Raw genomic sequence first — 57,671 nt, 5'->3', positions numbered from 1 at the left:
AATATCCACTTCAGCAGCAACTTTTCGAAGTATCAATTCTTTTTCCTCTCTAGCGCATTTTAAAGTGTCGCCTAATGTTTTCATTGGTCAAAATTGTTTTAGACAAATATTGTCCAAATTTAGAAAAACAATTTAGTTATACAACTTTTAATTCAGATTATTTTCGCATTGGGGTAAAGGTAATCTCTTTTTATTTTGTGTGGTATGAGGAGAATGAAATGTGTTAGAGAGGGTAGGATGTTTTTAATAGAAGGTGAAAATGGGCGTATAAACTGTTTTCTATAAATATAGACTGTCTTTAAAAGCAGTCTTTTCAATTATATATGAAGTTGTTATTACACCTTTTCTTATCTAGGTTCACAAGCCAATAAAAAGGCGTGGTTTTCCGATTAGGAGAATTTACCTTTATAAGCTTTATATAATGTTGGTAAGAGTTTTTTGCCAATTATCATTTGCGAAAAATGCACGATTACAGATGTAGAAAGTATAAGTAAAATAGTTTCTTTAAAACTTCTTGGTATAGAGTAGTACTCGTTAGGTAGTTGATAATAATAAACTAATTGTCTAGAAAAAACTACTATTAAACTAATTATAAAAATAACAAGACCATGGTATTTGTAATTCTTAATTATATAAATTAAAAAAGGAAACAAAAAAGCTGAAAACATATATATTCTTCTTAAGAACAAAAAGTCTGCACCTCCATTTTTTTGAGTAACAAACATACCAGAAACTAAATATTCTTCGGTAATTAAACCAGATACAATGACTGCAAAGAATATTAGCAGAAAGTTTATAATTGAACTTAATATGTAAAATTTTATTTTATTACTCATTTATAAATATAAGTTTAAGTTAACTCCATAGTTTTTATTTAAATTAAAGCAACTTGTTTACATAAGCACTTTCAGTGTTTTATTTACATTTTTTAAACTTTCCCTTTATTTTTATAATACCTTTAAAGCCAAATAGTCCGTAAGTTTTTATAGCGTTTTCAGGCTTTATTACCTCCAAGGTTTTTATTTTAAACTTCTTTTCATTTAATATTGGATTTAATACAGAAGAATCTTTAGTAGACATTAGTATTTTACCATTTATGCTATATACTGTTTGGTTACTTAAGGTGCTATCTACTAACTTTTTATTAAAATAAGGTCTATTACTTTCAGTATGAATTAAAGTGTTTTTTGACTTTATAAAAAAACGAGTGTTTGTAAAAAAAGATATAAGTTTTTCATTATTAATTTTAATTCCATCGTTTTTCTTACTATTCTTAATTTTATTGAGAATGTAAATTGTATCTCCTTTTATTTCACTTTTAAATTTTATTTCATTTCCACGATAGAACATATCTTTTGAAAATATGGTTATGATGATATTGTTTTTTTGAATATCAACTGAATGTTTAGGAATTGATTTAAATGAAGGTGTAATATAAGTAGTGCCTTCAGGAAAAGGTTGCGGTATAAAACAAAAATAAGAAAGAAAAAATATGCTGATAAAAGTTTTAGTACTTAACATAAATAAATGGATTAGTTTCAATAAATACTTTTATAAAATCTATATATGGTTTTCTTTTATCTTGTTTATCTATACCTAACCCTTGAATAAAGTTACTTCGATGTTTGTTACCCTTTTTAATCTCTCCAAGCGTTGAGTGAATATCTAAACTCTTTTTTGATATTGTATTGTATAAAGAACCACTACCAAGAGTATCTTCAATTTTAACAATTACACTCGCTGTAATTTTTTTCATTTGTTTTATTTCTAGCCCACCTAAACCTAATCCTTTTTTTATTTTACCTGTTTTAATTTGGTTTAACATTTCTGTCTCAGTCATAACAATTCGAAGTTTTAATATACCATCATATGCATATTGTCTTTTGTAAGTCTCTAATTCATCGCCTAAATCGTATAAAACACCAGGAAGATTTTCAGGAACTCCATTTACTTTAATAAAGTCTATTTTACCTGTTTCAAATTGAAAAGCGTGTTTTAATTCATTTAACAAACTACCTAATGTTCCATTATAAAACACAGTTCCTTTATTTGAAGTGTTTTCATAAGTAAACTTTGGTTTATTACTAATCTTAAAATTGTATTCGGTTTCCGAATTTTGAATAACTTTAATTTCTTTTAAAGCCTCTTTCAACTCTTTAATTCTAGCTATTAAATCTTTTTTTGCAGCTCCTCTTGCTTTTTCAAGTTGGGTATTTAAAGTATCTATTTTTTCTTTAACACGCTTTTTAAGCTCTCTTAACTTTTCCTTGCTTATTGGGTTAGTTTTGTCATCAAAATAAGAACTCACATAACTGTCTAGTCTGTTCTGTAATAATAATAATTGACTTTTCAATTCACTTCCTGAAGAACTAAAAAATAAACTTGATTTTATATCTTGCTTAAAGTTTTGAATTACATTCATTTTTTCTTGTTTTCATATTAAAGGTAACTTTTTATAAACACTTTTAGTGTCTTTATATATCCTAAAAAGGAAGTGTAAACGTAATTATTGCAATTTTTTAATTAGTGCTAGCTAATATAATAAAAAGGTAATTAATAGCAGAGTAAGAGAAATGTATAAACTGTTTTCTATAAAAAAAGACTGCCTAAGGGCAGTCTTTTATATTATTATACTAAGCTGTGTGTATTAACACTCTTCTTGTCTACGCTCACAAGCTAATAAAGTATTTTTTAAGAGCATAGCAATTGTCATAGGACCTACACCACCAGGTACAGGTGTAATATGAGATGCTTTTTCTTTTACTTCGTTAAAAGCAACATCACCTACTAATCTAAATCCTCTTTTCTTAGAAGGATCAGCAACACGAGTAATTCCTACATCAATAATTACTACATCGTCTTTTACCATGTCACCTTTTAAAAATTCAGGAATACCAATAGCAGCTATAATAATATCTGCTCTTTTAGTAACCTCTTTTAAGTTTTTTGTTCTACTATGCGTAAGGGTAACCGTTGCATTTCCTACTTTTCTTTTTTGAGATAGTAAAATACTCATAGGGCTTCCTACAATATGACTACGACCAATAACTACAACATCTTTACCAGAGGTTTCAATATTATAACGGTCTAACAATTCTAAAATTCCGAAAGGAGTTGCAGAAATATACGTAGGTAAATTTAAGGCTAACTTACCAACATTCATAGGGTGAAAACCGTCTACGTCTTTATCAGGGTTTATAGCCATTAATACCTTTTGTTCGTCAATATGATCGGGTAGGGGTAATTGTACTATAAAACCATCAATATCATTATCTATATTTAAAATAGCAATTTCGTTTAATAGTTCTTCTTCAGTAGTATCTTCAGGAAGACGAAGTAAAGTAGATTCAAAACCTACACGTTCGCAAGCTTTTACTTTTGCATTTACATAGGTTAAACTAGCTCCGTCATTACCTACGATAATCGCTGCTAAATGCGGTGTTTTTTTATCGTTTGCTTTTAATGCTGCTACTTCTAAAGCAATTTCTTCTTTAATGTCTGCTGATGTCTTTTTACCGTCTAGTAAAATCATAGTCTTGTTAAGTTTTCAGTATACTGTCTTCAGTATACAGTTGTTGTGTTGTAATTGTTGTGTTGTTATATTCCAAATTTATCAGGATTTTTAATCATATAATTGATTAGTTTCCCAACTTCTTTGCTTTTGTTTTTAATAGTAATATTTTAAAAGTTACTTCAGTAGAAGTATTATTTTTTAATCATAAATTAAGTTTAAATACTATATGTCAGTTCGAGTATCGACCGGAGGGAGATGTATCGAGAACTAGTTCCAAGTGTCTCGATACAATTTATCTTCCTTTTAGTCAGAAAAATCACTCGACATAACATAGAAAGAACTTAATAGTTTTAAAACTCATAAATACAGCTTACTGAATACTGTTTACTTTGGTACTGTAAACTAAATAAAAAAAGACAGGCAGAAGCCTATCTTTTTTTACATTATCTCATGCCTTTCATCATTTGCATCATTTTTCTTCCGCCACCACCTTGCATCATCTTCATCATTTTGCTCATTTGGTCGAATTGCTTCATCAACTGGTTAACTTCTTGTACCGAAGTTCCGGAACCTTTGGCAATTCGTTTTTTACGACTCGCATTTATAACAGAAGGAGTACTTCTTTCTTCAGGAGTCATAGAGTGTATAATAGCTTCAATTCCTTTAAAAGCATCGTCGTCAATATCAACATCTTTTAAAGCCTTACCAGCACCAGGAATCATACCTACTAAGTCTTTCATGCTACCCATCTTTTTGATCTGATTGATTTGATTTAAGAAATCATCAAAACCAAACTGATTTTTAGCAATCTTCTTTTGTAATTTTCTAGCTTCTTCTTCATCGTATTGTTCTTGGGCACGCTCTACTAACGAAACAACGTCTCCCATTCCTAAAATACGATCAGCCATACGACTAGGGTGGAATACATCAATTGCATCCATTTTTTCACCCGTACCTATAAATTTAATAGGCTTGTCTACTACCGATTTAATAGATAAAGCAGCTCCACCACGAGTATCACCATCTAACTTAGTTAAAACAACTCCGTCAAAATTTAATACATCGTTAAAGGCTTTGGCAGTATTTACAGCATCTTGCCCTGTCATAGAGTCTACCACAAATAAGGTTTCTTGTGGGCTTACAGCTTTGTGGATGTTAGAAATTTCAGTCATCATTTCCTCATCAACAGCTAAACGACCCGCGGTATCAATAATTACCACGTTTTTACCGTTTGCTTTTGCATGCTTAATAGCATTTTGAGAAATTTCTACAGGATTTTGATTTCCTTCCTCAGCATATACTTCAACACCGATTTGCTCTCCAACAACACGTAACTGGTTAATTGCGGCAGGACGATATACGTCACATCCTACTAATAAAACTTGTTTAGTTTTCTTAGTTTTAAGATAGTTAGCTAGCTTACCAGAAAAGGTTGTTTTACCCGAACCTTGTAAACCAGACATTAAAATTACAGTAGGTGAACCACCTAAGTTAATACCAACGGTATCACCACCCATTAATTCGGTTAATTCATCTTTAACCAATTTTACCATTAATTGCCCAGGGTTTAACGTTGTTAATACGTCTTGACCTAAGGCTTTTTCTTTTACTGTTTTGGTAAAATTCTTAGCTATTTTAAAGTTAACATCGGCATCTAATAAAGCTCTACGAACTTCTTTTAAAGTTTCTGCAACGTTAACTTCGGTAATTTTTCCGTGTCCTTTCAGCGTATGTAACGCCTTATCTAACTTTTCGCTTAAATTATTAAACATGTATCGGCTTCATTTTTTAGAGGCACAAATTTAGTTATTAGTTGTTAGTTTTTAGCAATTTGTTGGTAGATTTTTTCTGCATTATTGTATAAAAGTGTCCGATTTTTAATAATTAGTAAGAGTAGTAGTCACTTTTTTTAGTTCTTGTATTGGTAACAAGAGGAGTAAATACTATAAATCATCCGTAAAATGTTTGCGACTTTTCTCTTGACTAAATTTTTGTTGATTGAAGTTTTTAGAAGCATTTTTAGGAATGGATAGCGATACCCATTTTTCGTTTTGTAGCATTTTGCCTAAAAATACAATTTGCCCAATGTGATACGGATAATGGCAAATTTGACGGTTAATTGCTTCGGTTACTGTATGCCCTTGGTTTCTTATGTAGATGATTTTTTCTAAATCAGTTTCTTCTAAAGAGTTAATAGTGTTTAAAAAACAATCCCAACCTTTTTCCCAATAGGCAATCATTTCTTCTTTGGTTGTAAAAGTATTTATAAACTCATCATCTCTATTTCTCCACGATTTTTCTCCATCTTCAGTAAAAAAGTTAGTCCAACGAGATAACATATTACCCGCAATATGCTTTGCAATTACCGCAATAGAGTTGCTTTCTTGATTGTATTGGTAAAATAGCGCTTCTTGGGTAAGTTGATTAAAAGTTTTATCGCCTAAACTTTTATAGTAGGTTATTTGTTTTTTTACACTTTCTAAATAAGAGTTTTGCATGGTATAATTTTTTAGTAAACTACCTCGGGGCAAGCTCACGAGGCATTTACGGGAAAAAAGTTCTTGATTTTTGAGGCAAGCCTCTGGTATTAAATTCTTTGATGGTGCTAATAAAAAAGACTGGTTAAAACCAGCCTTAATTTACAATTTTATTTATTAGGAATGAACTCTAAAGCAACTCCATTAATGCAGTGACGTTTACCAGTAGTTTTTTTAGGTCCATCATTAAAAGAGTGTCCTAAATGTCCGCCACAAGTATTACATTTTAATTCTGTTCGAGCATACCCTACTTTATAATCTGTATCAAGCTCTACATTTCCTTTAATGGCTCTATCAAAAGAAGGCCAACCACTACCTGAATCGTATTTGTTTTCAGATTTATATAGTGGGGTTTTACAGGCTGCACATACATAGGTTCCTTCTTTCTTGTTAAAGTTTAAAGGACTTGAGTTTGGACGTTCTGTACCCGCTTCTCTAAGTACATAGTACTGTTTTGGAGTTAATAACTTTTTCCACTCACTGTTGGTTTTGTTTACCGCGTACTTTTTCTTGTTTTGAGCATTTACAGTAGTACTAACTGTTATTGCTAAAAGGAATAAAACAACTAATTTTCTCATGGTTCTTTACTTATAAAATCAACAATTTTGGAAGCAACTTTTGAGTTACGAAGAATTCTGGTGTGTCCTAAGCCTTCCGTAATTAAAAGTTTTCCATTCTGTAAGTTTTGACGTATTGCTATTGCACAACTTACATCAACATCGCCATCAAATGAATCATGAACAACTAAAGTAGGTATTTTTACATCTTTAGCTTTTACGCTAGAGGAGTGAACATCAATATCTCGTTGCCACTTTTTATCAAATAAGCGTTTCATTTTATGAGCTATAACTGGTTTTACTTGTAAGTTTTTAGTAAAGTTTAAAATAACATCTGATATTTTATCAGCTGCCCCAACAGTAACCAATTTGTTTACAGCAAAATTTTCTGAAAGAGCGTTATACAAGCATACACCGCCAAACGAGTGCCCTATAGCAGCATCAAAAGGTCCAAATTGTTTGTTGAGTTCAGTAATGGTTTCTAAGAACTCTGGCATTTCGGTAGTTTTTCCTGTAGACTTTCCATGCGCAGGTCCGTCAAAAGAAATAACCATGTAGCCTTTTTCTAATAGTTTGTCAGCAATCATATATAATTGAGTGCTTCTTCCTGCCCAACCATGTACCCATAATACTTTTTTAGTTGAATAACCATATGATAATACTTGAATATCTCTTGAAATAGATGGTACATTTATTGTTTTCTTTTGAGCACTCTCTAACATTACTTTTTCTCTCTTAGGAATAGGAAAGTTAACAGGAGTTGTAAAAAGCCGTGTACCAAGTTTAGCTGCTTTATTAGTAGATATAAACTGCAAAACCTTAGCTGAAAGGATGACAGGTTTAGGAATTTTAATACTAGGTAAAGCAGTTTTAGAATGCGTAAAATTCATAAATTAGTTTTTAAGATAAAGATAGAATTTGTAGCTTTAAAGACATAATATATTATCAAGTTTGTGACAAATAAGTTAATTTCGTGTCATAAAAGATACAACCAAGAACATAGAATTTTAAACTATTGAACAATGAAAAAAATTATAGCCCTAACATTTTTAGCTGCTTTTTTAGTAGCGTGTAGCACTGTGCCAATTACGGGAAGAAAAAGATTAAATTTTGTAAACGATGCTCAAATCTTACCTGCAAGTTTTGCGCAATACAAAGGGTTTTTAGAAGAAAATAAATTATCTACAAATACAAAACAAACAAATCAAATAAAACGAGTAGGGAAAAATATTTCAGCAGCAGTAGATCGTTTTATGAGAGCTAATGGAATGACTACAGAAGCAAATGCTTATGAATGGGAGTTTAATTTAGTGGAAGATAAAACAGTTAACGCTTGGTGTTTACCTGGTGGAAAAGTGGTGTTTTATACAGGAATTATGCCTATTTGTGCTAATGAAGATGGGGTTGCTGCTGTGATGGGGCACGAGGTTGCTCATGCATTTGCAAAACACGGACAAGAACGTATGTCTACAGGTCAATTACAACAATTAGGAGGAGTTGCTCTAGCCTTAGGTACTCAAAATAGCAAAAATGCTGAAATGTGGAATATGGCGTATGGTTTAGGAACTCAAGTAGGAGTAATGTTACCATTTAGTAGGGAACATGAAACCGAAGCAGATAAGTTAGGGTTAGTTTTTATGATTATGGCAGGATATAAAGGAGAAGAAGCTGCTGAAGTATGGGTACGAATGAGTGAACGCTCAGGAGGAGGAGCTCCACCAGAGTTTATGAGTACACACCCATCTAATCAAACTCGTATTCAGACTTTAAGAAACTTTTTACCAGAAGCTAAAAAGTTAGCAGCAAAATACAACGTGCCTACGAGCAAATAAGATTGATAAATTATAGTATATTGCAAACCGTTCATGTTACATGAGCGGTTTTTTTATTAGAATTTATATGTACAAAATAGGAGATAAGAAGTTAATTAACGGATGGGCATTTTACGATTGGGCCAATTCAGTATATTCATTGGTAATTAGCACAGCTGTTTTTCCGTTGTATTACAGCGGAGTAACAGAAGGTAAAATTGTAAGCTTTTTAGGAATGGACTGGGAGCATCCAGATAGTTTATATAGCTATGCATTGTCTTTTTCGTTTTTAGTAGTGGCTTTTATTTCTCCAATATTGTCGGGTATTGCAGATTATACTGGAAGTAAGAAAAAGTTTATGAAGTTTTTCTGTACTCTAGGAGCATTATCGGTAATGAGTTTGTACTTTTTTGATGGAATTGATACTGTATGGATAGGTATTTTATTTACTGTTTTAGCAAGTATAGGCTTTTGGGCAAGTTTGGTGTTTTATAACGCTTATTTACCTGAGGTAGCACATCCAGAACAACAAGATAGAGCTAGTGCCAAAGGTTTTGTATATGGGTATATTGGTTCTGTAATTTTATTACTCATCAATTTGGCGATGATTATGTTTCCTGAAATTTTAGGAATTAGTGCAGGAATGGCGTCTAGAATTTCTTTTGTTATGGTGGGTTTATGGTGGCTTGGATTTGCCCAAGTAACCTTTAAGCGATTGCCAGGAAACGTTTATAACAAAAAACCTGAAAAAGATTATATATGGAAAGGATATAAAGAGCTACAAATAGTGATAAAAGAAGTATTAAACTACCCAACTTTAAAACGTTTTTTAATTTCTTTCTTTTTGTTAAGTATTAGTGTACAAACTATTATTTTAATGGCTGCTATTTTTGGTTCTTCGGAATTAGGCTTGTCATCTACGAGTTTAATAATTACCATTTTATTAGTACAAATAGTAGCAATTTTAGGAGCGATTTTATTTTCAAGGTTTTCAGAAAAATGGGGAAATATTACTGCTTTGAAAGTAACTATTGTAGTGTGGATGTTAGTTTGTTTTTGTGCTTTTATGTTAGATAAATCTCAAGAACATGTAGCAGTTTACTTTTATGGACTAGGTGGTTTACTGGGGTTGGTACAAGGAGCTATTCAAACCTTAACACGCTCTACATACTCTAAGTTGTTACCAGAAACAGAAGATCATGCTACTTATTTTAGTTTTTATGATGTTACTGAAAAAATAGCCATTGTTTTAGGAACTGCTGTATATGGAGCATTAAACGCTATTACAGGCTCTATGCAATGGAGCGTATTGTGTTTAGCAATTTTCTTTTTAGCTTCATTTATTATTTTAAGTACACTTAAAAAGACAAAATATGTAGTGTAAAATTGTGCAATATTAGCTACACAAATAATACTTAAAACTATTTTAAAATAAGTTTAAGGAATTTTTAGGCTATCGTCCTGCGATTAAAAAGGTGCAGGAGTAGTAAAGCTTACTTGTTTTTTTGAAGTAGGATGTACAAATGTGATTTTTTCAGCATGTAAATACAACCTGTCTGCTTTCTTTCCGTATAAATCATCACCTACAATAGGAGTGTTTAGTCCCAAATTATGTGCAGCATGCACACGTAATTGATGTGTGCGTCCAGTTATAGGATAAAAGTATACTTTTGTTTTGTTGTTTAGAACTTCAACTTTTTCCCAAGTAGTCAATGCTTCTTTTCCGTGTTGGTAACACACAAGCTGTTTAGGGCGGTCGTTTAAGTCTACTCTAAGTGGTAAATCGATTTTTCCTTTAAAGTCTTTTAAAACACCATCTAATAAAGCTATATAGCGTTTTTGCACAGTTTTATTAATGAACTGTGCTTGTAAAGCTTTATAAGTTTCTTGATTTTTTGCTATTAATAATATTCCTGAGGTTGACATGTCTAAACGATGCACAACTAACGGACCTGTTGCTTTTGGATATAATTTTTGAATACGACTAAACACAGAGTCTTTTATTTCTTTTCCAGCTACCGATAATAACTCATGTGGTTTGTTGATGACTAACAAATCTGAATCTTCATAAATAATTGTAATTTCTTTTTCTTTCTTTAATTGAGCAACTAACGGATTTTCTTCTACTGTAATCCCTTGTAACATATGCGTTAGAATAGGTTTGCATTTCCCTGTGCACGCAGGATAAAAATATTGATGTTTTCTTATGGAAGTTTTTAAAGGTTTTCCCCACCAAAATTCAGCCATACAAATAGGTTTTAATTGATGTTTATATGCGTATTGTAATAGTTTTGGTGCACAACAATCACCGGCACCAGCAGGAATGTTTTGAGTGGAGTCTGTAAAAACATCTAATAAGTTTTTAGTTTCTCTTCGATAGTTAAGAAAAGCATATTTTTTAAATATTTCTTGTTGTGCCCAAGCTGAAAGGTTTGCACGTTGTTGTTTTAACTCCTCAATTTGATGTTGCTTTACTTGGTACGCTTTTTTTGATGCTGCTATTTTATCGTTTAAATACACTTCGTATTCACGTAAGTAAAACTCTTCATTTATGTTTAGTTGATTGTTTTGTTGCCCTAGCTTTTTTCTAAGTTTTCTTCGTTGTTTAATTTTTGATTGTTCTTCAGCTAAAAGCTTTTCGTGCAGTTGTTGCGTTTTTTGATATGCTTTTTTTGTTTCAATAAAACCAGCGGAACTTTCTAGACTTTCTATTTTATGGGTTAACTCATTAAGTCGTTCTTCTGTCGTAAGGTAGAATTCATTTTTATCTAAAACATCAAAAACAGGCGGAACAAAATGTTTGTGTTGTGTGCTTTCAGCAAGTTTACCAGAGAATGCAGCTAAATAGCCTAAGGTTCCATTTTGATCTTGCACAACTAAGACTCCAAACATTTTCCCTAGTGAGTTAGTATCCTCAGGGTTTTTAATTCCAAAGTTGTGCGAAAAATCAGTTTGATTTGTTAAATATTCTTGTAATTCTTTAGCAGCTATTTGTGCTAGAGTATGAGGTGAATAATTATAAGGATAATCAAACTTTTTAGGTAATTCAATAGTAGAAACATCCGAAGAAAAAGAAATAATTTTGGTCATAATAAAAAGAAAAAGTGTTGCTCTCACAACACTTTTTTAAACGATTAGTCTCTATAAATTTTATCGTATAAGTCTTTATACATTTCTTTGATAATGTTTCGTTTCATTTTCATGGTAGGAGTAAGCTGTCCTCCGTCAATAGACCATTCTTCTTCGGTTAACTCAAACTTTTTAATAGTTTCCCATTTACCAAACTTAGTATTGGCGTAATCTACTTCTTCTTGAATACGCTCTATTACTTTAGGGTTATTTACCAAGTCTTTATTATCTCCAACAGTTATATTGTGCCTAATTGCCCATTCACGAACAAATTCAAAATTTGGTTGAATAAATGCAGCAGCCATTTTTTCACCTTCACCAATAACCATTACTTGCTCAATAAAGCGAGATTGTTTTAATTGACCTTCTAGTAATGGTGGAATAATGTATTTACCACCTGAGGTTTTAAACATTTCTTTGGTACGTCCAGTTATTTTTAAGAAACCATCTTCACATAATTCACCTTTATCACCTGTATGGAAGTATCCGTTTTGTAAAGCTTCAGCAGTTTTTTCAGGATCTTTATAATATCCTTGCATTACATTTGGTCCTTTTACTAAAATTTCTCCATTATCGGCTATTTTAACCTCAACACCATCAATTAATCGACCTACAGTTCCTAATTTAAAACCTCCATTACGCATATCGTTTACAGCAATTACAGGTGAAGTTTCGGTAAGACCATAACCTTCCATTACCGGCATTCCAGCAGCTGTAAATACTCTAGTTAAACGTGGTTGTAACGCGGCAGAACCCGAAACCATTATTTTTAATTCTCCACCTAAAGCAGCTTGCCATTTAGAGAAAATAAGTTTTCTAGCAATATTTAGTTTCTTTTCATACCACCATCCGTTAGCTCCATAAGGTTCGTATTGTAAACCTAACTCAATAGCCCAAAAGAACAATTTCTTTTTAATTCCTGTTAAGTCGGCTCCTTTGGCATAAATTTTATCATAAATTTTTTCATACAATCTAGGAACCGCGGTCATTACATGCGGTTTAACCTCTTGAGCATTTTCACTCAATTTATCAATAGCTTCAGCAAAATAAATAGAGATACCACAGTATTGATATAGGTATAGAAGCATACGTTCAAAAATATGGCACACAGGTAAGAAACTCAATGCACGACCTTGTCCATATACTAATGGTACTCTTTTCTCACTACTTAAAACATTTGATACAATGTTCTTATGACTAAGCATAACGCCTTTTGGGCGTCCAGTAGTACCAGAAGTATAAATTAGGGTTGCTAAATCGTTAGTTGTAATAACATTTTTACGTTCTTCAACTTCATTTTGATTACTTTCGTCTTCTCCTAATTTTAAAACCTCTTTCCAGCTTTTTTCGTCAGTTATATCGTCAAAAGTAAATATTTCTTTAAGTTGAGTATTTGCTTTTATTTGGTTTAGTTTTTCTAGAATAGTTTCATCAGAAACGAAGCAATAAGTAGCTTCTGAGTGATTTAAAATATATTCGTAGTCTTCTTTAGAGATAGTTGGATAGATAGGAACGTTTTGAGCTCCTGTTTGTAATATTCCAATATCACAAACATTCCATTCAGTTCTATTATTTGTTGAAATTACAGCAATTTTATCATTAGGTTGTACTCCTAATCGTAACAAACCTCTACTTATAGCATTGGCTTGTTTAATATATTCATTGGTTGAAATAGATTGCCATTTACCGTTGTATTTTGTGGTAAATGTGTTATCTAAATTATAGTTTTCTTGTTGATAATAAGGAAAATCAAAAAGGCGTGTAATTTCAATCGACATATGTTCAAATTTTTGGGCTCTGCAAAGTATGAAAAATACCCCGATTGCACAAGTTGTAGTTTACTGGTTGATTTATTGAGGATTATATATTTTTTGATACAAACTATTGTATTTTTCTAAGATTATTTTTCGTCTCATTTTTAATGTCGGAGTTAAATGACCCGAATTGATAGACCATTCATCAGGAGTAATTTCAAAGCGTTTTATTTGTTCCCACTTCCCAAATTTTTCATTGCAAATATCAATCTCTTTTTGAATTCGTTTGAGTAGTTTCTCATCTGTAGTAATATCTGCAATTGTATGGTGGTGTCTTTTTGACCATTCTTGAACAAATTCAGTAGCAATTTGAATTAATGCAGCCGGCATTTTTTCACCTTCACCAATTACCATAACTTGCTCTATAAAACGTGATTTCTTCAATTCACTTTCTAGGATAGCAGGAGCTATATATTTACCTCCAGAAGTTTTGAAGATTTCTTTTTTTCGATCTGTAATTTTTAAAAATCCTTCATTATCTAGTTCTCCGATGTCTCCTGTATGGAAATAACCATTTATAATTGATTCGTTAGTTTTTTCTATATCTTTATAGTAGCCGATCATTACATTCGGTCCTTTCACTAAGATTTCCCCATCCTCAGCTATTTTTACAGTTACATTTTCAATTACCTTCCCAACAGTTCCTATTTTAAACCCGTTGTTTCGCATATCGGTAACAGAAATTGCAGGAGAGGTTTCGGTAAGTCCGTAGCCTTCAAAAACAGGAATGCCTGCCGCAGTAAAGATTCTTACAAGCCTAGCTTGGGTTGGAGCGCTACCTGCTAGCATAAATTCTAACTGTCCTCCTAAAGCTTCTTTCCATTTAGAAAAAATAAGTTTTCGTGCTATAGAAAGCTTGAATTCGTACCACCAACCGTTTGCTTTATAGGGTTGATATTGTTCACCTAATTGTAATGCCCAAAAGAACAATCGCTTTTTTAGACCAGATAAGTTACTGCCTTTATCTACAATTTTATCGAAAACTTTTTCTAATAAACGAGGTACTACAGCCATAAAATGAGGTTGAATTTCCCGTAAATTATCTCCAACTTTATCAATACTCTCAGCAAAATGAATTTCAAAGCCCATATATTGACAGTAATAAGAGGCTGCACGCTCAAAAATGTGACAAATGGGAAGGTAACTTATCACTTTTTTTTGATTGTCTTGTAGATTAAGTCTTTTTCCAACAGCAAAAACGTTGCTAACAATGTTATTATGTGAGAGCATAACCCCTTTTGGAGTTCCAGTAGTGCCTGAAGTATAGATAATAGTAGCTAAATCAGATGGATTTATAGACTCTTTTAATTCGTTTACTTTTGTTTGAAGAGCTGTTTCGTTACCAAGACTTAAGAAAGAACTCCACCCATAATCTACATCTAATTCTTCAAAAGTGAATACTTTTTTGAGCTGTGTTTGTTCTTGAATTTTGATTACTTTTTGATAGAGTTCATCATCAGAAACAAAACAGTAAACACTATCAGAATGGTTTAAGATATAAGCGTAATCTTTTTCTGAAAAAGTAGGATATAAGGGAATATTTACTGCACCAATTTGCAAAACTCCAATATCTAACAAATGCCATTTTGGTTGATTTACAGAAGTAATTACAGCAATTTTATCTCCTGGTTTCACTCCAAGATTTAATAAAGCTTTACTTATGATGTTAGCATCTTCAATATATTTTTTAGTAGAAATACTTTTCCATTCATTATTCTCTTTAGAAACTAAGAAATGTTGTTGTGGGTAGTTTTCTAGTTGGTGATATGGAAAATCAAAAAGACGTGTAACTTTTGAAGATATACGCATACAAATGGTTTTGTTGATGCATAAATCTATGAAAATAAAAGAGATAAAAGAAAAATAAAATTAATGTTAGTTGTAAAGTTTACTAACTAGGCTTTTATAGGTTTGACCAATAGGAACCTTATGCTCATGAATTATAATACGATTGCCCTCTATAAACTTTATTTTATCAATGGCAACGATAAATGATTTATGTACTCTTAGGAAATTGTTTTCATCTAAGATAGTTTCATAATGAGAAATTTTTTCATGGCTTACTATCATTTCATCTGTTAAAAATAGTTTAGTATAGTTTCCGTAAGCTTCTATAAATAACAAATCATTTAAATCAACTTGATGGTGTTTTTTATCTCCTTTGATAAAAATACGAGTATTGATTTGACTTGTCTGTATACTTTCTTTGTTGATTGTTTTGATAGGTAAAGTGTCTGATACTTTATTAACAGCTTTTACCAAACGATCAAAACTAAAAGGTTTTAAAAGATAGTCTACAACATTGAGTTCAAATCCTTCAATAGCGTATTCTTTGTAGGCAGTAGTGATAATGGTTTTAGGTGGATTTGAAAGTGTTTTTAAAAAATCTAAACCTTTTAACTTGGGCATGTTGATATCTAAAAACATAAAATCAACAGTATGCTCATTTAAAAATTGCATAGCTTCCATAGCATTATAGCAGCTTTTTACTAATTGAACATGAGGTAGCATGCTACAAAATTCTGTTATAATTTCATGAGCTAAAGGCTCATCATCAATAATTATATAGTTAAGCATGCTTTGGTGTTTTTAACTGTGTTTTATAGATATTATTTGTGGAACTAATACTTAGTTCATGTTGTTGTTTGTATAGCAAAGATAATCTTCGTTTTAGGTTTTGTAATCCAATACCTTTAGAATTATTGAGTTCACTAGGATCAAAATTGTTTTCTATGTCAAAGTAAATAAAATGAGCATCTTCGTATAAATTTATATGAATAAAAGCTTTTTCTGCTAGTGTTTCTATACCGTGTTTAAAGGCATTTTCTAGTAAAATAATATATAATAAGGGAGGAATGTTTAAAGAGGGATCGATGTCGTGATTAAAAGTAATTTCTACAGACTTTTTATATCGGATTTTATGTAGTTCGATGTAATTATTTAGGTATTCTATTTCTTCTGAAATTTTTACTGTTTCTTTTTCTCCATCGTAAATGGTATAGCGCATCATGTCAGATAATTTTAAAATAACTTCTGGTGCTTGAGGGGAATTTTTTACTGTAAGTGCGTACAAGTTATTTAATGTGTTGAAGAAAAAATGCGGGTTTATTTGGGTTTTTAATAGTGATAATTCAGTTTTAGATTTTTCTTTTTTTAACTCTTGTACCCATTTCCATTGTTCAAAAATCCAAAGAAAAAAGAAAATAGGAATAGGCAAAAAGAATATATAAAAAGGGGTTTCTTGTTTTACTTTTAAATAAGCTTCTAAATCACCAGAAAACAATCTGAGATAAAAAAAGTATAAGAGCAATGGAGTGTATAGAAGGGCTATGAATTTCCAATATTTTTTAATGAAGTTAGGCACTAAAAAATAAGCTAATCCGCACCAAAATATTATTAATAAAATGAATGTGATTGGATTATCTGGGAGCTTCATAAAAGAATCAATAACTATTGTAATAAAAAATAGGATAAAAAGAACAGTAATACCAATTACGGCTTTCTTTTTCCTTTTTAAATATTGATAATTATGTATGGGTAATCCTACAACTAACGCCCAAAAAAGAGTGATGACGATAACTTCAGCGGGTTGATCATTTGGGATGTTTAGAAAATTGACATAATCTAATAAAATGAACAACGGAATTATAATTAAAAAGCCAATAAGAAAAGCTTTGTATTTCTTTAAAAAATCAATCATACTTCAAAATTACTCATGTAAAACTGTTTTCACAATTATATTGACAAACACTATTGTTTTTTATACGAACAAGTAGCTTTTTTAGTTGAGTTTTAGTTAGTACTTAAATAAATATTATGTGTGTTAAAAATAAGCTGATATATCATTTTTAATTTATCAGAAAGGTAAGGTATTGGAGATTTGTAGAAAACAAATACCTAACCACATATGAATACATTAACAATTAGAAATCTTACAAAAACATATCCTAACGGAGTTAAAGCATTAAACGGAATTAACTTAAAAATTTCGAACGGAATGTTTGGCTTGTTAGGTGCCAATGGAGCAGGTAAATCTTCTTTAATGCGTACTATTGCTTCTTTACAAGAGCCTTCTTCTGGAGAGCTTGTGTTTAACGACTGTAATATTATTAATAAGCCAGAAGAAATACGAAAATACTTAGGGTATTTACCTCAAGAATTTGGTGTGTACCCTAAAATATCAGCCGAAAGATTGTTAGATCATTTAGCTATTCTGAAAGGTATTACTAATAACTCAGCGCGAAAAGAGCAAGTAACTTCTTTATTACAGCAAGTAAACCTCTATCAACACAGAAAAAAAGCGGTACATACATTTTCAGGAGGTATGCGGCAACGTTTTGGAATTGCGCAAGCTTTGTTGGCAAACCCTCAAATAATTATTGTAGATGAGCCTACGGCAGGTTTAGATCCAGAAGAAAGCAATCGTTTTTTAAATCTTTTAAGTGAAATAGGAGAGAATGTGATAGTCATCTTATCTACTCACATAGTAGAAGATGTTAGAAACCTATGCACTAAAATGGCAATATTATCTGAAGGACAAATTATATCTCAAGGAAACCCAAAAGAGCTGGTAGAGAGTATTCAAAACAATATTTGGACAAAAATTATAGCTAAAAGTGATATTGAACACTATAGAAAGACATATGATATAATTTCAACCAAATTAGTATCAGGCGAAACACAAATAAGGGTTTTCTCTGAAGTTACTTTATCAAATGGATTTGAAAGAATTACTCCAAACTTAGAGGATTACTATTTCACTACGTTGTTTCACCATAAAAAAGCCTAGTCTATGTTTAAGAAATTATTACAATTTGAAACGTATTATCAATTAAAACAACGAGCCTTTCCAATATTTTCAATACTATTTTTAGGATTAGGCTATTTTACAGGAAGTCAAGGTTATGCGCCTACTGGAGTAAACTTTAATGCTGTTTATCAAGTTTATTTTCATACAGGTCTTTTTACTTTAGGAAGTGTTTTTATTATTATGTTTTTTACGGTAACTGCTACCATAAGAGATAAACAACATCATATGGAGGGCTTAATTTATAGCTCTTCAATAACAAAACAGCATTATTTTTGGAGTCGCTTTTTAGGAGCATTTATATTTAGTGTTTTGGCTTTTTCTCCTTTTATAGTCGGATATATAGTAGGGAACTACTTTTCTGGTTTAGATGCAGAAAGGTTAGGAACTTTTAGTTTACTTAATTATATACAGCCTTGGTTTTATATAGTGCTACCTAATATTTTTATATGTACTTCTTTAATATTCTCTGTGAGTATATTTACTAAAAATAGCATTGCAACTTACGCAAGTGCAGTATGCATTTATATGTTATATTTTGTGAGTTCTATTTTTTTAAATTCACCCTTATTAGCTCAATCTGTTCCCGCATCACCAGAAATGATGTCGGTAGCCGCAATAGCAGATTCTTTTGGAATAGCAGCTTTTTTTGAGCAAACTCAGTATTGGACAGCTCATCAGAAGAATACGCAGTTACTTTCTTTTTCAGGATTGTTTTTATGGAATAGAATACTTTGGATAGCTTTTTCTCTTGGAATATTGTTCCTTACCTATAAAAGGTTTTCTTTTAGAAAAATTACGAAGAAAGTAAAGAAACAAAAAACATTAAAAAATAATATAAAACAGCTAACTCCTTATAAAGCAATAGAAGGAACATACAATTTTACAGCACAAATAAAAGGGCTTTTGTCATTAGTACGTTTAGAGTTAAACAGTGTATTTAAAAGTTTACCTTTTTTAGTAATTGTAGCTATGTGGTTACTAATTGTTTTTTCTGAGTTGTATGCAAATTTTGTTGAAGGGCGTGAATACGGAGTAAGTGTATATCCATTTACAAATCAACTAATAGAACTTATTACAAATCCGTTAACCCTTTTCGGTCTTTTAGTACTAATTTTTTATGGTTCAGAAATAGTATGGAGAGAACATAGCGTAAATTTTAATTTAATTATTGGGGCAACTCCAACTAAAAATTGGGTGTTTTTTGCTGCTAAGTTTATCAGTTTATCATTATTACCCATATTATTAATTGCTTTAGGAATATTTATGTGTATTACTTTTCAAGTTAGTTTAGGTTTTGAAAGTATAAACATTGGTATGTATGCTTCTGTATTTTATTATTATGGTTTACAGCTTATCATATACGCTATGCTAGCCGTGTTTATAAATAGTATAGCTAAAAGTAAGTATGTAGGAATGGGAGCTTTTGGTTTGTTAGTTATAATAAGTATGAAAGCTAATCTTTTAGGTCTAGAACACCCTTTAACAAGTATTGGTTTTATGCCTAGAGTAGCCTTGGGAGATATGTCTATGTATAATAGCAATACTACACAGTTTAATCATTTAGGGTTGTATTGGCTAGGGATAGGAGTCTTATTTGTTTTAATAGCTTTTAAAGTTTGGAATAGAGGAATGGTAAAAGGTTTTTCGTATAAAATAAAGCAACTAAAGCAAGGTTACAACTTAACAGAGAGGATATTACTTTTAAGCTTTTCTTTGTTAGTTATTGGAGCAGGAAGCTTAGTGTTTTACAATACCAATTTTCTTTCAGATTATCATACGAATGATGATAACTTAAATCTTAGTAAAGATTACGAACGTAAGTATAAGCATTATCAAACGTTAGAAAAGCTATATCCAGTTTCTCAAAAAACAGAAGTAGCTATTTTTCCGAAGAAAAGAAAGTATACTGTCAAGGCAAATTATGTGTTAAAAAACAAGAATAATGAAGCAGTATCCAAATTATTAATAACTGAACGAATACCTATAAAACAAATTCATTTAGAAAGAGCTCGTTTATCAACAAAAGATACTACACATGGAGCCTATGTGTTTGAATTTAAAGAGAAACTACAACCCAACGATTCTGTAGCTTATACTTTTGTTATAGAAAAAGAACTAAAAGGATATGAAGAAGACAAAAGTATTGTTAACAATGGTACCTATATAACTTTTAGAAACTTTGAGCCTATTATAGGGTATGCTTCTGGATTTGAAATTTTGGATAAAGCAGAACGTAAAAAAAGAGGATTACCAGAAAGAGATGAGGATGATAACTCAGATGTGCATATAGCCTTAGAAGATATTAAAATTGAAAAAGTACGTTTTGAAACAGTTGTTTCTACAAATAAAGACCAAATAGCCATAAGTTCAGGAGATTTAATTAAAACTTGGTCAGAAAACGATAGAAACTATTACCACTACAAATCAAAAGGAAAAATATTACCTATGGTAGCCTATTTTTCTGCAAAATATACAACTAAAAAAGCAATATATAATGGAATCTCTATAGAACAATATTACAACGCTAGTCACGATTTTAATATTGATGAAATAGAGAAAAGTACAAAAGAAACCTTAGCATATTGTCAAGAAAATTTTGGAACGTATAATTTTAAACATGTTCGAATCGCAGAAGTTCCTTCACATTGGGGATTTGGTGGATTTGCACATCCCGGGGTTATTAGCATGACTGAAGATCGTTTGTACTTGTCAGATGTTCGTGATGAAAATACCTTTAATTTAGTCGCTAAAAGAACAATTCATGAAGTAGCACATCAATGGTGGGGGCATACGTTAATAGCTAAGCCAGTAGCGGGTGGTTCTTTATTAGTAGAAGGATTAGCGAAATATACAGAAGCCGTAGTGTTAGAAAAGATGTACGGAAAAGGTGTTTTATATGAGTTAGCTGAAGATGCACGAAGGAGATATTTTTTAGGAAGAGCGTTTGGTGAAAACATTGAACCTCCAATTTATAAAGTACAAGAAGAAGGTTATATTTCTTATGGTAAAGCTTATACCGTATTAATGGCATTAAGAGATTTGATAGGAGAGAAGCAAGTTAATGACATAGTAAAAACCATTACACACCGACATCGATTTGAAAGTTCTCCTAAAGCACATACTATAGAATTACTTGAAGAAATATATAAGATTACTCCCAAAGAATATCACCTATTGGTAAATGATTGGTTTAAAAAGGTAATAACTTACGATATAGCTGTAGAAAAAAGTTCGTATAAGGAGTTGCCGGATGGAGCCTATGAAGTTAAAGCAACAATAAAAGCGAAACGATTTGAAACACTATCAAACGGAGATATTAAAGAAATAGGGATTAACGAGCCTATTAAAATAGGAATCTTTACAACCCATCCTTTACAAGTAAAAGATAATAGTACTGTGTTGTATTATGAGTCTAAACAAATCAACCGAGAACTCATAGAAGTTTCGTTCATAGTAAATGAAAAGCCTAATTATATTGCGATAGACCCTTATGGAACTAGAAATGATGAAAATTTAGTAGATAATATATTTAGATTGTAAGAATTAAAAATGCCTCAAAAGTGAGGCATTTTTTTGTGTTAAGCATTTAAAAAACCTTTCAATTCTTGATAAGAACTAATTTGTGTAGCTTCTTTTTGTTTGTTTATTACTGATGCTATTTGAGGTGGAATTTCAACAGTTACATTTAACACATCTTCTACAACATCTAAAAATTTTACGGGATGTGCTGTTTCTAAGAAAATTCCATACTCGTTTTGTAATTCGTGTTTTTTCAAACCTAAATACCCAACAGTTCCGTGTGGATCGGCAATATAATTAGAGTTCTTATAGATGTTTTTCATAGCTTCACGAGTTTCATCATCAGAAAAAGAAAAAGAAGAAAATGCAGCTTTTAAAAGCGCTAAATCGTTATTAAATAATTCTTGTATCCTGATAAAATTACTTGGATTCCCAACATCCATGGCATTAGAAATGGTCGCTTTAGATGGTTTAGGTTGATATTCACCACTAGCCAAATAATTAGGAACAGTATCATTTACATTGGTCGAAGCCACAAAATGTTTAATGGGTAACCCTAGTTTTTGCGCCATAATTCCTGCGCAAATATTCCCGAAATTTCCACTAGGTACCGAAAAAACTATTTCTTTATGCTTTTTATAAACTTGTTTATAGGCAAAGAAAAAGTAAAACATTTGGGGTAACCAACGAGCAATATTGATAGAATTTGCTGAGGTTAACGTACGATTGATGTCAGCATCTAAAAAAGCAGTTTTAACCATATCTTGACAATCATCAAAAACACCATCAACTTCCAAAGCAGTAATGTTTTGTCCTAAAGTAGTCAATTGCTTCTCTTGAATATTACTTACTTTTCCGCTAGGGTAGAGAATGACCACATCTACACCTTTAACTCCTAAAAAACCATTAGCAACAGCTCCTCCAGTATCACCAGAAGTAGCGACCAATACGGTTACTTGTTGATCTTTATCACGATTAAAATATCCTAAGCAGCGTGCCATAAAACGAGCACCCACATCTTTAAAAGCCATAGTTGGTCCGTGAAATAATTCTAGTGTACCGATATTTTCTTCAATAGATACCACAGGAAACTCAAAATTGATGGTTTCTTTAATGATTTCTTGTAAAACGTTTTTCGGAATTTCATCACCTACAAATTGTTTAATGGCTTCATACGCAATTTCTTCATTAGAATACTCATCAATGTTTTCAATAAATTCTTTAGGTAATGGAGTTATGTTTTCAGGGAAATACAATCCTCTATCAGGAGCTAATCCGTTTACTACAGCTTTTTCAAAGCTAACGTTAGGTGATGTATGATTGAGACTATAATAGTTCATAATTTCGTGTTTGTTTTTCACTTCGACTACGCTTAGTGAACATTTAATATTAGTTAGTTTCTAAAATTTTAATTCCTTCTGTGTTGATTTTTGAAAGAATCATGTTAAAATCAATTTGTTTGTCTTGATACGTGTTTTGAATGGTTTTATAAACGTTTTCGGCAGTTGCATCCCCTTTACATAAAGTGAAAATTGTAGGGCCTGAACCTGAAATTCCTGCTCCTAAAGCTCCTGCTTTAATTGCTTGTTGCTTCACTTCATCAAAATGAGGAATCAGATGTTTACGAGCAGGTTCAACAATGATATCTGTTAAAGAGTCTGCGATTAATTGATAATCGTTGGTATACAATCCACTAATCAATCCGCCAACATTCGCCCATTGTGTAACCGCATCTTTTAAAGAAACTTCTTTCGGTAATACCTCTCTAGAGTCTTTGGTTTTTACTTCAACTTGAGGATGGATAGCCACCACTCTTAAATCAGCAGGTACAGGAATCTTTACAATACTCAAAGGTTTGTAACTACGTACCAATGTAAAACCACCATAAATAGCGGCAGAAACATTATCAGCTATCGGAGTTCCGCAAGTGGCTTCTTCTCCTAGCATAGCAAACTGAGTCAATTCAAGAGGAGAGAAGCTATTTCCTAATAACTGATTTACACCAAATGCAGCTCCCGCAGCACTGGCAGCACTACTTCCTAAACCACTTCCAGGAGTATATCCTTTGTGAATGGTGATGTCGATACCAAAATCAACTGGATGCTTTTCTAACATCGCTAGCGCAACCACTCCCGCAGCATTTATTTGTGGGTCAGATGGTAAATCAGCTCCAGTTATTTTTGTGATTTTAACACCTTTTGTAATTGTTTTGGTAAAAGTCATCGTATCACCAACCGTTTCGAGCGCTAAGCCTAAAGCATCAAATCCGCAGGAAACATTGGCAACGGTTGCTGGTGAAAATATTTTTAAATAGTTCATTTTTATATATTATTTCCAATTCGTATGACATCAGCAAAAATTCCAGAAGCAGTTACTTCAGCACCTGCACCGGCTCCTTTTATTTGTAGCGGATTTACAGGATATCTATCTGTAAAAAACAAGACAATGTTGTCGCTACCCTCTAAATTATAAAAAGAATGATCAAACGGAATGTGTTGTAGGCCAACACACGCTTTTCCATTGTTAAATTCAGCAACATATTTTAAGCGACAATTTTTGTCGGCAGCTTCTTTATATACTTGTTGAAAATGGCTTTCAAACTCGGTTAAAGAAGCATAAAAATCATCATTATTGGTAGTTTCTAAACTCTTTTTAGGTAAAAATGCATTGTTTTCAATATCTGAAAGCTCTAAATCATAACCGCTTTCACGGGCAAGAATTAATATTTTTCTGGCTACATCAACACCACTCAAATCAATTTTAGGATCCGGTTCGGTGTATCCTTGTTCTTGTGCTTGTTGTACGACATCCTGAAAAGAAATACTTTCATTAAAATTATTGAAAACAAAGTTTAAAGAGCCCGATAACACCGCTTGTATTTTATGCACTCGATCACCAGAAGCAATTAAGTTTTTAAGCGTATCAATAATAGGTAAACCAGCACCCACATTGGTTTCAAATAAAAATGGTGCACTGTATTTTCGTGAAATGTGTTTTAACTTTTTATAATTGTTGAGTTCAGAAGCACAGGCTATTTTATTGCAAGTAACCACCCCTATATTGTTGGCTAAATAGTGTTCGTATATTTCAGAAACTTTTTGATTGGCTGTATTGTCAATAAAAACTGAATTACGAAGGTTCAACGCTTTTGTTCTTTGGAAAAAAAGCTCTAAAGAACTTTTTTCTCCGTTTTGTAATTGCTCTTTCCATGATTTTAAGCTGATACCACCTTCATCAAAAACCATTTGTTTAGAATTGGAAATCCCTACAACACGTACATTCAGTTTTAACTGTTCTTTTAAGTATTTTTTCTGCTGGTGGATTTGTGCTAAAAAGCGTTCCCCAACATTTCCTACACCCGTAACAAACAAGTTTAATTGCTTTATATTCTCTTCAAAGAACTGTTCGTGTAGCGTATTTAATGCTTTTTTGGCATCTGAACTATTGATAACAGCAGAAATATTTTTTTCTGAAGCACCTTGGGCAATGGCACGAATATTTACGTTGTTTTTGCCTAAAGAGCTGAACATTTGTCCGCTCAAACCTTGGTGATTTCTCATTTTATCACCTACCAAAGCGATAATTGCCAAGCCTTGTTCTACAATAATCGGATCTATTTTATGACGTTCTATTTCAAAAGCAAAAGCTTCGTTGATTTTTAGAGCTGCTTTTTTGGCATCTTCATCATAAATTCCCACACAAATAGAGTGTTCTGAAGAAGCTTGTGTGATTAATACCACATTGATATTATGCGTCGATAAAGTTTCAAATAAACGTTTAGAAATGCCAGAAACACCTACCATGCCACTTCCTTCTAAAGTTAGTAAGGTAATATTTTCGATATGAGAAATTCCTTTTACTGGTTTTCCGTTTTCGGTAATTTTAGAAATGAGTGTTCCTATATTTTCAGGTTCAAAAGTGTTTTTTATTCGAATGGGAATTTCCTTTTCCAACACTGGTTGAATGGTAGGAGGGTAGATAACCTTTGCTCCAAAATGTGACAATTCCATGGCTTCTTGATACGAAATATGTGGAATAGGAAATGCCTGCTTTACCATATGAGGATTCGCAGTGTACATACCACTAACATCTGTCCAAATTTGTAATTCATCAGCATTGACAGCAGCCGCATAAATAGCCGCAGAATAATCGGATCCTCCACGTCCTAAAGTAGTTGATTTCCCTTCTTTTGTACGAGCTATAAATCCAGGTAACAAAGTTACTTGGTGCTTATTATTGGCAAAATAGGCTTTACAATTAGCGTTGGTTACTTGAAAATCAACTTGTGCTTTATCAAAAGCGTTGGAAGTGATGATTAACTCTCTACTGTCTTTATATACGACATCCAGTTCTTTACTGGCTATACCTGCAATAATGTATGAAGATAATAGTTCACCAAAACCACTAATAGTAGCTAGTGTTTTGGGGGTAATTTCGTTTAGTAACAAACAACCTTCTAACAAGGTTTTTAGCTGTTTTAAAAGCGATGCTATATACGTTTTAACTTCTTCTTGCTGATTTTTAGGGACTAATTTTTCAATTACTTCAAAATGCAATTGCTCAACTTCTTGGTAGTTGTCAAGATAATTAGCATTGTTTTGAGCAGCTTGTTCTGCCGATGCAATGAGTTTATTTGTTGTTTTACCAAAGGCAGAAACCACCACAATAAGTTGGTTATTTACAGAAGCATTGGCAATGACTTGTACTACTTTTTCTATATTTTGAGGGTTGGCTACTGAGGAACCACCAAATTTTAAAACGTTCATTTTAAAATGAATAATAAATTAAAAATAAGATTTTTTAAGCTATTTATCTGTTTTCAAGTCTTTTGAAAAAATAAATATATACGGAAATGATATGTAGAAAAATAACCCCTAAAGGGTTGTAATAATAATTGTAGTTGTTGTGCCAACAAAAGAAGCCGTAGTTACAGCTGGAATAGAGATAATATGTCTTTTGTTGTTTAACATTGAGCCAAATGTATACATTATGTTCTAAAAAACAAGAAAAGTTGTTGTTTTTTTGTTAAAAATAAAACTTTGAGTGTTTTAGTAGAATTTATGAAGCCAACATTAATTATTTTGTTTTTTCTTTTTAATGTAGTGATAGATGTAATGAAAAGGTAGTGATAGAAAAGCTCCGATAGTTGAAGCTGCTCCTAAATACAATAACAAAATAATAAACTCACCTAAGCCTGTACAAAAACTACATTTACCAGAGATATATTTTTCATGCCATATAATTATAGCAATGATATCAGAGAAAACAATACCATATGTCACATGTGTACAACCAAAATTATCACTTTTTTTATTCATGTTAATTTTTTTTCTCTTTTTCGGAATATGATTTATACTCAGGTAATTCTATGTAATTTTTAGGTCGTATGGCATAAAAACCAGCAAAGGATTTATTAGGATAAGTTTGTCTTGGTAATTGTTCTATAAAAAAAACTTCGTCGCTACCACCTAATTCTTTAGGTATTTGATATATATTCATATCAGCATTAAACCCCATGGCACCATAACGTCTAAATTTTAAGATATCCCCTTGTGGTAAATGTAATTCGAACATGTAATAACCAGAGGAAAAACTAATAGGGTTTAAACCACTACTTTTTTGTTTGTCCATTTCTACATATTCAGCTAATTGTAGGGTTTTGTTTTCTAGTAAGTTATCAAAGACCTCAGGAATTTTTACCATACGTACTTCTTCAGGAGCTATTTTGGAAGGATACTGTTTTTTTATATCAATATTTAACTCTTTTGCTTTTTTATAAGTTTGAATTAAATACCACTTTTCTTTGATTTTAAAATAATAATCATATGAGTCAATATGTACATATGAGGCATCTAAATATAGTTCTTTGAACTTTTGTAACCATTCTCTTTTTTCTACATTTTTGAAATTATAATCTAAAGGATCTTTAATTTCTTTATTTAAAAAAGGGTCTATATATTTATTTAAAGTAGTGTCATTATTAATGAGCCAGTTTCCATATGTTTTATACCCAGACATAGTACCATCTATTAGTGTTTCAGAAGATAAACCTGTGCCTAATAGGTTTCCGAAAAAATCTACTTTTATTCTTTTAAACTTTTCTTTTTTTTTACCTATAACAGATAAAAATAGTTGTTTTTGTTCAGCTAATTTCTCTTCAATTATAGAGTGTTCTTTAAACAACGTAATTACATCATAATTTTCTGTTCCTTGATGTTTATGTAAATCTTGATATTCTGTATATTCTTTTTCCATTTTTTGTATAGCTTTTTTCTTTTTTAAATAATTACAACTAGAACTAGTTAACAAAAGCAAACAAATAGCACTAATTTTTATTTTTACTTTCATCATATAACTTAGATTCATAACTTTTCTTTTTGTGTACGTATGCTTTGATAACATTATTTATATATTCTGTGTCAGCAATAGAAGAATCAATAAGTTTATCTTTTAGTTCTTCAACTTTCTTTTTTTCTTGTTTTCGTTTTTCTTCATCTGTTAACTCTTTTCCAAGTTCTACTTTATATTTCATTCTATAGAATTTATCTTTTCCAGCATTCTTTATACGTTCAAATATAGAAATATTACCGTACTGGTCATTAAAACTCCCACTATTGTCTTGTAATAATTTTGTGTGTAAAATATGTCCTACAGGAGCAAAGTGAGCATATAAATCAGCACTTTGTAAGGGAGCGTATTGTAGTAGCATGTTTTGATAAGTTACATAGGCTAAATTGTATAGAATGATAGCATATTTTTCGTCGCTAGAATATCTCCATTTACGAGTGAGGTGTTTTGGTATCTTAATAGGAGTTTTAAAATGTCCTTCAAACAAATTAGTAAGGTTAGTTTTAATCGTTTTGTTTTTATAATTAGCAATTAGTTTTTTGTACAACGCTATTTTTTTATGATTGTTTTCTATAAACGTATAAGTCCCAATTAAAAGATCACCAACAGCACTTGCGGTAAATTTATGTTTTGTATAGTTCTGGTAGCTTGATTTAGCTAGTTTGAAGGCATTCATAGCTACACCCCAACGTATGACTACTCTACTATAACCCTTCCAATGTACACCGTGTATTTGTTGATTTATAGTGGGGGAGTCTAGCTTTTCTAAAGCATCGTAATCGTAACGTTCTTCAGCTACATAAGGAGGAATAACTACATAGCCACTTTCAGCTCCATACATAGACAAATCAATGATTTTTTTATTTTGTTGTGTTTGGTAATACGAAGGAATACTATCTTGTTTATGAAAATATTCAGCACTAAATAACGTTTTATCTCTTTTAGGGTGACAGGCACTTTTTATTTCTGGTATATCTCCATCTATAGTTACTAAATCACCTCTGTCGTTCGGAAAAGTAAATTGTACAACTCTACTCTTATAAGCGTTCCAATCGTAACAAATAGCTTTTACATGTTCAAATAAACCTCGTTTGTTAAAAACCTTTTTATATTTGGGACTATACAATTCAGAAATAGCACTTAAAAATTTATGTCCGCTATCTTCATTTTTTCCTCTAAGTACAGCATTTTTGTAAACCATGTACTCTTGTGTTTTTTTCTTAATAAGACTATCGTAGTTTTTTCCATACAATCCTTTAGGTTGATGCACTCCTAAAAAAATGGTATTTATGGCTACTTTTTTCCATCCCATTTCGTTAGCATACTTAATAATACCCAGTTTTACACCTGCTGCCATACAAGCACCTTGACTATGACCAACAATAGTTATGGGTTTATAATGTGGAGAATAGCTTTCTATTTGTGGAGATTCTTCTTTTTTAGCATCAACCTTTTCTTTTTTGATGAGCTTCCAATTATAACGAGCCCATTCATAGCCTAAAGCAATACCATGATCAACTCTATGTGCTCCGCTACTTCCTAGCCCATGTGAACCATTAATGTAGTGTACTCTACCTTCTGCATTAAAGTATTTGGCGTAGGTTTCTGTAGCTTTGTAGTCATTAGCAATATCATTCCAGTAACCATAATATTTACTTTCGGGAGTTTTAAAAATTAACGTATTAGGATTTCTAAACTTTTCTTCAACAATTTTTCTAAATTTACTTTTGTGGAGGTCTTTTTCACGTTGTTCTGCAGTATAATAATCATCATGATCAGTACGTTTATATTCATTAGTGTTTTCACCTCTTGAGGTGAACCAACCTGGTTTATCAGGGTTTAAATCCATTATAGCATTCCAGTGTGATTCGCTGTTTGTTTTAAAGTCGCTTAAATAACCATTTATAAAAATAATTTCACCTTGTAATTTTGGGAGTTCTTTTTCTTTTTTTTCTTGCTCTTGTTGCTCAGCAAGTTCTTTTATTTTTTGTTGATTGGCTTCAGCTTGTTTAAGCATTTTTGTGTTACCAGTAAAAGCAGCCCCAATTCTGTCTTTAAAACTAATATCAGGAAATGGAATTTGATCAATAGGCATCACTACAGTTGATTGTGGGGAGCTACTACTAACAAGAACATTATTCTCACCAGAAGTAATAGTTCCCCCATGTGCAGTCATATCACCTATACATGCTATAGGTTTACCATTAGCAAGAATGCTTGGGTTTCCAGTAACTATAGTATCCATACCTACATTACATGTACACATGCTACCAATAGTTGCCACAGGTTTACCGTTAATTAAAATGTTTTGCTCTCCTTGGGTAACAGGTCCTCCAACATGAGGTGTAGACCCACTACACATTGGACATTGGTGATTACTACCTAAAGTTACAACTGGTTTTTTAGACATAGCTTTTTATTTTTTGTGAACTAAAATAATAAAAAAAAAGTGTTAATTATCAGTTGTTTATGTTTTTTTAGTGAGGTTATTTGTAGAGCCAAAAAAAGAAACCATGGTTACAGCTAGAAAAGTAATGATATATCTTTTGTTCTTTAACATTGAGTTAAAAGCATAAATAATGTTCTAAAAAACAATGAAAATACTTTTAGCTTATTATATCCTAAGAAAAAAAATAATAACATAGTAGAGAAAAGTATTAACTAATCGTAACGAGATAATAACGACTCATGCCGTAGTGTCTTCGGAGCATGCCGTGATATTAGCGACCCATGCCGTAGTGTCTTCGAAGCACGCCGTGATATTAGCGACCCGTGCCGTGGTGTCTTCGGAGCATGCCGTGATATTAGCGACCCATGCCGTGGTGTTAACGGAGCATGCCGTGATATTAGCGACCCATGCCGTAGTGTCAACGGAGCACGCCGTGATATCAGCGACCCGTGCCGTGGTGTTAACGGAGCATGCCGGGGAGTATTCAATAAAGTGTGTCAACTTGTTTAAAATTGCTTTTATTCTTGAAGAAGGAAGACAACCTAATTAGGCTTTGTTTGTAATCCCGATAAAAAAATTACACTTTTTTATCTTATTTCTTTATATTTGAAGGTGTTAATAAAATTGCTAAAAGTTCCGCATATCCTACCGTAAAAGGAATATATAAGTAATTTTATTACGCATATAAACTAGTTGTACTGCATTAAAACCAATCAAGAATCTATGAGTTTATTCAAAAGTTTGTTTTCTTCAAATAAATCTGAAAAGGATTTCGGAATTGAACTTTTTAGAGCACTTTATGAACCGAACAAACAAAAGGTGATTGAAATAATTGAAAAAGAAAAAATTGGAATAAACGAATACTTGGATTCATCTAACTCGAACTCAATTCTCATTAATGCTGTGAACTGCTCGTCTGAATTTCAAGACTCCAATGAGCAATTGGAATTAATTGATTATCTAATTGACCAAAAAGCTGACTTGAATTGGAAAAATGATAATGGATTTAATGCTTTACATATCGCTCTCGCTTATCATAATCTCTCAAAAATATCTTTACTATTACTAAGAAAAGGTAATCCAGATGTAAATATTGTTGATGATGAACACGGAAATAGTCCCATATTTACTGCAATTCGTGAATACGGACTGACTTGGCGAGAAGAACAAAAAGAAGTCAACCAATTGAGATTTGAAATTATCAAAGAACTCTTAAATCGTGGAGCTGAATTGGATAAAATAAATAATCACGGAATTTCAGCCAGAAAATGGATTGAAAGAGTTCCTGAAAAAGATAAATTACACAATCTGATAAATGAATTTGACAAAAAATAACGCAGTACAACACGGTGTATAAAACATAGCTAATAAGTGCTAAACCGAAAGGTTTGTGTATATTTAGAAAGTTCGCCAAATTTTTAATTTGGCTTTTAAAAAGAGAAAATTAAAAACAAAATATAAAAATTCGGCTCTGTGTTAACCCGAAAGTTAGTGTCTTATTACACGCTACGTTTCATACACAAATCCGTTACCTGCAAGCTGAACAAAACGAATGAAAAAGTACATAAACCTAATTTTGATATTACTTGCAACATTAAGTTGTAAGTCCCAAGAAAATTTAAAAGACTTCTATTATCCATTTTATAATCAAACAGAAACAAAAATTTATAAATACGTGGATAAAAACGACTCGACGAAAATTGAGTATTGGAAAGTAACATCAAATCCGAAAACAAATGAATTAAAAACAGTTTCTTACGATTCTGACTTTAATGTCTACAATACGTTTGACGAGATTATAACAGAAAGTGGTGCTGAATTAACTGCTTACTCTGACTTTGAAATGAATGACAAAGGAGAAAGAAAAGAAATTAAAGCAAAGGTAGTTGATAAAGACGTTTACAAATGGGGTGGAGATAAAGAATATACATATTCTGTTAAATATGTCAATAAATATGGTCGCTTCGATTTTAAAAAGAAAAGAGTGGAATCTGGAATTGAAAATATTACTGTAAATGGAAAGGAATATGAAGCATTGAAATTTAGAGACGAATATATAATTTTTGCACTTGACCACGACGTTGAGCAAAGATTTTATCAAGATTCGTTTTACGTAAAAGACATTGGAATGATAAAATATAAAAGGAAAATTCCTATTCAGCACGAGTTGATTGAATTAGAATTAGCGGAAATCCTAACCGAAACTGAATTTGAAAAAATAAAAGCCAGCAGGTAACAATGTATAACCGCAATTACGGCGGATTCGACTACGTCCGAATCCACTAGGAATTGCTAACGTCAGTGCTAAACCGAAAATCATTAACTTTAATCCCGTAACTAACGGTTATACGAGACCGTTGTGCACAAGCTAAAAAACAACCAACTAAGAAATGAATCTACAATTTTTAAAGCTACTTTACCATACAAATGAAGTTCCGATTGGTATGACAGGACTCTGTTGTGGATTTGAAGCTGGTGAATGGAGACATAAGCAATTTTCTGAATTTTTATTTGACCGCCACTTATTAGACTTTGCTCTAAAATTTTCTGAATATGAAAATTTAAACTATTTAGATGCTACAAATAAGCTCAAAAAAGCTGCCAAATTAATCTATCAAAAATATCATTCTAGACGAGGTGAATTTGGAGAATTAATATTGCATAGTATTATTAAAGAATGTTATAATACAACACCTGCAATAAGCAAAATACACTTTAAAGATGGACCCAATGAAACTGTAAAAGGTTTTGATGCTGTTCACGTTTTAGAGGTTGACAATCAGTTAGAACTTTGGCTTGGAGAAGTTAAGTTTTATAGTAATATTTCCAATGCAATTCGAGATGTTGTTCCAGAGATTAAAGACCATTTAGAAAATAACTATCTACGAAATGAATTTATCGCGATAACAAATAAAATAGATGAAAAATTTCCTTTAAAGGATAAATTAAAAAAGCTAATCGACCCTTATACCTCATTAGATGAAATATTTTCTTCAATAAGTGTTCCTGTTCTTTTAACTTATAATTCAAATACAACAAAGGATATCACAAAATTTACAGACGAGTATATTGACAAAATCAAACCTGAACTTGAAAAAATATTTGAAGCATTTAAAGATAAAATTGGAGATATAGATTTAAAAATTCATCTATTTCTGCTTCCAATGAAAGAAAAAATAGAATTAACTGCATCACTTGACGAAAGACTTAACGTATGGCAGAACTTATAGAAATATCTCAACTAATTAAACTTATTGAAACAGAAGAGAGTTTTGGTAATCGTGAATTTGACATAGCAAAATCTATTTCTTACTATTACAATAAGCGCAATATTCAAGCAAACGATTTAATACTTTTTGCCTTAAATTTCAAATATAAATTCAAATTTACAAGTGGAATTATAAATGATTTGGCTCGTGAACTAGGTTTGTTCCCATACTTAAACCCAGAAGAACTTTCTCTAGAAGATTTAATAGCTTACGAATTTCATAGACCTGAGGGAAAAAAAATAGAAAATATAGTTTTTCACAAAATACAAGCACAAATTTATTATTCTTTATTAAATGGAGAAAATGTAATTCTAAGTGCACCAACAAGTTTTGGTAAAAGCTTAGTAATAGATGCAGTAATTGCTATAGAAAAATATGAAAATATCGTAATAGTTGTCCCAACTATTGCGCTAATCGATGAAACTCGTAAAAGGCTATCTAAGTTTAAAGAATCTTATAAAGTAATAACCCATAGTAGTCAGACTATATCAGAAAAGAACATTTTTGTATTAACACAAGAAAGAGTTCTAGAGATTGTTCCTGATGATATTGATATTGATTTTTTCGTTATTGATGAATTTTACAAAATAAACTTTACAACTTCAGACTTAAATAGGACTATTGCTTTAAATCAAGCTTTTTATAAACTTTTAAAAAAAGGAGCTCAGTTCTATTTATTAGGCCCAAATATTGAAAATATTAATAATAGCTATTTTCCAAATGAGGTAACTTATAAATACATTAGAACAGATTATAAGACTGTAATTAACCGTAGAATAAAAGTTGATTATAATGGAAATCCTATTGATAAATTAATTGAATTATGTTCAGAATTAGATGGACAGACCTTAATTTATTGTAAATCACCACGAAGTATAAATCAGCTTGCTAAGGCTCTATTTTTAAGTGGTATTTTTAAAAAGAATAAAAGTGTAGAGAAATTATCAAATTGGATACGTTCTGAATTTCACTCAGAATGGTATTTAGCTGATTATTTAGAATTTGGCATTGGTTTACATCACGGAAGATTACCTCGTTCTCTTTCTCAAATCATATTAGATAAATTTAATAATGACGAGCTGAACGTTCTCTTATGCACGAGTACAATTATAGAAGGTGTTAATACAAAGGCTAAAAATGTTATTATTTATGATAATAAGGTAGCTCAAAATAAGTTTGATTTTTTTACTTATAATAATATTTGTGGTCGTTCAGGAAGAATGTTTGAACATTTCATAGGTGATGTTTATTTATTTCACGATGCACCTATCGAAGAATTACCTTTAGTTGATTTTCCTTTATTTACTCAAGGCGAAAACACACCAGATAGATTATTACTTCAATTAAATGAAGAAGACTTAAATAAAAAGTCTAAGAGAATTGTAAATGAGATAAAATCGAATTCAGAATTATCTTTTGAGACATTAAAAAGTAACTCTAATATAGAGCCTTCGTTTCAAAATGATTTAGCTAAAGTTATTTTAGATTATGAACAAAATATAAGATGGCATTATCCGGATTATAAACAACTTGAAGCAGTATGCTTTCTTATTTGGGAACATTTTATTGCACCTTCAAACTCTAGAGCTTTTATTAAATCTTATAAGCAATTAACCTTCAAAATTTATCAAGTTATGCGTTATAAAGATATAAAGACTTTACTAGCGCTAGAAGTTGCCAATAAAACAAACAAAGACGAAATTAATAAAGCTATCGAAGCAGAAATTAATTTTATTAAGTATTGGCCTCAATACCATTTCCCAATATATTTAAAAAACTTACAATCTATTGCAAACGAGGTTTTTGAGAACAACAATAAAGAGCCAATTGATTATTCTTATTTTGCAAGTCAACTAGAAAGTCTTTTTACAAATAGCAACTATAATATTCTAGAAGAGTATGGACTTCCTATTCAAGTTTCAAAAAAAATTCAAGGTGCTCTAGAAAATACTGAAAATTTAGATGATTTATTGGAGATTATATCCAAGTTAAATATTGAGAATTTAGCACTGACTGAATTTGAAAAGGAAATATTGTTGAATATGAAAGAATATATTTAAAAAAGCCAGTGCACAACAAAGAACTGAGGTAAAAAACAAGTACATTTTATACTTTTTTAAACCAACGTACTTTTATAATTTGCGTCATAAGGCAAACCACTCTTTACAATGGCAAAAGCTTGTTTTAGTAGCTTATTACACACCGCTATTAAAGCTAGTTTTTTACTCTTACCTTTAGCAACTATTCGGTCATAAAGTTCTCTACATGCTTTGTTGTATTTACAAGCATTAAAGCTACACATAAATAATAAATTTCTAAGCTTTGGATTCCCCATTTTACTTATTCGAGGGCGTCCTTTTATACTACTGCCTGATTCTCTAATAGTGGGTGTAATACCTGCGTAACTACACAACTCTTTTGCTGAAGTAAAACGCTTAAATCCATCGGTAAAAACTAATAACATTAATGCTGTTTTACCCCCTATTCCTGGAATAGACTTTAATAAAGTTATTTCTTCTTGATAACTCTTTTTTACGTTCTCTAGCAACAAATCTTCTAATTTAACTATCTCTTTTTGTATGTTTTTCAGCTGCCTTTTTAAGGAATTAACTACCAATTTTGAGGGAGTTCCTAATACTGATTCGCCATGAAGCTTGTTCTTTAATTGAGTAGATTGTTTCGTATAAACACTCAACAAACGTACTATTTGTAAACATTCTTGTTGTTCCTTACTATCTCCTTTCCATATAGAAGGAGATTGACTTACGCCATAATTATATAACTGCTTTGCATCACTCTTATCCGTCTTTACTTTTGATAAATTCATCTGAATAAAACGCTTAACCTTCAACGGATTTTCTACCGATAACAAAACTCCTTTTTCTGTTAAAAAATAAGCTAAGCGTACATGATAATATCCTGTAGCTTCCATTATACAATGTGTTAAATCAGTTGTGATTAACAACAGCTCTTTAAAACCTGATGCATCATTTTTAAACTGATACCAATTTCCTTGATAATCATATACATCTAAAACGTCTTTACTTACATCGATTCCTAAAAATTGTTTATTTTTACTCATAAGAAAAAAGGATTGGAAAGAAAATAACTACTATCAATTAAACAACTTGAAATCGAGATCTTGGTCTCACAGAACTGAACGAATTCGAAGTAGTAAAAGCGTAGGGATTATCAATGTTGACGAAATCTAGGTTTCAACGTATATCATAACCTTACTCTACGCTTTTTTCTTTCTGGTTTTTATTACTAAATTTAAACAATTGCTAACTTAAGACGTATAAAATTAATTGCTAGTTCTAGCCTACTTACGAAAGTCCTCGCGGACTTTCTATCTGTGATTTATTTGCTAACTTTAGTGCTTAAAACACGCAACCAATCTTATACAAACCCGTTATGTGTAATAAGCTACAAAATACTAATTAAAAAATGAATAAAACAGTTTTACTTTTATTTTTCTTAACTTTCATTAGCTGTAATAGTGATGATATCGATATGAGTGAAGAACAAGGTGAACCTACTCAATTGATTATTGGAGAGAAACAATATTACCCTGTTGAAAATCCTTATTATATAAGTTGGTTAGATCTAAATATCTTTAATAATGATATTTTAGTTTCTGGGATTTCTTTTAAAGACAATAATTCTGAAGGTCTATTTATTAATTATCTAGACCAAAACTTAAATATAACAGACAAGAAATCCCCTATTAGAGATCAGTTTAATCAAAATTCTAGTTTTCATAACGGAAACATTGAGTCTAGAAATATAATTACTATTCCACAAAACAATAATCTTTACATAGCATATTCTTATCTAACTGACTATGAGAATAAATCTATGCTTATAAAAACTTCAAATAAAGGCAATCTTATTTGGGAAAAAGAACTAGATAATAAAACTTTTGTGAATAATTTTGTGATTATTTCAAACAATCTTTTTGTCTTAAAAAATTTAATTGTTGGAAATCAAGAAAATAGAAAATCAAGCATTTTGATATTTGACTTAAACAGCAATTTTATTAATGAAATAAACTTTCCTGATGAGTATAAAAATTTCAATGACATTATCAGTCTTGATAACGAATCAATTATCTTATCTTGTTTTAAAAAAGAATTAGGTATCTCTGAAATAGAACCATATATCATAAAATCTGATTTACAAGGAAATATATTGTGGGAACTAAAGCTTCACACTTTTTTTGACTTTACATTTAGATATGATAATTTCATAATTAATAAAACAAATAATTATATTTTATCTGTAATGCCCGATAGACAAAATGGTAGACATATTTTCTGTAAAGTATCATTTGAAGGACAGTTAATTTGGAAAAAAAACATTACTATTAACAATTTTCCCTATAACAGATTTGAGTTCATTGAAGATTTTAAAACTGACAATAATGGTAATACATATTTAATCGGAGCTGTTAATGAGCAAATAGGTTTTGGACCAAGACGAATGGCAATAGCAAAATATGATCTTAACGGTAACCTTGAAAAGTCATATTATCATAGAAATGAAAATGACGAGCAATGGGGACAATCTATAGATTTAACTAATAAAAATATTTATACTTTATCAACTAATTACCCATCTCATAAAGTTTCTTTAATTAAATTAAACTTTGATTTAGAAATAGAATAACTACACATAACAATGGCTCCTATGAAAAGCACTAGTCCAGTTGTTTAAAGTTACTATATTTATTTTTAATTCTTACATAATAATAATTTTAGGGTGTTGAATTGTTGATAAACTACAACTTATCCAACTCACTTACAATAAGTTCACACCCTTTTTCTATTTCCTCATCAGAAATAGTTAGTGGAGGGGTGATACGAATGGCTCTTCCTTCAAAAAGTAACCAGAATAAAATTAGTCCTTTGTCTAAACAGTTTAAAATTACTTGAGAGGCAGCTTCAGGAGTATCTACTAATAAGGCAAGCATAAATCCTTTTCCTCTAATTTCTTTAACCGCAGGGTGATTCTTAAAGGCATCGCGAATAATTTTTTCTTTTCGTAAGGCTTCTTCCATTAAGTTAGAGGAAGTGATTTCTTGTACGGTCGCCAATCCAGCACTCGCAATTACAGGATGGCCGCCAAACGTAGTAATATGTCCTAATTTCGGGTGTTCTTTTAAACAGTTCATTATTTCAAAAGAAGCTATAAAAGCGCCGATTGGCATTCCACCACCTAAACCTTTTCCTGTAATAATAATATCAGGGATAACATTGTAATTTTCAAATCCCCAAAATTTTCCTGTACGTCCAATTCCTGATTGAATTTCATCTAAAATTAATAAAGCTCCAACTTCTTCACAACGTTGTTTTACTTTTGTTAAGTAGTTATTTTTAGGCTCGATAAATCCTGCACCTCCTTGGATGGTTTCTAAGATAACACCCGCTGTTTTAGATGTTATTTTTTCTAAATCTATTTCGTTGTTGTATTCAATAAACTTACTTCCTGGAATTAACGGACGAAATGCACGATTTTGTTGTTCGGCACCACAAACACTCATAGCACCTTGTGTATTTCCATGATACGCATTTTTAGCGGCAATAATTTCACTTCTACCCGTAAAACGTTTGGCTAATTTTAGAGCACCTTCGGTAGCTTCGGTACCAGAATTTACCAGATAAACAGACGAAAGGTTAGGAGGTAAGGTAGCAGCCAAGGCTTTGCACAACTCTAATTGAGGTTTTTGTATAAACTCACCATACACCATTACATGGGTATATTGTTCCAATTGATTTTTTATAGCTTCATTTACCTTAGGATGATTATGTCCTAAACTATTTGCAGAAACTCCTGCAACAAAATCTAGCATCGCTTTTCCGTTGCTATCATAAATATAACTTCCTTTGGCATGTGAAATTTCAATAGCTAAAGGATTTGGGGTTGTTTGTCCTTGGTATTTAAAAAAATCGTCTTTCACAGAAATTATTTTATTTTTTTAAGATTAAGCTTTTTTTGTTCTTTCTTATTTTTTGAAGTTTCTTCGATAAACATTTCCTTAGCTTCTTTTACAACATCAGGTTGTTTTTTTCTTTTTGAAGGAACAGTAGAAGTAGCGTCTTTTATAAAAATATCTTCCACAGTTAAGGGTTGTTCATCTCCTCGCCATAAAAAGCCTTTGAATTTTTTTTCGTCAGAAGGGAATTCAGAAGGAGGAAAAGTTTTTCCTTCAGATTTTTTAAAGTATTTAGTTTGTATTATTTCTCCATCTTCTAAAATAAACTCAATATCACTTGCTATTTCTTTGGTAATTGTTTCTAATTCTTGTGTTTTTTCGTTGTTACTGTAGTATAAAGACTCTGCATTACCCTTAACTAACATTGTTCTTAATTCTCCTTTTTCAAACTTACCATAAATATTTCTTCCTTTAATTTGATTAAAGTTTTCTGTATGAACGGAGTCTTGTTGAATCATAAAACCATTTTGTAATACTTTTAAAGAGTCAAGTTTATTTGTTTCTTTATTAGATACTAACTGAATGCTGTCTCCTGTAATTTGACTTTTATTAGACCATAATATGGGATTTTTAAACATTCTGGTTAATCCCGTTTCTTGACTACTGTGAATAGAGTCGCATTTTCCTTGTAAATCGGACTTGAATATTTTTACATTGTTAAAAATTCTAGCAATACGTTTTTCTGGTTTACCAGTAAGTAAAATTTTATCGCCCGCAACATGCATAGAGTCTTTTTCAAATACAGAAATAGCAACAGCTCTATCAATTATAAATAAAGAATCTTTGAGTTCGTATAATTCAGCATAATTTCCTTTTGCTACCATATTTTGAACGGTATCAACTACTTTTATATTGTTGGTTGCAGAAGCAAAACCGTTACGTTTATCATAGTACAAACTATCGGCAGAAACGGTTCGTTCTTTTAAAAATAATTTTGCACGTTTTACAAAGTATGAAACATCGGTATTCGTATCGTAAAAACCTCTTTCAGAATATACTTTAGTGCTATCTTTTAAATTAGTAATGGTACTTGGCCCGTATAAATAAGCTAAGTTAGTATTGGTATAATAATCTAAATGGTTAGACTCTAAATGATTTTCAGGGTTTACAACTGTTACTTTTGTTTTAGCAGTAAACTTTTTTTCTCTTAATAGATAAGTTCCTTTTACACTTTTTAGAGTGTTTTTTGTATCACGAATAGTTCCTCCGTTTGGGTAGTATAATACTTGGTTGATTCTGTCAAAATGAAGCGTATCAGTTTTTAGCGTCATTTCTTTATCATTAATTTCTACGTTCCCCCAAGATTTTGCCTTTTTTGTATTTCCATTATAAGTAGCAAAATCACTGTATTGAATAATACTATCTCCTTGTTCAATAATTACTTCACCAATGGCCTTAAATAAGTTTTTGTCTTTGTAAAGTAGAGCTCTTTTACAATCTAAAGTAGCACCTTCGTGTGACATTTTAACTTTTCCTATAAGTATAGTAGCTCCAGGGTACTTGCTTTCATCGGCAGTACTTAGTTCGGTAGAAAGGATTTTGATTTTTTTTGTTTGAGAAAAACTTACAACAGAAAATAATATAAAAGTTAGTAGAAATAGTTTTTTCAAAATAATACGATTTAATGCACAAAAATAATGAAAAGAATATGCCAAAATCTTAATAAAGAAATAAAATTATCAAGATAAATAAAAGGTTGTCATTTGGTAAATGGTTAATTTTGTAGCAAATTAAAAAATTATAAAGATATGAGCGCTCATTTTGATTTATCAAAAGAAGAGATGAAGTCTTACGGATATAAAATTGTAGATATAATTGCAGAACATTGGGCTACTTTAGAGCAAAAAAAGCCTGTTGCTAGTGCTTCTAGAAAAGAAATGGATAGTATTTTCTTACAAGAAGCACCAAATGAAGGAATGTCTGCTGAAAAGGTACTAGATTTTGTAATGGATAATGTAATACCAAACAGTACAGTTATTTCTCACCCTAAAGCATATTCATTTGTACCTGGACCTAGTAACTTTATTAGTACTATGGCTGATAGTTTAGCTACTGGATTCAATATTTTTTCTGGTGGATGGATGGTTTCTCCTGCTGCAGCTGAGTTAGAAATTGTAACAATGAACTGGTTACTAAAAATGTATAATTTCCCTGTTGAAAAAGGAGGAGGAATTTTTACCAGTGGTGGTTCTATGGCAAACTTAACAGCTTTGGCTACAGCAAGACGTTTAAAGTGTGGTGATGATTTTTCTAAAGCGGTGATTTATTTGTCTGATCAGGCACACTCTTCAAATATTAAAGCAATTCGTGTTCTAGGGTTTAAAAAGGAACAAATTAGAATTTTACCAACAGATTTAGAGTTTAGAATTAGTATTAACAAATTAAAAAATGCTATAGCAAAAGACCGACTAGAAGGGTTGCAACCATTTTGTTACATCGCTTCTGCGGGAACCACCAACACAGGTACTGTAGATCCTTTAAATGAAATAGCTGACATTTGTGAAGAGGAAGATTTATGGTTCCATATTGATGGAGCTTATGGTGGAGCCGCTATTTTAGCTGAAAAAGGAGCCAAAGCTTTACGAGGAATTGAAAGAGCTGACTCTCTTACTGTAGATCCGCATAAATGGTTTTACCAACCTTATGAAATTGGTTGCTTATTAGTAAAAGATGCTTCTTGGTTAAGTGGTACTTTTAGTGAAAAACCAGAATATTTACGCGATATTGAAGGAAATGAATCTGAGATTAACTTTTATGATTACGGAATTCAGTTAACAAGACGTTTTAGAGCCTTAAAATTTTATATGTCTATTAAAACATATGGATTAGATGCTTTTAAAGAAGCTGTTACTTACAACATCCAATTAGCTGATGATGTAGAAAAGATGCTGCGTAAAAGTAGAAATTGGGAAATTATTTCACCAGCTACCTTGGCAGTAATTAATTTTAGATATAATCCTATTGGATTAAACTTATCAGAAAAAGAAATTGATGAATTAAATCAGAAAATTTCTCAAAAGATAATGGAATCAAGAGAAGCGTTTTTAGTAACTACAATATTAAATAAGCAAGTAGTGCTTAGAATGTGTCTGATAAACCCAAAAACAACCATGGATGATGTGAAAGAAACCTTGGAGTTGTGTCATCAATTTGGTAAAGAAATTTTAAAAGAAAAATAGATTAAAAGGAGCTCTAAGCTCCTTTTTTTGTTTTTATGATAAAAATCATATTTCAAAAGCTTTTCTCTTAGTAGCTTTGTTTGTATAAAAGATAAAAAAGTCTTTTATAAGATTATTAATAACTACATCAATAGAAGAGATGAAACAAGTGAAAACAATTTCAATGGTTTTAGCAGCTATGTTTTTAATGGCAAGTTGTAAAAATGAAAAATCTGAAAGTATTGCAATGAAAAGTGCTTCAGATATAGCAGTTAAAGGAACGATAGAAGCAGAATTAACAGCTCCGCCTCATGTTCCAGCACCTGTTGGTAATAGATCAGCTAAAAAGTTACTGGTAAATATGGAAATTCTTGAAAAAGAAGGAACTATGACAGATGGTGTAGAATATGTGTACTGGACGTTTGGTGGTTCTGTTCCAGGTAGCTTTATAAGAACTAGAGTAGGAGATGAAGTAGAATTTACCTTATCTAATCACCCAGATAATAGATTACCTCATAATATTGATTTACATGCAGTAACAGGTCCAGGTGGGGGAGCAACTTCATCATTTGTAGCGCCTGGTCATGAAAAAACATTCTCATTTAAAACATTAAATCCTGGATTATATGTATATCACTGTGCTACTGCGCCTGTGGGAATGCATATTGCTAACGGAATGTATGGTTTAATTTTAGTAGAGCCTGAAGGAGGTTTACCAAAAGTAGATAAGGAATATTATATTATGCAAGGAGATTTTTATACAAAAGGGGAAAACGGAGAACCTGGTTTACAGGCTTTTGATATGAGAAAAGCAGTAGACGAAGATGCAGATTATGTAGTGTTTAACGGAAGTGTAGGAGCTTTAACAGGAGATAATGCAATTACCGCTAATGTTGGCGAAACAGTACGTTTATTTGTAGGTAACGGAGGTCCTAACTTAACATCATCTTTCCATGTTATTGGTGAAATTTTTGACAATGTTCATGTTGAAGGCGGTTCTGTGATTAATAAAGATGTACAAACAACTTCTATTCCGGCAGGAGGAGCTGCAATAGTAGACTTTAAGGTAGATGTTCCAGGTACTTTTATTTTAGTAGACCATGCTATTTTTAGAGCGTTTAACAAAGGTGCTTTAGGAATGCTAAAGGTAAAGGGAGAAGAAAGCAAAAAGATTTATTCAGGAGTAAAACAAGAAGGTATTTACAATCCAGAAGGAGGTACTATTCAAGAAATGCCAAATGGTAAAGAAGATAAAGCTGTAACTTCTAAGCAAGAAAAATCTTTAGCGCAAAAAATAGCAGACGGTAAACAGATTTATACGAAAACGTGTTTTGCTTGTCACCAGGCTAATGGTGAAGGAATTCCAAATGCATTTCCTCCTTTAGCTAAATCAGATTATTTAAATGCTGATGTAAAGAGAGCTATAGATATTATTTTACATGGTAAAACAGGAGAAATTACAGTAAACGGTCAAAAATATAATAGTGTAATGACCAAGCAAGCGTTGAACGATCAAGAAGTAGCAGATGTACTAACCTATGTTTACAATTCTTGGGGAAATAATAAAACCAACGTTAGTGTAAATACTGTAATGGAAGTAAAAAGTACTCACTAAAATTGTAGTTAAACTCTAAATTATAAGAAATGAAAACTATTTTAAGATTGACAATTTGTATATTTTTCTTAGGCATTTCCAATATGAATTGTCAATCTAAAATGGTTCCTATTAAAGGTGGTAGTTATATTCCTTTGTACGGAAGAGATTCAGCAAGAGTAACGATTCAAGATTTTTTAATGGATGTATATCCTGTAACTAATGAAGATTTTTTACAGTTTGTAAAAGAAAACTCAAAGTGGAGAAAATCTAAAGTAATTAAACTTTTTGCAGATAAAAGTTACCTGATTAATTGGAAAAATGATATAGAAATAGGGGAGAAGGTTAACTTAAAATCACCTGTAACCAATGTTTCATGGTTTGCAGCAAAATGTTACTGTGAAAAGCAAGGAAAACGATTACCTACTGTAGATGAATGGGAATATGTGGGAATGGCAAATCAAAAACTATCAGATGCAAGAACTTTAAAAACGTATAATGAATACATTTTAAGTTGGTATGAAAAGCCAAGAACATTTAATAATATTATAGGGTCAACATTTAAAAACTATTGGGGAGTGTATGATATGCATGGATTGGTTTGGGAATGGACCTCTGATTTTAATTCAGTATTGGTATCAGGAGAATCTAGAAAAGACGTTGACAATGATAGTAATTTGTTTTGTGGTAGTGCAGCAGTAGGGTCAACAGATTTAATGAATTATGCAGCTTTTATGCGTTATGCTACCCGTGGAAGTTTAAAAGCTAAATACACAATGAGAAACTTAGGTTTTAGATGTGTAAAAGATAAAAATATAGCACAATGAAAGTAGTAAAATATATAACGACACTTCTTTTTTCAATTACGTTAGTAAGTTCTTGTAAAAAAGAAAAAAGCAACACAAATTTAGTAACTGCATATGAATGTCCGATGTTTTGCGAGGGAGATAAAACATATACAGAAGAAGGAAGTTGTCCGGTTTGTAAAATGGATTTAACACAGAAAGATAAAAAAGAAACTAAAGAGTTAGCTTTAGCTACTGATATTTCTGAAAGTTCTATATTTAATTTAACATCAGAATGGAAAACCGAAGAGAATAAAACGATTCATTTAGAAGATTTAAGAGGAAAAACTTTGGTAATGGTCATGATTTATACTACGTGTAAAGCTGCTTGCCCAAGATTGGTTGCTGATATGCGTAATATTGAAGCTAAAATACCTAAAGAATATAACGAAGACTTACAATACGTTTTAATTAGTATTGACCCTAAAAATGATACTCCAGAACGATTAAAGGCTTTTGCGAAAGAAAACTTTATGGATGATGAGCATTGGACTTTTTTACAAGGTACAGAAGAATCTGTTAGAGAATTTGCCAATGTACTAGCTGTGAAATACAAACAAATTTCTCCATTAGATTTTTCACACTCAAATATCATCAGTGTATTTAATCCGGAAGGGGAGTTAGTGCACCAACAAGAAGGTTTAGGTGTAGATAATAAAGAAACTATAGCGAGTATTTTGGAAACAGTAAAAAATTAGTTGCCATAAACATGTTTCCTATTAAAAACGTCTTTTAAAAATTTAAAAGACGTTTTTTTATGAGTTGTTTTTTTCAAATTGAGCTTGTATAAACTCTTTAGATTTTCCTTTGGCAATAGAAGCTGTTTGCCATTTATCATTTAAAATCATTTTACCTACATAAGCTATCTGACCAATGTGATATGGAAAATGAGCTATTTGCCTCGTAATACTTTCAATTAACTTAACTTGTTTATTTCTGATAAGAATCGGTTGATTGAAGTTTTCCTCATTTAATGAATCTAAAGCAGCAAAAAGACAGTTCCAACCCTTTTCCCATTGAGCAATCAATTCTTTTTTTGATAAATTATGAGTTTCAAACTCAGCATCTCTATCTCTCCATTCTTTTTCTCCATCAGAAGTAAAAAAATCCGTCCAACGCGACAACATATTTTCAGATACATGAACAATAATAGCAGCTATACTGTTACTTTCTTCATTGTATTTCCAGTGTATGTCTTTTTCTTCTAATTGAGCAATCGTTTTATCAGCAACTTCTTTATACGATTTAAACTGGGTAGTGATATTCTCTAAGTATTCTTTTACCATCATAAAAAAGGAGCTCAATTGAGCTCCTCTAAATTTTTATCTATTAATTGTTTGTTTTCTATCAGGTCCTACTGAAACTATTTTTACAGGTACACCCGTTTCTTTTTCAATAAACGCGATGTAGTTTAATAAGTTTTGAGGTAAATCATCGGCAGAAGTCATTTTTGTTAAATCATCTTCCCAACCTTTGAATTCTGTATAGTTAACACTTACATTTTCTGGTTCAATATTATAAGGTAAGTGAGAAATTTCTTCTCCTTTATAGTTGTATGAAGTACAAACTTTTAAAGTGTCAAAACCAGATAATACATCACCTTTCATCATCATTAATTGCGTAACACCGTTTACATCAACAGCATACTTTAAAGCAACTAAATCTAACCATCCACAACGACGAGCACGTCCTGTTGTAGCTCCAAATTCATGACCAACTTTCGCCATAGTAGCTCCGTCTTCGTCAAATAATTCAGTAGGGAAAGGTCCAGAGCCTACACGAGTAGTGTATGCTTTAAAAATACCGAAAACCTCACCAATTCTATTAGGAGCAACTCCTAAACCAGTACAAGCACCAGCAGCAGTGGTGTTTGAAGAGGTTACGAAAGGATATGTTCCAAAATCAATATCTAATAATGACCCTTGAGCTCCTTCAGCTAAAATAGTTTTACCTTCTTTAATAGCATTGTTTAAAAACTCTTCAGAATCAATAAACTGTAATGTTTTTAATTTTTCAATTCCTCTAGAAAATTCAGCTTCTAACTCGTCTAAATCGTAATCGATTTGAACATCAAAGTATGCTAACATACTTAAATGCTTTTCAGTTAAAGCTCTATATTTCTCTTTCCAGTTATCTAATTCTAAATCACCAACACGCATTCCGTTTCTACCAGTTTTGTCCATATAAGTAGGTCCAATTCCTTTTAAAGTAGAACCGATTTTTGCTTTTCCTTTTGAAGTTTCAGAAGCTGCGTCTAATAATCGGTGAGTAGGTAAAATTAAATGTGCTTTACGAGAAATTAATAATTTAGAAGTATAATCAATATTATGCTTATCTAAGTTTTCTAATTCTTTTTTAAAGATAACAGGGTCAATAACCACTCCGTTACCTACTACATTTAAAGCTGTTTTATGAAAAATTCCTGAAGGAATGGTGTGTAATACATGTTTGTTTCCATCAAAAATTAGTGTGTGACCAGCATTTGGACCTCCTTGAAAACGCGCGATTATATCGTAGTTTTTTGTTAAAACGTCTACAATCTTACCTTTTCCTTCATCTCCCCATTGTAGTCCGAGTAATAAATCTACTGCCATTTAGTGTGTTGTTAAGTGTTGTGTTTTATTTGTTGTTTCTTTTTGTTCCGTAGAAATAAAGTGAATGGTTGTGAATGTCTATATCGAAAACATCTTCAATTGTTTTTTTAATGATTTGAATTCTTGGGTCACAAAACTCTTTTACTTCACCACTATCTGTAAGTATTACGTGGTCGTGATTTTTATCGAAGTAACTTTTTTCGTAACGAGCCATTGATTGACCTTCAAACTGATGTTTACGAACCAAACCACAGTCTAGCAACAAATCCATCGTATTATAAAGAGTAGCTCTACTAACACGATAGTTTTTGTTTTTCATTTTAATGTATAGAGATTCAATATCAAAATGTTCTTCAGCGTCATAAATTTCTTGCAAAATAGCATAGCGTTCTGGTGTTTTACGATGCTTGTTCTCTTCTAAAAAAGAAGTGAATACTTTTTTTACAATTTCTTGATTTTCGGCTGAATTATTCATTTATTTTTTAAATTTTACGAAAGGACAAATTTACGTTTATTTCTTGATAAAAAACAAGGATGTTAAAAACGAAATTTACAAAGTATTAACACGTTCAACTTTTTGAACGCCTTCTACTTGTTTCATGTTGTTAATTAATTTATCGAGTTGTGTCTTATTTTTTACACTTAATGATAGTTTTCCGTCAAATACACCATTATCTCCAGATATATTAATACTATGTATAAATACATCCATACTATTGGAAATTATCTTAGTAATATTATTTACTATTCCTTTATTATCAATTCCCGAAAGGTGTAAAATGGCTGTAAATTCTTGCTTGGTGGAATCAATCCACTTTGCAGGCATAATTCTGTAAGCATAGTTTGATTGTAATGAAATAGCATTTGGGCAATCGTTTTTGTGCACTTTAATACCTTCATTAATAGTTACAAAACCAAAAACTTTATCACCAGGAATTGGAGAGCAGCATTTAGCCAAAGTATAATCTAATGTTTGTTCTTCTTTACCAAAAACAAGTGCATCGTATTTGTTTGTAACTTCTTCTTTTTCGGATATTTCTTTTGATGGAGAACGCCTAAATGTACTTTTAATAAAGCCCATGAAGCGATTACTTCTCTGAGCAACAAAGTCTTTAAGTTGTGTGTTGTCTATGGCTCCATTACCAACTCGATAGAATAAATCGAAGCTAGTTTTTAGCCCAAAATAACTTGCTAATTCATGAATAACCTTTTCACTGGAATTGATTTTTAAATGACGCAGTTTTCGTTGTAAAATAGCTTTTCCTTCTTCTGCTATTTTCTTTTCTTCTGCTTTTAAAGCTGATTTAATTTTAGCTCGTGCTCTTGCAGTAATAACAAAATCTAACCAGCGTACATTCGGTTTATTGTTAGAAGCGGTGAGTACTTCTACCTGATCTCCACTTTTTAACTCGTGACTTAAAGGAACCAGTTTCCCGTTTACTTTTGCCCCACGACATTTTAAACCAACATCGGTATGTACGGAAAAGGCAAAATCTAATGCAGAGGCTCCTTTTGGAAGTGATTTTAAATCTCCTTTAGGAGTAAATACATAAATTTCTTTAGCATAAAGATTAAGTTTAAAATCTTCGACAAAATCTACAGCATCTAAACTTTGATTTTCTAAACTTTCTTTTAAACGATTTAACCATCCTTCTAAACCATTTTCTTTAACAGCTCCTTGTTTATATTTAAAGTGGGCTGCATAACCTTTTTCGGCTATTTCATCCATTCTTTCAGAACGGATTTGAACTTCTACCCATTTAGCTTGGGGGCCAATTACAGTTATATGCAATGCTTCGTATCCAGTTGATTTTGGCTGAGAAATCCAATCTCTTAATCTGGCAGGATTTGGTTTAAAAAAGTCTGTAACGATTGAGTATATTTTCCAAGCATCAAACTTTTCATCGTCAGAAGTTGGTTTGTATATAATACGAATAGCAAATTTGTCGTACACTTCATCAAAAGTTACGTTTTGTTTACGCATTTTTCTACGGATAGAAAAAATAGATTTAAAACGTCCCTTTATTTCATAAGTAAATCCTTCTTTGTTTAAAGCTTCTTTTAAAACACTAGTAAAACTATCAATATATCTCTGTTGATCTTCTTTACTTTCTTTTATCTTGTTAGCAATATCTCTATATACATCAGGCTCTGTGTACTTTAAGCCAAGGTCTTCAAGTTCAGTTTTAATATTATAAAGACCTAAACGATGTGCAAGAGGAGCATAAATATACAAGGTTTCAGAGGCTATTTTTACCTGCTTATGAGGCGGCATAGAATCCATAGTTTGCATATTATGTAACCTATCAGCAATTTTAATAAGTATTACCCTAACGTCATCATGTAATGTGAGTAACATTTTTCTAAAATTCTCTGCTTGGATAGAGTAGTCTTGCTCTTGTTTTAAGTTTGATATTTTAGTTAATCCGCTTACAATACGAGCAATGTTTTCTCCAAATAAGCGCTCCATATCATCCAAAGTATAATGCGTGTCCTCAACAACATCATGTAGTAGAGCAGCAGCAATAGATGTTGCACCTAAACCAATTTCATCTGCAACTATTTTTGCTACAGCTATAGGGTGATAAATATAAGGTTCTCCTGATTTTCTACGTTGTTCAGAATGTGCTTCTACAGCAATATCAAAAGCTTTACGTATCAGTTTTTTATCGTCTTCTGATAATGTTTGATATGTACCTTTTAACAAATTTTTATATCTACTGGCTATTTCTTTATTTTCTTCTTCTATCGTCACATTATAACTCATACAATAAAACTCTTTTACTTAACTGGATTAAAATAAAAATAATATAAAGAATTATATTGAGCAAGTTTTATATACAAATGTTTTATATGAGCTCGTTACTTTTATATAAATTATAAAAACGAAAGAAATAATGATAATTTACTGGTTAAAAAAATAACGACTAACCAAGTAGTCATAGAGGTGTCTGATGGTTTTTCTAATAGCTTTCTTTTTCAAACCCTTATGATAATAATCTGGAAAGAGGCGGAGCAGATGTTAACATATAATAGACAGACATGACCTAAAAATATTTAGGGTTTTTCCTGTAAAAACATATAGATTTATAACATAACTTTATACTTTATTTAAAATTAAGTAACTACATAACAAGTCCCCCCGAAATATCATTATAAGATGATATTTGACCTCCGGTTAATAAAGTTCGGAGGTTTTTTTATTCTTCGGGCAACCTTTTTTCAAATCAGGTAGTCTTTATATTTGTAAGGCTACAAAAAAGTAACTATTGATTTGAAAATTATTTCATTACATAATAAAGAAGCATCACTTATAAAACAAGTAAAAAGACAAAGTAGAGAAGCTCAGCAACAAATATTTGAGCAGTATTCTCCAAAAATGTTAGGAGTTTGTAGACAGTATGTTAAAGATTTACATCATGCGGAAGATTTAATGCTACAAGGTTTTTTTAAAGTTTTTACGAATATTGAAAAATTTAAAGGAGAGGGAAGTTTTGAAGGTTGGATTCGTAGAATTATGGTAAATACTAGTATTAGTTATTTACGAAAAAAGAATCCAGTTCAAGTATCAGATGAAGACTTTGTTTTTAATGATGCTGCAACGGAAAGCCTTGAAAACACATCGGCAGAAGATATACAAAAGTTAATAGATGAGTTACCTGAAGGGTATAAGTTAGTTTTTAACTTATATGCTATTGAAGGATATAAGCATTCAGAAATAGCAGAAAAATTACAAATTTCTGAAAGTACCTCTAAGTCACAATTATTTAAAGCTCGTAAATATTTACAAGCTAGTTACGAGAAAATTAATCAAGTAAGAAATGTCAAGCAATAATATTGATAAACATATAGCAGAAAAGCTAAAGAACAGAGAGCTTAAGCCATCCAACTCAGCATGGGAAAGGTTAGAGACTTGTTTAGATAATCAGGAGGCAACAAAGAAAAGAAACTGGTTTTTATATATAGGTTATGCAGCTGGTTTAGCTTTATTAATAAGCTTTGTAGCTCTCTACTTTACAGGTTCAGATTCAAAAACGCTAATAGAAGAAGTTATAGTTAATACTTCAATAGATACACTAAAAATTAATAATAAAGGTATAGAGAAATTTATTAAGAACACAGATGAAGCTGTGGTGGAGTTAGAAGAAAAGAAGCAAGAGAAACAGATAAGAAAGAAGAAAAAGATTACAGTAATTAGGAGTTCTACCTTAAGAGAAGAAGAAAAAGTCTTTAAAAGCATCCAAAATCAAGAATTACCAAGAGAAGAGGAGGTAGTAGCAAAGATGGATAAACCAATAGTAACAAAAAAGAAAGAATTTAATTCAAGAGTTAAAGTAAATAGTGATGATTTATTATTTTCAGTAACACATACTCCAAATGAAGTTAAAGAATATTATGCAAAGCATAAGTTGAAAAGAGAAGATGTGTTAAAAGCTATTGAAGATGAATTAAAAGAATCAAACTTAAAAATAGATCCTAGCATCATTTTAGCAGAAGTTGAAAGAACGATTGATGATGAAGAGTTTAAGGGAGACTTTATGCAAAAACTAAAATCAAGAATATCCGACATTGCGGTAGCGATTGTTGATAGAAATAAATAAAGCGCTTATTAATTATCGATAATTAACCATTCAAAATTATTATCAGTTTAATTTAAAATTACAGAAATGAAAAGAATACTATTATTAGTGTTGTTTGTAACGACTATTGCCCAATCTCAAGAAAAAGTATTTGAAAAAGAAGTAAAGAAAATATCAATGAGCATTGATAGTATTACTAAGCAGCAAAAAGACTCTTTAAAGATGAGAGTAAAAGAGATTAACACAAAATTAGAAAAGAATACAATATCGTTTGATGAAGCAACAGCATTAAAAAAAGAAGCAGCGGCTTATCACGCAGCTCAAATAGAGAAAAAAGTTAGTTTTGAAGAACAAAAACTACAACAACTTGTCCAAGACAAAATTGATGGTAAAATATTTAGTAGTGAAGAAAATTCAACCGAAAGTACTTTTAGTATAGCAGGAACTAAGTTTAAATTAGATTTTTCTAAAGAAGACATAGAAAAAGAAAAGAAAAGAAGAAAAAAAAGAACTACAACACAGTTTGTTTTTGCCTTAGGTGTAAATAATGTATTAACAAATAACAAGTTAAGTTCTTTAGACGATTCAGACTATAAATTTTGGCAATCACATTTTTACGAGTTAGGGTTTACTTGGAAAACACGTTTGTCAAAAGAACCTTCAAAAGCATATTTTAAATATGGTTTCTCTTTTCTATGGAATAATTTAAGAGCTAAAAGCAATCAATATCATATTGTAAATGGAAATGAAACAAACTTAAGTATTCATCCAGAGCAACTTTCAGAAAGTAGGTTACGACATGTACAAATGACATTTCCAATGCACTTAGAGTTTGATTTTTCAAAAAACAAAAAATATTCTGATGGAGAAATTGTAGATAGAACACATCAAAGCTTTCAGATAGGAGTAGGTGGTTTCTTGGGTTTTAAACTAGGAACTCGTCAATATTTAGAGTATAAAAATGCACAAGGAGTTACAGTTGAAGAAGTTCAGAAGAATAATTTTAATATGAATAAATATAACTATGGGTTAAGTGCTTATGTTGCTTACCAAGGAATTGGATTATATGCTAAATATGACTTAAATCCACTATTTAAAAATACAGATACAAGAAATATTTCATTAGGAGTTCGATTTGATATTAATTAATCAGATTACAAGATTACTCTAAAAATATCATCAGAATAAATTAAATCTCAAAAGAAAAATTATTGTAAAATAAATGTTTAAAGCTTGAAAATATATTTCCTATAAGTTGTTTTTTTGAGTTTGTTTTATTAAAAAAAATAAAAAAACTTGCATAATTCAATTTTTATTTCAAATATTTGTAACAACAAAAACGAAGAAATGAATTTTATTCAATTACATCATCATCATTTTCATACTTGCACTCAGGCGAGCTGAAAATGTATTGAATAAAATCAAGATATATTTTAAACCCGTTTGAGTAAATCAAACGGGTTTTTATTTTCAACAAGGCGCCACGAAAATACTTCTCAAAAGATTTGCTCAAACCCATTCAAAACTAAAATGAGTAAATTAAAAATAGCCATACAAAAATCAGGAAGACTCAACCAAGATTCCTTACAAATTTTAAAAGATTGTGGAGTTTCTATTGATAACGGTAAAGATCAATTAAAAGCTTCTGCAAACAATTTTCCTTTAGAGGTTTTTTATCTAAGAAATGGTGATATTCCGCAATATTTAAAAGATGGAGTTGTAGATATAGCCATCATTGGCGAGAATTTATTAATAGAAAAAGGAGAGGAGATTCAATTTATAGAAAAATTAGGTTTTTCAAAATGTAAAGTATCCTTAGCAATTCCTAAAAATGAGAAATATACAGGAATAAACTATTTTCAGAATAAAAAAATAGCAACCTCATACCCGAATACAGTTTTAAAATTTCTAGAAAAAGAGAACATAAAAGCACAATTACATATTATTAATGGTTCAGTAGAAATAGCTCCAAATATTGGATTAGCCGATGGTATTTGTGATATTGTTTCTAGTGGTTCAACTTTATTTAAAAACAATTTAAAGGAGGTAGAAGTTTTATTAAAATCAGAAGCAGTATTAGCGGTTTCTCCTCAAATAAAAGAGCAACAACAAGTAATACTTAACAAGTTACAGTTTAGAATTCAATCAGTATTAAAAGCAAGACAATCAAGGTATGTGCTATTAAACGCTCCGAATGAAAAATTAGAAACAATTATTAATATTTTACCAGGAATGCGCAGTCCAACGGTACTTCCTTTAGCTGAAGAAGGGTGGAGTTCTGTGCACTCTGTATTGAATAAAAATCAATTTTGGGAAATTATAGACGAATTAAAAAGTAATGGAGCAGAAGGTATTTTGGTGTGTCCAATAGAAAAAATGGTTGTTTAATAACAGAAAAGTAGCCAATAATTATAGCTAAAAACAATAAAAATAAACAGATGAAAATTATAAAAAATCCAGGGAAAAAAACTTGGGAGTCACTGTGTAAAAGAGTTACTTTAAGTGAAAACAGTTTACAGGAAACAGTACAAACAATACTAAATGATGTAAAGCTTAATAAAGATAGAGCTTTAAAAAAATATACACAGTTATTTGATGGAGTGTTATTAACCGAGTTAGAAGTTTCTAAAAAAGAGTTAGAAGAAGCACAAAACTTAGTTTCAGAAGAATTAAAATCTGCCATACAATTAGCAAAAAATAATATTGAAGCTTTTCACAACACCCAAAAAGAAACACCTAAAAAAATAACAACAACAAAAGGAGTAACTTGTTGGAGAAAAAGTGTAGCAGTAGAGAAAGTAGGCTTGTATATTCCTGGGGGCTCTGCACCATTATTTTCTACTATTTTAATGTTAGGAGTGCCAGCAAAAATAGCGGGTTGTAAAGAAATAGTATTATGTACTCCAACGAATAAAGAAGGTAAGATTAACCCAGCTATTCTATACACTGCTTCTTTGGTAGGAGTAACTAAAATTTTTAAAGTTGGAGGAGCTCAGGCTATTGGAGCGATGGCGTACGGAACAGAAACCGTTCCTCAAGTATATAAAATATTAGGACCAGGGAATCAGTTTGTGACCAAAGCCAAAGAATTGATACAACAACAAGGGGTAGCTATTGATATGCCTGCAGGCCCTAGTGAAGTACTTGTAATTGCAGATGAAACATCAAACCCTGTTTTTGTAGCTTCCGATTTATTATCACAAGCAGAACACGGAGCAGATAGTCAGGCTATTTTAGCTACTACTTCTGAAAAAGTTGCTCAAAATGTTATAACAGAACTAAACAAACAAATAGAAGAATTACCTAGAAAAGAATTAGCTAAAAAAGCAATAGGGAATAGTTTTGCAGTTGTTTTAAATTCTTCTGAAGAATGTATCCAGTTTAGTAATGAATATGCTCCAGAGCACTTAATTATAGCATCAGAAAAAGCTTCTGAATATATCGAAGGAATTGTAAATGCTGGTTCAGTATTCTTAGGAAATTACAGTTGTGAAAGTGCAGGTGATTATGCTAGTGGCACCAATCACACCTTGCCAACTAACGGTTATGCAAAAAACTATAGCGGAGTTTCGTTAGACAGTTTTGTAAAGAAAATTACTTTTCAAGAAGTAACTAAAGAAGGAATTGAAAATATAGGTGAAGCCATAGAATTAATGGCAGAAGCAGAAGGCTTACAAGCGCACAAAAATGCCATTACAGTTAGATTAAAAGAGTTAAATGGCTAAGCGTCATTTCGAATGAATATGAGAAATCTTAACCTTATTGAGTAACACCTCAAAATAGTTAACAATGAAAAAAATAAACTTAAACAAGATAGTACGCACAAACATTCAGCAATTAAAAGCTTATTCTTCTGCTAGAGATGAATTTAAAGGTGTTGCTGAAGTGTATTTAGACGCTAATGAGAATCCGTTTGGTACTTTGAATCGCTATCCAGATCCGCAACAAATAGCAATTAAAAAACGATTGTCTGAGATTAAAGATGTAAATGAGAATCAAATTTTTATAGGAAATGGAAGTGATGAAGTAATCGATTTAGCATTTAGAATATTTTGTAATCCGGGGAAAGACATAGCCTTAACTTTTACACCCTCTTATGGAATGTATAATGTTTCCGCAGCTATTAATGATGTTGAATTGATTGAATTAGCTTTAAATCAAGAATTTCAGATAAATACAGATGTTTTAGAATGTTATTTAGAAGATGAAAATTTAAAAATAATATTCATTTGTTCACCAAATAACCCAACAGGTAACTGTTTTGAAGATGAAACAATTGAGTTTATTCTTAGTAAATTTAAAGGAATTGTAATTATTGATGAAGCTTATATTGATTTTAGTTCTAAAGAATCTTTTATAAATCAATTAAAAAATTACCCTAATTTAATTATAAGTCAAACCTTTAGTAAAGCATGGGGATTGGCAGGTGTTAGAGTAGGAGCAGCCTATGCTAGTAAAGAAATCATTGATATATACAACAAGGTGAAGCCTCCTTATAATATCAGTGCTTTAAATCAAGAAGCTGTACTTAATAAGTTAGATAACTTAGCACAGTTTGAGATTGAGAAAAATATCATTCTCAATGAAAAGGAAAAACTAGAAAAACAGCTACAAGAAATTGAATTGGTAAAAAAGATATATCCTTCTGAAGCTAATTTTATACTAATTGAAGTTACAAACGCTAATGAATTGTATAACTCATTAGTAGCTCAAAAAATTATAACTAGAAACAGGAATAGTTTAGTAAATAATTGCATACGAATTACGGTAGGAAGCGAGAAAGAAAACAAGAAATTAATGACTGCATTAAAGGAATTGAGTGTTACACCTGATGAAGTTGAAAATTCATTTTAAATTTTAAAAAAACGATGAAAAAAATATTATTTATAGATAGAGATGGTACCTTAATTAAAGAACCAGCAGATGAACAAACAGATTCGTTTGAGAAATTACAATTCTATCCAAAGGTTTTTCAAGGATTGAGTAAAATAGCCAAAGAGCTTGACTTTGAATTAGTGTTAGTTACTAATCAAGACGGATTAGGAACAGAAGCATATCCAGAAAATACGTTTTGGCCAGTACATAACTTTGTGATGAACACCTTAAAAGAAGAAGGTATTGAGTTCGTAGAAGAAATCATTGACAGAA

Annotated in this window: 47 protein-coding genes (2 of these 47 cut by a window edge); 20 read left to right on the top strand and 27 right to left on the bottom strand. The window is 31.2% G+C overall.

The window, feature by feature from the left end:
• The 9 genes from D6200_RS04200 to D6200_RS04160 form a co-directional block, all read right to left on the bottom strand.
• Positions 1 to 84, bottom strand: the start of a protein-coding gene (locus D6200_RS04200) for a helix-turn-helix domain-containing protein (protein WP_073182828.1). The gene continues 225 nt to the left of window position 1, outside the view; only the first 84 of its 309 coding nucleotides appear in the window; the start codon lies at positions 82 to 84; the stop codon falls past the left edge of the window.
• 305 nt (positions 85 to 389) lie between these two features.
• Positions 390 to 836 (bottom strand): hypothetical protein, encoded by a 447-nt coding sequence (locus D6200_RS04195; RefSeq protein ID WP_073182825.1) that lies wholly within the window; start codon positions 834 to 836, stop codon positions 390 to 392.
• A gap of 79 nt (positions 837 to 915) precedes the next feature.
• Positions 916 to 1,521 carry a hypothetical protein gene (locus tag D6200_RS04190; RefSeq protein ID WP_047790850.1) on the bottom strand — a complete coding sequence of 202 codons (606 nt, stop codon included), beginning with the start codon at positions 1,519 to 1,521 and terminating at the stop codon, positions 916 to 918.
• Positions 1,508 to 2,422: a hypothetical protein gene (locus tag D6200_RS04185; RefSeq protein WP_047790851.1), complete on the bottom strand. Its 915-nt coding sequence runs from the start codon at positions 2,420 to 2,422 to the stop codon at positions 1,508 to 1,510. Before D6200_RS04185 ends, D6200_RS04190 begins: the two co-directional genes overlap by 14 nt.
• Before the next feature lie 225 nt (positions 2,423 to 2,647).
• On the bottom strand, positions 2,648 to 3,532 hold the full coding sequence (gene folD, locus D6200_RS04180) for a bifunctional methylenetetrahydrofolate dehydrogenase/methenyltetrahydrofolate cyclohydrolase FolD (protein WP_073182822.1): 885 nt from the start codon (positions 3,530 to 3,532) through the stop codon (positions 2,648 to 2,650).
• 425 nt (positions 3,533 to 3,957) lie between these two features.
• On the bottom strand, positions 3,958 to 5,286 hold the full coding sequence (gene ffh, locus D6200_RS04175) for a signal recognition particle protein (RefSeq protein ID WP_073182820.1): 1,329 nt from the start codon (positions 5,284 to 5,286) through the stop codon (positions 3,958 to 3,960).
• A gap of 171 nt (positions 5,287 to 5,457) precedes the next feature.
• Entirely contained in the window at positions 5,458 to 6,012 is a 555-nt protein-coding gene (locus D6200_RS04170; RefSeq protein ID WP_047787847.1) for a DUF1572 family protein, read from the bottom strand.
• A 149-nt stretch (positions 6,013 to 6,161) separates the two neighbouring features.
• Positions 6,162 to 6,629, bottom strand: a complete 468-nt coding sequence (msrB, locus tag D6200_RS04165; protein WP_047787846.1) for a peptide-methionine (R)-S-oxide reductase MsrB — start codon at positions 6,627 to 6,629, stop codon at positions 6,162 to 6,164.
• On the bottom strand, positions 6,626 to 7,498 hold the full coding sequence (locus D6200_RS04160) for an alpha/beta hydrolase (RefSeq protein WP_073182817.1): 873 nt from the start codon (positions 7,496 to 7,498) through the stop codon (positions 6,626 to 6,628). The genes msrB and D6200_RS04160 overlap by 4 nt, the downstream gene beginning before the upstream one ends.
• A gap of 132 nt (positions 7,499 to 7,630) precedes the next feature.
• Here D6200_RS04160 and D6200_RS04155 point away from each other — a divergent pair, with 132 nt between their 5' ends.
• On the top strand, positions 7,631 to 8,440 hold the full coding sequence (locus tag D6200_RS04155) for a M48 family metallopeptidase (protein ID WP_073182815.1): 810 nt from the start codon (positions 7,631 to 7,633) through the stop codon (positions 8,438 to 8,440).
• Positions 8,441 to 8,507: 67 nt separating this feature from the next.
• Positions 8,508 to 9,803 (top strand): MFS transporter, encoded by a 1,296-nt coding sequence (locus tag D6200_RS04150; RefSeq protein ID WP_047787843.1) that lies wholly within the window; start codon positions 8,508 to 8,510, stop codon positions 9,801 to 9,803.
• Between the two features lie 83 nt (positions 9,804 to 9,886).
• Here the strand turns inward: D6200_RS04150 and D6200_RS04145 are convergent, their stop codons facing one another.
• The 5 genes from D6200_RS04145 to D6200_RS04125 form a co-directional block, all read right to left on the bottom strand.
• Positions 9,887 to 11,509: an RluA family pseudouridine synthase gene (locus D6200_RS04145; RefSeq protein ID WP_073182813.1), complete on the bottom strand. Its 1,623-nt coding sequence runs from the start codon at positions 11,507 to 11,509 to the stop codon at positions 9,887 to 9,889.
• Positions 11,510 to 11,553: 44 nt separating this feature from the next.
• The gene (locus D6200_RS04140) at positions 11,554 to 13,326 is read right to left on the bottom strand and encodes an AMP-dependent synthetase/ligase (RefSeq protein ID WP_047787841.1); all 1,773 of its coding nucleotides are present in this window, start codon (positions 13,324 to 13,326) and stop codon (positions 11,554 to 11,556) included.
• 72 nt (positions 13,327 to 13,398) lie between these two features.
• Positions 13,399 to 15,171 (bottom strand): AMP-dependent synthetase/ligase, encoded by a 1,773-nt coding sequence (locus D6200_RS04135; RefSeq protein WP_073182811.1) that lies wholly within the window; start codon positions 15,169 to 15,171, stop codon positions 13,399 to 13,401.
• A 66-nt stretch (positions 15,172 to 15,237) separates the two neighbouring features.
• A complete protein-coding gene (locus tag D6200_RS04130; protein WP_073182809.1) occupies positions 15,238 to 15,939 on the bottom strand; it encodes a LytR/AlgR family response regulator transcription factor in 702 nt (233 codons plus the stop codon).
• On the bottom strand, positions 15,932 to 17,062 hold the full coding sequence (locus D6200_RS04125) for a sensor histidine kinase (RefSeq protein WP_073182807.1): 1,131 nt from the start codon (positions 17,060 to 17,062) through the stop codon (positions 15,932 to 15,934). The genes D6200_RS04130 and D6200_RS04125 overlap by 8 nt, the downstream gene beginning before the upstream one ends.
• Before the next feature lie 207 nt (positions 17,063 to 17,269).
• Between D6200_RS04125 and D6200_RS04120 the strand changes: the two genes are divergently transcribed.
• Positions 17,270 to 18,151 (top strand): ABC transporter ATP-binding protein, encoded by an 882-nt coding sequence (locus D6200_RS04120; protein ID WP_073182805.1) that lies wholly within the window; start codon positions 17,270 to 17,272, stop codon positions 18,149 to 18,151.
• 3 nt (positions 18,152 to 18,154) lie between these two features.
• Positions 18,155 to 21,712 carry an ABC transporter permease/M1 family aminopeptidase gene (locus D6200_RS04115; RefSeq protein ID WP_073182802.1) on the top strand — a complete coding sequence of 1,186 codons (3,558 nt, stop codon included), beginning with the start codon at positions 18,155 to 18,157 and terminating at the stop codon, positions 21,710 to 21,712.
• A 38-nt stretch (positions 21,713 to 21,750) separates the two neighbouring features.
• Here the strand turns inward: D6200_RS04115 and thrC are convergent, their stop codons facing one another.
• The 6 genes from thrC to D6200_RS04085 all read right to left on the bottom strand — a co-directional run bounded on the left by thrC (position 21,751) and on the right by D6200_RS04085 (position 30,449).
• Positions 21,751 to 23,031 (bottom strand): threonine synthase, encoded by a 1,281-nt coding sequence (thrC, locus tag D6200_RS04110; protein ID WP_073182800.1) that lies wholly within the window; start codon positions 23,029 to 23,031, stop codon positions 21,751 to 21,753.
• A 49-nt stretch (positions 23,032 to 23,080) separates the two neighbouring features.
• Complete coding sequence (locus tag D6200_RS04105; protein ID WP_073182798.1) at positions 23,081 to 24,010, bottom strand: homoserine kinase; 930 nt, start codon at positions 24,008 to 24,010, stop codon at positions 23,081 to 23,083.
• 2 nt (positions 24,011 to 24,012) lie between these two features.
• Complete coding sequence (thrA, locus tag D6200_RS04100; RefSeq protein WP_073182795.1) at positions 24,013 to 26,457, bottom strand: bifunctional aspartate kinase/homoserine dehydrogenase I; 2,445 nt, start codon at positions 26,455 to 26,457, stop codon at positions 24,013 to 24,015.
• A gap of 306 nt (positions 26,458 to 26,763) precedes the next feature.
• Positions 26,764 to 27,009, bottom strand: a complete 246-nt coding sequence (locus D6200_RS04095; protein WP_073182793.1) for a hypothetical protein — start codon at positions 27,007 to 27,009, stop codon at positions 26,764 to 26,766.
• A 1-nt stretch (position 27,010) separates the two neighbouring features.
• Positions 27,011 to 28,057 (bottom strand): hypothetical protein, encoded by a 1,047-nt coding sequence (locus tag D6200_RS04090; protein WP_125064372.1) that lies wholly within the window; start codon positions 28,055 to 28,057, stop codon positions 27,011 to 27,013.
• Positions 28,017 to 30,449, bottom strand: a complete 2,433-nt coding sequence (locus D6200_RS04085) for a PAAR domain-containing protein (protein ID WP_073182788.1) — start codon at positions 30,447 to 30,449, stop codon at positions 28,017 to 28,019. The genes D6200_RS04090 and D6200_RS04085 overlap by 41 nt, the downstream gene beginning before the upstream one ends.
• A 762-nt stretch (positions 30,450 to 31,211) precedes the next feature.
• Here D6200_RS04085 and D6200_RS04075 point away from each other — a divergent pair.
• From D6200_RS04075 to D6200_RS04060, 4 genes are all read left to right on the top strand, one after another.
• Positions 31,212 to 31,823 (top strand): ankyrin repeat domain-containing protein, encoded by a 612-nt coding sequence (locus D6200_RS04075; RefSeq protein WP_073182786.1) that lies wholly within the window; start codon positions 31,212 to 31,214, stop codon positions 31,821 to 31,823.
• Between the two features lie 340 nt (positions 31,824 to 32,163).
• Positions 32,164 to 32,724 carry a hypothetical protein gene (locus D6200_RS04070; RefSeq protein ID WP_125064370.1) on the top strand — a complete coding sequence of 187 codons (561 nt, stop codon included), beginning with the start codon at positions 32,164 to 32,166 and terminating at the stop codon, positions 32,722 to 32,724.
• Between the two features lie 154 nt (positions 32,725 to 32,878).
• Positions 32,879 to 33,718: a HamA C-terminal domain-containing protein gene (locus D6200_RS04065; RefSeq protein WP_073182781.1), complete on the top strand. Its 840-nt coding sequence runs from the start codon at positions 32,879 to 32,881 to the stop codon at positions 33,716 to 33,718.
• On the top strand, positions 33,703 to 35,817 hold the full coding sequence (locus D6200_RS04060; protein ID WP_083574807.1) for a helicase-related protein: 2,115 nt from the start codon (positions 33,703 to 33,705) through the stop codon (positions 35,815 to 35,817). The genes D6200_RS04065 and D6200_RS04060 overlap by 16 nt, the downstream gene beginning before the upstream one ends.
• A gap of 56 nt (positions 35,818 to 35,873) precedes the next feature.
• On the opposite strand, the gene D6200_RS04055 is transcribed toward D6200_RS04060, so the two are convergent.
• Positions 35,874 to 36,839 carry an IS110 family RNA-guided transposase gene (locus D6200_RS04055; protein ID WP_073184959.1) on the bottom strand — a complete coding sequence of 322 codons (966 nt, stop codon included), beginning with the start codon at positions 36,837 to 36,839 and terminating at the stop codon, positions 35,874 to 35,876.
• A 431-nt stretch (positions 36,840 to 37,270) separates the two neighbouring features.
• On the opposite strand from D6200_RS04055, the gene D6200_RS04050 reads away from it, so the two are divergent.
• Positions 37,271 to 38,425 (top strand): hypothetical protein, encoded by a 1,155-nt coding sequence (locus D6200_RS04050; protein WP_073184171.1) that lies wholly within the window; start codon positions 37,271 to 37,273, stop codon positions 38,423 to 38,425.
• A 112-nt stretch (positions 38,426 to 38,537) separates the two neighbouring features.
• Here D6200_RS04050 and D6200_RS04045 read toward each other — a convergent pair whose 3' ends face one another.
• Both D6200_RS04045 and D6200_RS04040 read right to left on the bottom strand, forming a co-directional pair.
• Positions 38,538 to 39,716, bottom strand: a complete 1,179-nt coding sequence (locus D6200_RS04045; protein WP_083574830.1) for an aspartate aminotransferase family protein — start codon at positions 39,714 to 39,716, stop codon at positions 38,538 to 38,540.
• Positions 39,717 to 39,721: 5 nt separating this feature from the next.
• On the bottom strand, positions 39,722 to 41,362 hold the full coding sequence (locus D6200_RS04040; protein ID WP_073184167.1) for an OstA-like protein: 1,641 nt from the start codon (positions 41,360 to 41,362) through the stop codon (positions 39,722 to 39,724).
• 138 nt (positions 41,363 to 41,500) lie between these two features.
• Between D6200_RS04040 and D6200_RS04035 the strand changes: the two genes are divergently transcribed.
• The 4 genes from D6200_RS04035 (at position 41,501) to D6200_RS04020 (ending at position 46,047) form a co-directional block, all read left to right on the top strand.
• Positions 41,501 to 42,931, top strand: a complete 1,431-nt coding sequence (locus D6200_RS04035; RefSeq protein ID WP_073184164.1) for a pyridoxal phosphate-dependent decarboxylase family protein — start codon at positions 41,501 to 41,503, stop codon at positions 42,929 to 42,931.
• Positions 42,932 to 43,070: 139 nt separating this feature from the next.
• Positions 43,071 to 44,525, top strand: coding sequence for a copper-containing nitrite reductase (gene nirK, locus D6200_RS04030; RefSeq protein WP_073184162.1), 1,455 nt, complete (start codon positions 43,071 to 43,073; stop codon positions 44,523 to 44,525).
• A gap of 29 nt (positions 44,526 to 44,554) precedes the next feature.
• Complete coding sequence (locus tag D6200_RS04025; protein WP_073184160.1) at positions 44,555 to 45,331, top strand: formylglycine-generating enzyme family protein; 777 nt, start codon at positions 44,555 to 44,557, stop codon at positions 45,329 to 45,331.
• Positions 45,328 to 46,047, top strand: a complete 720-nt coding sequence (locus tag D6200_RS04020; protein ID WP_073184157.1) for an SCO family protein — start codon at positions 45,328 to 45,330, stop codon at positions 46,045 to 46,047. The genes D6200_RS04025 and D6200_RS04020 overlap by 4 nt, the downstream gene beginning before the upstream one ends.
• A 57-nt stretch (positions 46,048 to 46,104) precedes the next feature.
• Here the strand turns inward: D6200_RS04020 and D6200_RS04015 are convergent, their stop codons facing one another.
• From D6200_RS04015 to D6200_RS04000, 4 genes are all read right to left on the bottom strand, one after another.
• Entirely contained in the window at positions 46,105 to 46,638 is a 534-nt protein-coding gene (locus tag D6200_RS04015) for a DUF1572 family protein (protein ID WP_073184156.1), read from the bottom strand.
• A gap of 33 nt (positions 46,639 to 46,671) precedes the next feature.
• A complete protein-coding gene (locus tag D6200_RS04010; protein ID WP_073184154.1) occupies positions 46,672 to 47,943 on the bottom strand; it encodes an adenylosuccinate synthase in 1,272 nt (423 codons plus the stop codon).
• A gap of 25 nt (positions 47,944 to 47,968) precedes the next feature.
• Positions 47,969 to 48,418, bottom strand: a complete 450-nt coding sequence (locus D6200_RS04005) for a Fur family transcriptional regulator (protein WP_073184152.1) — start codon at positions 48,416 to 48,418, stop codon at positions 47,969 to 47,971.
• Between the two features lie 75 nt (positions 48,419 to 48,493).
• Positions 48,494 to 50,710, bottom strand: a complete 2,217-nt coding sequence (locus tag D6200_RS04000; protein WP_047788905.1) for a RelA/SpoT family protein — start codon at positions 50,708 to 50,710, stop codon at positions 48,494 to 48,496.
• 507 nt (positions 50,711 to 51,217) lie between these two features.
• Between D6200_RS04000 and D6200_RS03995 the strand changes: the two genes are divergently transcribed.
• The 7 genes from D6200_RS03995 to hisB all read left to right on the top strand — a co-directional run.
• Complete coding sequence (locus D6200_RS03995) at positions 51,218 to 51,778, top strand: RNA polymerase sigma factor (RefSeq protein WP_073184150.1); 561 nt, start codon at positions 51,218 to 51,220, stop codon at positions 51,776 to 51,778.
• Positions 51,765 to 52,544: a hypothetical protein gene (locus tag D6200_RS03990; RefSeq protein WP_073184148.1), complete on the top strand. Its 780-nt coding sequence runs from the start codon at positions 51,765 to 51,767 to the stop codon at positions 52,542 to 52,544. Before D6200_RS03995 ends, D6200_RS03990 begins: the two co-directional genes overlap by 14 nt.
• Before the next feature lie 66 nt (positions 52,545 to 52,610).
• Complete coding sequence (locus tag D6200_RS03985; RefSeq protein WP_206337270.1) at positions 52,611 to 53,672, top strand: hypothetical protein; 1,062 nt, start codon at positions 52,611 to 52,613, stop codon at positions 53,670 to 53,672.
• 381 nt (positions 53,673 to 54,053) lie between these two features.
• Entirely contained in the window at positions 54,054 to 54,911 is an 858-nt protein-coding gene (gene hisG / locus D6200_RS03980) for an ATP phosphoribosyltransferase (protein WP_073184144.1), read from the top strand.
• Between the two features lie 50 nt (positions 54,912 to 54,961).
• Positions 54,962 to 56,248: a histidinol dehydrogenase gene (gene hisD / locus D6200_RS03975; RefSeq protein WP_073184142.1), complete on the top strand. Its 1,287-nt coding sequence runs from the start codon at positions 54,962 to 54,964 to the stop codon at positions 56,246 to 56,248.
• A 64-nt stretch (positions 56,249 to 56,312) separates the two neighbouring features.
• Entirely contained in the window at positions 56,313 to 57,377 is a 1,065-nt protein-coding gene (hisC, locus tag D6200_RS03970; protein ID WP_073184139.1) for a histidinol-phosphate transaminase, read from the top strand.
• 14 nt (positions 57,378 to 57,391) lie between these two features.
• Positions 57,392 to 57,671, top strand: the 5' portion of a protein-coding gene (gene hisB / locus D6200_RS03965; protein WP_073184137.1) for a bifunctional histidinol-phosphatase/imidazoleglycerol-phosphate dehydratase HisB. The gene runs 854 nt beyond the window's last position; the window shows 280 of its 1,134 coding nt (coding positions 1-280); its start codon is at positions 57,392 to 57,394; the stop codon falls past the right edge of the window.

Source organism: Tenacibaculum mesophilum (assembly GCF_003867075.1).
Lineage (GTDB): Bacteria > Bacteroidota > Bacteroidia > Flavobacteriales > Flavobacteriaceae > Polaribacter > Polaribacter mesophilus.
Note: the sequence above shows the minus strand (reverse complement) of the source record. Positions and strands in the feature narration are given on the sequence as shown.

Bases quoted from the DNA above. Each gene is read 5' to 3' on its own strand.
- D6200_RS04195 (WP_073182825.1), bottom strand. From the start codon at position 836: ATGAGTAATAAAATAAAATTTTACATATTAAGTTCAATTATAAACTTT.
- D6200_RS04190 (WP_047790850.1), bottom strand. From the start codon at position 1,521: ATGTTAAGTACTAAAACTTTTATCAGCATATTTTTTCTTTCTTATTTT.
- D6200_RS04185 (WP_047790851.1), bottom strand. From the start codon at position 2,422: ATGAATGTAATTCAAAACTTTAAGCAAGATATAAAATCAAGTTTATTT.
- folD (WP_073182822.1), bottom strand. From the start codon at position 3,532: ATGATTTTACTAGACGGTAAAAAGACATCAGCAGACATTAAAGAAGAA.
- ffh (WP_073182820.1), bottom strand. From the start codon at position 5,286: ATGTTTAATAATTTAAGCGAAAAGTTAGATAAGGCGTTACATACGCTG.
- D6200_RS04170 (WP_047787847.1), bottom strand. From the start codon at position 6,012: ATGCAAAACTCTTATTTAGAAAGTGTAAAAAAACAAATAACCTACTAT.
- msrB (WP_047787846.1), bottom strand. From the start codon at position 6,629: ATGAGAAAATTAGTTGTTTTATTCCTTTTAGCAATAACAGTTAGTACT.
- D6200_RS04160 (WP_073182817.1), bottom strand. From the start codon at position 7,498: ATGAATTTTACGCATTCTAAAACTGCTTTACCTAGTATTAAAATTCCT.
- D6200_RS04155 (WP_073182815.1), top strand. From the start codon at position 7,631: ATGAAAAAAATTATAGCCCTAACATTTTTAGCTGCTTTTTTAGTAGCG.
- D6200_RS04150 (WP_047787843.1), top strand. From the start codon at position 8,508: ATGTACAAAATAGGAGATAAGAAGTTAATTAACGGATGGGCATTTTAC.
- D6200_RS04145 (WP_073182813.1), bottom strand. From the start codon at position 11,509: ATGACCAAAATTATTTCTTTTTCTTCGGATGTTTCTACTATTGAATTA.
- D6200_RS04140 (WP_047787841.1), bottom strand. From the start codon at position 13,326: ATGTCGATTGAAATTACACGCCTTTTTGATTTTCCTTATTATCAACAA.
- D6200_RS04135 (WP_073182811.1), bottom strand. From the start codon at position 15,171: ATGCGTATATCTTCAAAAGTTACACGTCTTTTTGATTTTCCATATCAC.
- D6200_RS04130 (WP_073182809.1), bottom strand. From the start codon at position 15,939: ATGCTTAACTATATAATTATTGATGATGAGCCTTTAGCTCATGAAATT.
- D6200_RS04125 (WP_073182807.1), bottom strand. From the start codon at position 17,062: ATGATTGATTTTTTAAAGAAATACAAAGCTTTTCTTATTGGCTTTTTA.
- D6200_RS04120 (WP_073182805.1), top strand. From the start codon at position 17,270: ATGAATACATTAACAATTAGAAATCTTACAAAAACATATCCTAACGGA.
- D6200_RS04115 (WP_073182802.1), top strand. From the start codon at position 18,155: ATGTTTAAGAAATTATTACAATTTGAAACGTATTATCAATTAAAACAA.
- thrC (WP_073182800.1), bottom strand. From the start codon at position 23,031: ATGAACTATTATAGTCTCAATCATACATCACCTAACGTTAGCTTTGAA.
- D6200_RS04105 (WP_073182798.1), bottom strand. From the start codon at position 24,010: ATGAACTATTTAAAAATATTTTCACCAGCAACCGTTGCCAATGTTTCC.
- thrA (WP_073182795.1), bottom strand. From the start codon at position 26,457: ATGAACGTTTTAAAATTTGGTGGTTCCTCAGTAGCCAACCCTCAAAAT.
- D6200_RS04095 (WP_073182793.1), bottom strand. From the start codon at position 27,009: ATGAATAAAAAAAGTGATAATTTTGGTTGTACACATGTGACATATGGT.
- D6200_RS04090 (WP_125064372.1), bottom strand. From the start codon at position 28,057: ATGAATCTAAGTTATATGATGAAAGTAAAAATAAAAATTAGTGCTATT.
- D6200_RS04085 (WP_073182788.1), bottom strand. From the start codon at position 30,449: ATGTCTAAAAAACCAGTTGTAACTTTAGGTAGTAATCACCAATGTCCA.
- D6200_RS04075 (WP_073182786.1), top strand. From the start codon at position 31,212: ATGAGTTTATTCAAAAGTTTGTTTTCTTCAAATAAATCTGAAAAGGAT.
- D6200_RS04065 (WP_073182781.1), top strand. From the start codon at position 32,879: ATGAATCTACAATTTTTAAAGCTACTTTACCATACAAATGAAGTTCCG.
- D6200_RS04060 (WP_083574807.1), top strand. From the start codon at position 33,703: ATGGCAGAACTTATAGAAATATCTCAACTAATTAAACTTATTGAAACA.
- D6200_RS04055 (WP_073184959.1), bottom strand. From the start codon at position 36,839: ATGAGTAAAAATAAACAATTTTTAGGAATCGATGTAAGTAAAGACGTT.
- D6200_RS04050 (WP_073184171.1), top strand. From the start codon at position 37,271: ATGAGTGAAGAACAAGGTGAACCTACTCAATTGATTATTGGAGAGAAA.
- D6200_RS04035 (WP_073184164.1), top strand. From the start codon at position 41,501: ATGAGCGCTCATTTTGATTTATCAAAAGAAGAGATGAAGTCTTACGGA.
- nirK (WP_073184162.1), top strand. From the start codon at position 43,071: ATGAAACAAGTGAAAACAATTTCAATGGTTTTAGCAGCTATGTTTTTA.
- D6200_RS04025 (WP_073184160.1), top strand. From the start codon at position 44,555: ATGAAAACTATTTTAAGATTGACAATTTGTATATTTTTCTTAGGCATT.
- D6200_RS04020 (WP_073184157.1), top strand. From the start codon at position 45,328: ATGAAAGTAGTAAAATATATAACGACACTTCTTTTTTCAATTACGTTA.
- D6200_RS04015 (WP_073184156.1), bottom strand. From the start codon at position 46,638: ATGATGGTAAAAGAATACTTAGAGAATATCACTACCCAGTTTAAATCG.
- D6200_RS04010 (WP_073184154.1), bottom strand. From the start codon at position 47,943: ATGGCAGTAGATTTATTACTCGGACTACAATGGGGAGATGAAGGAAAA.
- D6200_RS04005 (WP_073184152.1), bottom strand. From the start codon at position 48,418: ATGAATAATTCAGCCGAAAATCAAGAAATTGTAAAAAAAGTATTCACT.
- D6200_RS04000 (WP_047788905.1), bottom strand. From the start codon at position 50,710: ATGAGTTATAATGTGACGATAGAAGAAGAAAATAAAGAAATAGCCAGT.
- D6200_RS03990 (WP_073184148.1), top strand. From the start codon at position 51,765: ATGTCAAGCAATAATATTGATAAACATATAGCAGAAAAGCTAAAGAAC.
- D6200_RS03985 (WP_206337270.1), top strand. From the start codon at position 52,611: ATGAAAAGAATACTATTATTAGTGTTGTTTGTAACGACTATTGCCCAA.
- hisG (WP_073184144.1), top strand. From the start codon at position 54,054: ATGAGTAAATTAAAAATAGCCATACAAAAATCAGGAAGACTCAACCAA.
- hisD (WP_073184142.1), top strand. From the start codon at position 54,962: ATGAAAATTATAAAAAATCCAGGGAAAAAAACTTGGGAGTCACTGTGT.
- hisC (WP_073184139.1), top strand. From the start codon at position 56,313: ATGAAAAAAATAAACTTAAACAAGATAGTACGCACAAACATTCAGCAA.